The following is a 57,671-nucleotide window of genomic DNA, read 5'->3' on the forward strand; positions in this document are numbered from 1 at the left end:
ACCTGTCTTCTTGTTTTCAAACAGAAAACCTGCTCTGGCCTGATTGCCAAAGCAGGTTTTTCTACAGGCTGAGGCCCCCCTGCTTTGCAGGGGGGCTGATGTGTTTTTTACTGGAGGCCGAAGCCGGTGTAGGCCTGCAGCAGCGGGTCAAAATACAGACCCAGCGTATGTTCGGATATCTGGAACAGAACCAGATAACAGCCGTCCTGACGCAGAATCTGCAGGTCGATGTTATACATGGTCGAATAGTATTCCTGCAAAAAGCGTTCCACGGCCTCCGGGTCGTTCGGGTTCGGCTCGGGCCAGTTAATCTGTTCCCAGGGAGGAAGCTCCAGCAGCTGCTCATTTTTCTGGAAATTGTCCAGCAGAGTGGAGCAGAACCATTCAAGGGTGGAGTAGGTGTAGGAAAACTCGCCCTCTGCGTATTCTTCCTCACCAGTGCCAAGACCTGTGATTACAGTGGAGGGAAAGTCCGCCTGCAGGGTGCTGAGCACCCATACCAGCGGACCGTCGCAGTAATAGGGGGCTTCCTGATGCCCCCCACCCGCCAGCTGTAGCAGCTGCTCCAGCAGCGTTCCGTATGCCTGCCGGTACTGCTCCTCGGTGGGTGCGTCCATGGCGGCCGAGGGGGTGATCAGCGCGCTGTAACAGTAGCGGCCGGTGCTGATCATTCGGCCGGAGCTGGAATTGATCACGCCCTGATAGATCGGGGTATCCGGCGCCTGCGAGTCAGCAATCTGAATGGGGATATTGTCGTAAAAACGGCAGACCACATTATCGCTCGCGTAGGAATAGCAGGCAAAGGTGTCCTGCAGCTGGCTGGAAAGGGAGAGCGTCAGCTGCTGATCAAAGTTGCTGTAATTGAGCAGATCCTGCAAAATCAGGCTGGCATTGTTCTCCTCAAATGCCTGACGGGGGGTGTAGGGCAGCGGATAGCCCATTGCCTGGGCCCGGTCGTGGTAGCGGGCCCGGGGCCAGAACTCCACCCGCTCGGTGCGCTGGCCGATCACGTTGTATACCGGCAGCGCGGCAAAGGAGTCCACCTGGCCGGAGGGGGCGGTCAGCAGGGAGGAGGCCCGCACGGCGCAGGTTCCGCCCGCGGCGAGAATCAACACCGTGAGCAGCACGAAGGCCAGGTTTGCCCGCAGCGTGCGGGTGAACGGCCAGGATGGCTCTGACCGGGGTGTGCGGCCGGGGCGCACCGGGGATTTTGCTTTGTTTGTGTGCATGATATGTTTCCTTTCCCGCCCGGGCTCACAGCTGCTGCAGGCCGAACCCGCACCAGGTTTCCAGCACGGGGCTGTAATAAAGGCCCAGAGTGGAGCTGCTGTCGCCAATGAGTACCAGATAAAATTCCTCCAGCCGCAGAATCTGTAACGACAGGCCCTGACTGGAAAAATGCTCCTGCAGCAGATCGGTGGCGCGCTCCGGATCGTCCAGATCGTAGGGGAAGGTGGCGGAGGTATACAGCTGCTCCAGCGTATGCCCCATATAGATGCCCAGATCACTCAGGGCACAGGCGCTCTCGAAGGTCATGCCGGCGTTTTCAAAGGGAGCGGTTCCCAGGGTGAGGAGCATGGTCTCGATGGAGACAAACCGGTCGATGCGGGCACCGCACAGCTGCTGCAGATCGTCCACCAGCGAGGCGTATGCCTTTTCAAAGGCTTCCTCTCCGGCGTTCTGCTGGGGATGGAACAGCACGGTGTAGCACACGGGCAGGCAGGAAAACCCGGTGGACCAGCCCATGCTCAAATCCACCGAACCCGGAATCTCCCGGCCGGTGCTGTCGGAATAGGTGCAGGGGATGTCGTCGACGAACCAGCAGCGCACTTCCTGAAGAAGATCGTCGTACGTCCAGGAGGAAACCAAAGCGCCCTCTGCGGCAATCAGGCTGCACATTCCGTCCGGCTGCATCAGCTGCGTCAGATGATCCCGGCTGTTCAGCCGGTTCAGCGCATCCAGTGCAAAAAACTGATGGTTACTGGAGGAGGTGGGGGGCAGGTCGTGATACTTGGCCATGGACCAGAAGCTGGCCTGATCGTTCTGCTCGCCCACCATGTTGTAGGCGGGCAGGGCCGCAAGGCTGTCGATCTGGGCGCTGGGCCGGATCAGGCACTGGGCCAGAAAAAACAGGCACAGGGCGCTGCCGGCCAGCAGCACCATTGCGAGCGCGGTAAACCGCAGCGGGAGACTGCGGCCGGCTGCCGGCTCATTTCGAATGGAATAGCTTGCGGGGATGCGGGGCTGTTTGCCCGCCGGGGCAGAGCCCGGGCCCGGTTTCGTTTGACTGTGCTGTTGGCTGCGCCGGATTTTCATGCGTTGCCTCCTTTCTCCACGCCGCCGGAAGAGGCGGGCGGAAAGGTGAGGGTGATGAGGGTGCCCTCGCCCAGGCGGCTGTCGATGACGAAGCTGCCCTTGTGGATGCGGCAGATCTCCTCACACAGCGCAAGGCCAAGGCCCGCGCCGCCCGCCTTGCGGCTGCGGGATTTGTCCACCATATAAAAGGGCTGGCGAATCTTTTCCAGCTCCTTTTTGGGAATGCCCTGGCCGTGATCCCGGATCAGAATCTCGATGTTCTGGCCCTTGCGGTGGGCCAGCAGCTGGATCAGGCTGCCCTCCGGGCTGGCCTTTCGGCCGTTGTCGATGAAGTTGTACAGCAGCGATTTGAACAGCTCCCGGTCCATCTCCACCCACAGCCCCGGCTCGCAGCCGTACTGCAGGGCAAGCCGGCTGCTGTTCAGCACCGGCTGCATGGCGGTGGCCACCTCGTCGATCACGCCGGAAAGCTCCTCCGGCGCAAAGATCAGGTTCTGGCTGCCCACGTTCAGCAGCTCCATCAGCTTGCCGGACAAACTGCGCATCCGCTTGGTTTCGTCCAGAATGATGCCCGCGTATTCCCGGCGCTTTTTTTCCGGCACATCCTTCTGCAGATAGAGCAGATCTGCAAAGCCCAGAATGCTGGTGAGGGGTGTTTTCATCTCGTGAGCCATGTTGGCGATGAAGGTTTTCTGATCCTGCGCCACCTGCTCCAGCTGGCCCACATGCTGCTGCACCGCCTGGGCCATCCGGTTCATGTCCTCGCCCAGATCGGCCAGTTCATCGGCGCCGGAGATCTGCACCCGCTCGGCATAGTTGCCCTTGGCGATGCGGCGGGACGCCCGGGACAGCTGTTCCAGCCGGCGCAGCTGCACCTTCACCAGCACCAGCAGCACCACCGCGGCGGCAAGGCTCACCACCATGCCGAAGGACAGGGCGGTGAGCGCCTGACGCTGCAGCTGAGCGCCCAGATCGGTCACGTCGAACACGGACACGATGCGGAAATCCACCTGCTCCAGCGGCAGCGGGGCATTCAGCGCCAGCAGCATCCGGTCGCCCTGATTGAAGATGCGGGTATAGGTGAGGGAGGTGTCCTGCCGGTCACTGCCGATCAGGTCGGCGGCGGCGCACAGGCCGGTGGGGTCGTCCAGAAGGCTGGCACCGCCCGCATCGAACATCTGGAAGGCCAGCATATAGCTGTCCGTCTCCTGGCTGGACAGGGCCGCCTGCAGCGCCTGCCGGGTTTCGGTCTCGCTCAGGCTGATCTGGCCGGACTGCAGCCGCTGGTTTACCACGTTGGTTTTGATGGCGTTCATCAAAGACTGCTGCTGCAGGGCGGCCCGCTGCTTTTCCCGCTGCCACAGCTGGGTCTGGGTGTTGTTCAGAAACAGAAGGCTCAGCCCGCCGGTGGCCAGCACCAGCAGCGCCAGAGAGGACAAAAAGATCTTCTGCCACAGTTTCACAGGCGGGCTCCTTTCAGTGTTCCAGCCGGTAGCCGATGCGGGGCAGGGTGACCAGCTTGCCGGAAAGGCCCAGCTTCTGGCGCAGCCGCTGCACATGAATGTCCACGGTACGGGTTTCGCCGGCGAAATCGTAGCCCCACACCAGCGAGAGCAGCTTGTCCCGGGAGAGAGCCAGATCCTGATTCTGCAAAAAGACCCGCAGCAGCTCGAATTCCTTGGGGCTCAAGGCCACCGGTTTGCCGTTCAGGGTCACCGTGTGGCTGGAAAGATCCTGGCAGATGCCCCGGTATTCCAGCACCTCCCGGCCCTTGCCCCGGCGGCGCAGGGCCACCTCCACACGGGCCAGCAGCTCCAGCGCCTCGAAGGGCTTGGCGATGTAGTCCTCGGCGCCCAGATGCAGCCCGCGCACCTTGTCGGCCACCTGCTGCATGGCGGACAGAAAGATCACCGGGGTGCCCTGGCTGGCCACCCGCTCCATCACGGAGAAGCCGTCCAGCCCGGGAAGCATCACATCCAGCAGCACCAGATCAAAGCCGCCTGCAAAGATGCGCTCCACGGCCTGCGCGCCGTCGGAACAGATTTCGCAGCTGTAGCCGCCCAGAGACAGGGTGGCCTCGATCATCTGGGCGATGTGTTCTTCGTCCTCCACAATCAGGATATGTGCCATGGTTGTTTTCCTCCTTTGGTTCCGGCCGGGGCCGGAAAACCGATCGCGTTACACTTATTGTATCATAATCCGGCCGCAAAATGGGCCAACTGGTAAAATCCTGTTGAACAGGGCCGGCGTTGTTTTTTTCTGCCGCACCGGCCGACAGGGGATTTTGCCTTCGTCTCTATTATTGCATACAAAGGGTAACACTGTCGGCAAGAAGTTGTATCAAAACTGCAAACAAGGCCCCCGCGCCGCCGGAAATGTCCGGGGTGCGGGGGCCTTGCTTAAAACATGTGCGATTATTCGTGCTCGCCCACCCAGCGTTCGCGGGTCTCCCACACGGCCTCGCCCTGGGCAAGGCTTTTGGGAAGATCCAGAATGCGCTGGTTGCGGCTGCCCCGAAAGCGCAGCTCCAGGCTCATCTCGGCCTGCACGAAGGGGCCGTCGATGAGGGTGTCCAGAAGGGTCAGAAGCTCCTTCTGGGCAGGGGTGCCGTGCTGGTACAGCTCCTCGAAGGTGTAGCCGGTGTAGCTTGCCACCTCGTAGCCGGCGGCGCGGGCCAGCCGGACGAATTCCAGCATTTCCGGCCCGGCCTGAGCGAAGGGTTCGCCGCCGGACAGGGTGATGCCGCGGCAGAGAGGATTCTTCTTTGCCATCTGGATCAGCTGTTCGGGGGGAAAGGGGGTGCCGCCCTCAAAGGGCCAGGTTTCGGGGTTGTGGCAGCCGGGGCAGTGGTGTGGGCAGCCCTGGAAAAACACGGTAAACCGGAGACCGGGGCCGTCCACAATGCTGTCGCCGGCGAAGCCTGCTACCTGCAGCATGGCGCTCACAGGTGCTTCACGCGGTCGCGCTCTTCGGCCTTCTTGGCGTCGTTCCATTTGTCCATGGTGCCGACCAGATAGCCGGTGATGCGGCGGATGCGCTCGAAGGGAACGTCCTTACCAACGACGGATTGTTTCTGCATAGCGGACATAGAAAACTCCTCCTTTTATCAGGCGCCGCCCGCCCCGAAAAAGGCAGGCGGCGTAAAAAATTCAAAAGCAAATGGGTGATAAGACCATTATAGAAAGAACACCGGCGGCACAGCGTTGCCGAAGCAACAAAACAATTGTGCGGGCTTAATCAGCAAAACGCAGAGGGCCAATAAGGCAGCTTGATGTTTTTGCTGAGGAAAGCCGGGTGCGGAAGGCTGGCGCATCGGACCCGGTCAACGGTCGGGTTCGTTAAAAAATCCGTTAAGAAAGGCCGCAGAAGGTGGGAACGCCGGGATACTTTTTGCGCAGCTCATCCAGCTTTTCGGGGCTCAGGGCCTCGCCGCTGCGGCGGCCGCAGCGGGGGCAAACGTCACCGATTACGCCGACGTAGCCGCAAACGGGGTCGCGGTCCACGGGATGGTTGATGCTGCCGTAGCCAACGCCGCTGTCGTGCATGCAGCGCACAACGCTCTCGAAGGCCTCCAGATTGTTGGCGGTGTCGCCGTCCAGCTCCACATAGCTGATGTGGCCCGCGTTGGTCAGGGCGTGGTAGGGGCCCTCCTTCTGGATCTTGTCGTAGGCGGAGATGGGATACCACACGGGCACATGGAAGCTGTTGGTGTAGTATTCCCGATCGGTCACGCCGGGAATGATGCCGAACCGCTTCTGATCCATGCGGGTGAACCGGCCGGACAGACCCTCGGCGGGGGTGGCCAGCAGGGTGAAGTTCATCTTCATCTCCTGGCTCTTGCGGTCGCAGTAATCCCGCATGTGGCCCACGATCTCCAGACCCTTCTTCTGCATCTCGTCGCTCTCGCCGTGATGGTGACCGTACAGGGCGGTCAGGGTCTCGGCCAGACCGATAAAGCCGATGGACAGGGTGCCGTGCTTGAGCACCTCACGCACCTCGTCGGCGGGGCCCAGCTGGTCGGAATCCAGCCATACGCCCTGACCCATCAGGAAGGGGAAGTTGTAAACGCGCTTGGCAGCCTGAATCTCGAACCGGTCCAGCAGCTGGTTTGCCACCAGCTCCATCATGGCGTCCAGGCTCTCGTAGAACTTCTTCTCGTCGTGGTCGGCCAGAATTGCCAGACGGGGCAGGTTGATGGAGGTGAAGCTCAGGTTGCCGCGGCTGTAGCTGATCTGGCGCTCCGGGTCGTAGACGTTGCCCATCACGCGGGTGCGGCAGCCCATGGTGGCCACCTCGGTCTCGGGCCGGCCGGGCACATAGTACTGCAGGTTGAAGGGTGCGTCCAGGAACACATAGTTGGGGAACAGCCGCTTGGCGCTCACCTTCATGCTCAGCTTGAACAGGTCGTAGTTGGGGTCGCCCTCGTTGTAGTTCACGCCCTCTTTGACCTTGAAGATGTGAATGGGGAAGATGGGGGTCTCGCCGTGGCCCAAGCCCGCGTCCTCCGCCATCAGAATGTTGCGGATCACCATCCGGCCCTCGGGGGTGGTGTCGGTGCCGTAGTTGATGCTGCTGAAGGGGGTCTGCGCGCCGGCGCGGCTGTGCATGGTGTTCAGGTTATGCACAAAGCCCTCCATGGCCTGGTAGGTATCCCGGTCGGTCTGCTTCCAGGCGCGGCGGCGGGCGGTGGCCACCAGACGGCGGGCGGTGTGCTCATCCACACGGCCGCTGGCAATCAGCGCGTCGGCCACAATGCGGTCGAATTCCTCCGCATTGGTCTCCAGGCGGGGCTGCTGGTCCAGCTTGGTAACGGCTTTGTCCACCATCTGGTTCACAAAGTCGGCCTCGTTCTCGGTCTCCAGCACGTCCTCCAGGCTTTCGGCCAGCTTTTTGCGGTAGGCCCGGGCAAAGGTCTTGCCCACGCCCTCGGCCATGCCGTAATCAAAGTTCGGAATGCTCTGGCCGCCGTGCTGGTCGTTCTGGTTGGACTGGATGGCAATGGCCGCCAGTGCCGCATAGCTGCCGATGCTGTTGGGCTCGCGCAAAAAACCGTGGCCGGTGGAGAACCCGCCGTGGAACAGGCGCAGAATATCGATCTGGCAGCAGGTGGTGGTCAGAGAATAAAAATCAAAGTCATGGATGTGGATGTCGCCCTCCCGGTAGGCCTTGGCCTGCTCCGGGCGCAGCAGATACGCCGCGTTATAGGCCTTGGCGCCGGCGGTGCCGATCTGCAGCATGCTGCCCATGGCGGTGTTGCCGTCGATGTTGGCGTTGTCGCGCTTCATGTCGCTGGCGCGGGCGTCCACATTGGTGATCTCGTCGATGGTTTTCATCAGGCTGGTGTTCGCCTCGCGGATGCGGGTGCGGTTTGCCCGGTACAGAATGTACTGCTTGGCGGCCGCGTCGTGGCCGGTCTCCATCAGCGCGGTTTCCACCGCGTCCTGAATCTGCTCAATCTGGGGAGACTCCTCGCCGCAATCCATCTCCAGCTGGCGGGCAGCACGGGCGGCAATGCGGTCGGCTTCGGCGGCATCCCCTTCCTGGGCGGCTTCCAGCGCCTTCATAATGGCGGCGGTGATCTTGCTCTGATCGTAGAGCACCACACGGCCGTCGCGCTTAATTACACTTTTGATCATGGCGATTCTCCTCATGCAACTGTTACTTTGGTGCGGCAAAAAAATACAGAGCGTAAAGAACTACCATCTGTATTTTGGGGTGATTCGGCCGCGATTACTATTATTGCACTAGATATAGTAGAAGTCAATAGATTCCCGATGCCGATAAGGCCCAAGAACGCCCAAGCTTTTCGGGGAAAATTTGTGAGATATGATGGCTTGACGAGCCAAACCGCAGAATGTTGTGATACAATAAAATGGTCGGAAAACTTTGCCAGGGGGTGGAAAACCAAGATGGCAGGCCAAATTCGCCGGGTGGCGGGGCTGGAATATGAACTTGTTCGAAAAAAGGTGAAGAATCTGAACCTGCGGGTGCGGCGGGACGGCACGGTGGCGGTGAGCGTGCCGCTGCGGGTGAGCGCCGACCAGGCGGATGCCTTTGTGGCCCAGCGGATGGGCTGGGTGATCGCCGCAAAGCAGCAGGTGGCCCGGGCCGCCCGAAAGCAGGCGGACTGCCCGCCCCCCTCGAAGGAGGAGTGCCTTGCGCTGTTCGAGCCGGTCAGCCGGCGGGTGTATCCGGCCTTTGCCGGGGTGCTGGGCGGCCAGCCGCCCGAGCTGCGCGTGCGGGACATGACCAGCCGCTGGGGCGTGTGCGACGTGGCGAAAAAACGCATCACGCTGGCCTCCCGGCTGGCGCTGCAGCCCGCCGCGGCGGTGGAATATGTGATCGTGCATGAATACTGCCACTTTGTGCACCCCAATCATCAGAAGGAATTCTGGGCGCTGGTGGAGCGCTTTCTGCCGGACTGGAAAGCCCGCCGGGCGCTTTTGCGCCAGGGATAGGGCAGGGGCGCGGCACTCCAAAAGCGGATTCCGTGGACTTTTTTGCCCACAGGCGCTATAATATAGGTTCGTCCGAAGAAAATCTGCGGACCATATAATTGTATATATAATAGAATAAAAGAAAACAAGGAGGGCCGCCGGGCGTGGAAAACAAATACAAAAAGCTGATGAGCAACACCATGCTGTTTGCCGTCAGCAACTTTTCCTCCAAGCTGCTCAGCATTATCTTACAACCCTACATCACCTTTGCCATGGGCGAGGTGGACGAGGTGGGCATCACCAAGCTGGTGCAGCAGATCGGTTCGCTGCTGATCCCGCTGGTGAGCATGGGCGTGAGCTTCGCCATCATCCGTTTCGGTCTGGAAAAGACCAACAGCAAAAGCCAGGTGTTTACAAACGGCCTTGTGACCATCGGCCTGGGCTTTGCGCTGATGCTCATCTGCTATCCGGTGCTGCGGCTGATCCCGCTGTTCAGCGACTATGCGCTGCTTTTGTATGTGCATGTGCTGGTGAGCTGCCTGCGTACCCTGTGCACCCAGTTTGTGCGCAGCCGCCAGCTGAACCGGCTGGTGGCGGTGGACGGCGTTTTGTGCAGCGCCACCAACCTGGGCTTCATGATCCTGTTTTTGTCCGGCATGGGCATGGGCGCCTCCGGCTACATTCTGGCCATCATCTGCAGCGACGCGCTGAGCGCTCTGTTCGTATTTCTGGTGGCGGGGCTGCGCCGGTATCTGCATGTGAAGAGCTTCAACAGGGAGCTGTGGGGCCGCATGATGCGCTACGCGCTGCCCATGGTGCCGGCTCAGATCAGCTTCTGGGTGATCAACGCCAGCGACCTGTTCTTCGTGCAGGCCATGTGCGAGGGCTACCAGGGCCAGAGCGGCGAATACTGGACCGGCCTGCTGGGCGTGGGCTATTTCCTGCCCACCATCCTCACGGTGCTGGGCACCATCTTCTATGAGGCCTGGCAGCTTTCCGCCGTGACCGAGGAAAAGGGCCGCGCCGCCTTTTTCAGCCGGGTGTTCGGCATCTATCAGGCGCTGCTGTTCTGCTGCTGCAGCGGCATCATCCTTCTGTGCCGCCCGCTGATGTTCATGTTCAAGGCCAACTTCTACGACGCATGGCAGTTTGTGCCCATGCTCACGCTGGCCACCCTGTTCAACTGCTTCAACCAGTTTTTGAACAGCGTTTACATGGTGGAAAAGCGCAGCACCCTTTCGCTGTACACCATGCTGGCGGGCGCCATCGCCAACTGCGCACTGAACTGGGCGCTGATTCCCCTGATGGGCCCCAACGGCGCAACGCTGGCCAGCCTGATCAGCTATGTCATCGTGTTTGTGCTGCGTGCCATCAACACCCGCGGCCTGATGCACATGAGCTTCGCGCCCCTGCGCCTGACCATCAACTGCGTGCTGATCGGGGTGGAAACGGTGCTCATGCTGCGCCAGATTCCGGGCTGGCCGGTCTGGTGCACCCTGCTCACCGCGGTGATCTGCCTGTTCAATCTGCAGGGCATTCTGGGCATGCTGCGCCAGCTGCTGCGCCGCCGCGCCCCCCGCAAGCAGGCATAAGCAGCCACAGAACGACAAACAAAAACCGCCCCCGGCCCATGTGTTTTTCACACAGGCCCGGGGGCGGTCTTTTTATGGTCGGTTCAGTCCGGCATGGCCAGCTGGGTCAGGCGCATGTAGTGCCGGTACAAAGGGCCAAAGCGCCGCCGGTAGCCCGGCTTCCAGGGCTTGGCCTTGCCGCAGAAGTGCAAAACGGAGGTGTGGGCGAATACCCAGTCCATATCGCAGTCGCCGCCGCTGCGCAGATAGTAGTTGTTGAAATTGCGGGCGTCGTAGTTCCACACCGCGTCGTCCAGCGGCAGCACCAGACTGCCGTACAGCATGTTCAGCAGATCCTGATCTGGGAACAGCAGCTCCCGGGCGTGGCGGCGGGTGAAGTCGAACAGGGCCTCCGGGTTGATCCAGCGGCGGCCGGCGTCCAGATCCATGAGCAGCACGCCGGAATTGAAGTAGTCGTGGTCGGTGCCCAGCCGCACCTGATTCACGCTGTTGGCCAGTTCGGTCTTGCCGGTGTGGGCCGCCGCCGCGAACAGGTTGCCCGCAAGATCCAGCTCCCACAGCGGGCGCAGCGGGTTGATGACCAGAATGTCCGGGTCCAGATAGATCACCCGGTGCATCTCCTCCGGCAGCAGCTGGGCCGCCAGCAGCCGGTAATACATCTCCTGGGGATACTGGCGGGTGAGGGGGGCGTCCGCAAACAGGCGGGCGTCGGCGGTCACCGGATGAAGCGAAAAGCCCAACAGGCCGCAGCGCCGCTCCAGCCGGGCCAGCTGCTCCGGGGTGAGGGAGCGGTGGATCAGCCAGACCGAGACGTTTTCGCCCGGGTTGGATGCGTGCAGGGAGGTGAGCATCACCTCCAGCTGGGGCAGGTAATGCTCGTTCAGGGTCACCAGAATGGAAAGATCAGAGGACAAATGAAACACCTCGTTGTATCGCCGGAAAAGATGCCGGCGGGGGATTGAAAACAGAATCGAAAACAGATTCCCTTTCTGTTATGGTACCACGTTCCGGGGCGGAATATATGAAGTTTCTGCAAAGAAAGCGGAATTTACGCCCGGCGGTGAAGAACCGGGGCGCCAACCTTCGTTGTATGGGCACAGGCGGGCGGAAATCCGCCGCCCGCGAAACCCCGCATGCCGAACAGGGAGGTCGATTACCATGGCATATATACTCCTTTCCATCAGCCGGTTCTGGCTGCTGCTGATGGGCCTTTGCTGCGCCTACCAGCTGGCCTACACCTTTTTGAGCCTTGTGAAAACGCCCCGCTGGAAGCCGGGGGCGGGCACCAACCGGTACGCGGTGCTCATCTGCGCCCGCAACGAGGCCGCGGTGCTGCCAAAGCTGCTGGAAAGCCTGCGCGCCCAGGATTACCCCGGCGTGCTGGATTTGTATGTGGCGGCGGACAACTGCACCGACGACACCGCCCGCCTTGCCCGAAAGGGCGGAGCCACCGTGTTCGAGCGGCACGACCTAGTCCATGTGGGCAAGGGATACGCGCTGAATTTTCTGTTGCACCGGATCTGGGCCGAGGGCAAACACTACGACGGCTATCTGCTTTTTGACGCGGACAATCTGGCCCGGCCGGATTTTGTGCGCCGGCTGGACGGGGTGTTCGGCCCGGAATGCCCGGTAGTGGCGGGTTACCGGAACACCAAGAATTACCGGGGCTGGGTGGCTGCCGGGCAGGGGCTGTGCTTCATCCGGGAGGTGCGCTTTCTCAACTGCCCCCGCACCCTGCTGGGCTTCAGCGGCAACGTGACCGGCACCGGCTTTCTGGTGAGCGAGGAGATTCTGCGCACCGCGGGCGGCTGGCCCTGGCACTGCCTGTGTGAGGATCTGGAATTTTCCACCGTGCAGATGATCGCCGGGCGGCGCATCGCCTATTGCCCCCAGGCGGAATATTTTGACGAGCAGCCCGCCACCCTTTCCCAGAGCGTGCGCCAGCGGCTGCGCTGGTGCAAGGGCTTTTTGCAGGTGATGGCCAGCCGGGGCGCAGGGCTGGGCCGGGCGGCGCTGCGGGGCAGCTGGTCCTGCGCGGATCTGCTGATCAGCCGCATTGCACCGGTGCTGTTCAACCTGCTGGCGCTGGGCTTTGCCGCCGTGGGCGCGGCGCTGGCCGGCGGGCCGGTACTGGTGCTGGCCGCTCTGGGCCGGATTCTTGCCTGCGGCTACCTTTCCATGCTGGTGATGGCGGCGCTGACCACCTGCACCGAGTGGAAGCGGATTCAGGCCCCCGCGGTGTGGAAGCTGGCGGGCATCTTCACCTTCCCGCTGTACATGGCCACCTATCTGCCCATTGCGCTGGTGGCCTGCGTGCGCAGGGTGGAGTGGACCCCGGTGGCCCACACCCGCGCCGTGAGCCTGAACCAGCTGGACGCGGGCTGAGCCTGCCCAATCAGAAAAGCCCCGCCCTGTTTTTCAACAGGACGGGGCTTTGTTTGTGGAAAAATCAGCGGTGCAGCCGCTCGTGCAGGGTTTCCTTCAGCTCGGCCAGCAGCTCGCTGTGGCGCAGATCCTTCATGGCGGGGAAGGCATTCATCAGACGGGCCGCGCCGAACAGCCGGGTGTCCAGAATGCGGGCCTGCAAAAAGTCCCGCCGGGCCTCCAGCTCGGCCAGCTTCTGGGGCAGGGCCTGACGGCTCTCCTCCAGCCGTTCGTCCGCCGCAAGGGCCGCGTCGCCCAGATTGCGGCTGATGGTGTCGCTGCCCCTGCGCAGGGCGGCCACCACCTTTTCCAGCTCGCCCAGGTCACGCTCCAGACCAATCAGGGTGCGCAGGGTCACCGCCACGTCGGCCACAAAGACCGCCATCCACAGCACCAGCAGCGCCAGGCCCACCGGCCGGGGCATCCATTCCACAAAGCGGTTCACCGGCGGATGCAGCACCTTCACCGCAAACATGCCCACCAGGCCCCAGACCAGGCTGAATTTCAGGCAGATGTAACCGCCCAGATTGAATTTCTGTTTGGAATAATCCCACCATGTGGTGTGAAACAGCGTTTTCAGCGCCCAGCCGGTGACCAGCTCCAGCGCGCTGGTCAGCAGGGCGCTGCCCACAAACAGTGCCAGCGGCCGATCCGCCAGCGGCTCCAGCGCCATGAGCACGATCACCATGCCGAAGCCGTAGATGGGGCAGACCGGCCCGTTCAGAAAGCCCCGGTTCACCCATTTGCCGGTGCGCAGGGTGCAGAACACCACCTCAAGGCACCAGCCCAAAAAGGCGTAGATCAGAAAGTACCACAAAATCGCGTACAGGGAATGTTCCATTCAGATACCACCTCTCGTAAAACAGCGCCAAGGGGATGCGTTTGGTTTTATGGAATTCTATGGCGTTGTTTTAACATTATAGCATCCCGTTGCCCCTGCGTGATATAATCAGAACAGAAAAATGAAAAATTTACAAAAAAAGGGGGCTTTGCCGGGTGGAACGCTGGATCTTTCACTGTGACTGCAACAGCTTTTATGCCAGTGTGGAGCTGCTGCGCCACCCGGAGCTTCGGGACAAGTGCGTGGCCGTCTGCGGCGACCCGGAGGGCCGCCACGGCATTGTGCTGGCCAAAAACGAGCCCGCCAAGCGCATGGGCGTGAAAACCGCCGAGGTGATCTGGCAGGCAAAGCGCAAATGCCCGGATCTTGTTCTGCTGCCGCCCCACCGGGAATATTACCGAAAGTACTCGAAAATCATTAACGAAATATACCGCAAGTATACCGACCGGGTGGAGCCCTTCGGCATCGACGAAAGCTGGCTGGACGTGACCGGCACCTGGCAGCTGTTTGCCGAAAGCCCGGCGGCCCTGGCGGACCGGCTGCGGGCCGAGGTGAAGGCGGCCACCGGGCTGACCATCTCGGTGGGGGTGAGCTTCAACAAGGTGTTCGCCAAACTGGGCAGCGACTACAAAAAGCCGGACGCCACCACCCTCATTACCCGGGAAAACTTCCACCAGATCGTCTGGCCGCTGCCGGCGGGGGATCTTTTGTATGTGGGCGCTTCGGCCCAGAAGCGGCTGGCCGGCATGGGCATATCCACCATTGGCGAGCTGGCGGCGGCCCGGCCCGAGGCGCTGGCCGAGGCCCTGGGCAAGCTGGGGCTGGAGCTGAGCCGCTACGCCCGGGGCGAGGACGAAGCCCCGGTGCGCCGCTGGGGCGAAAAGGAGCCCATCAAGAGCGTGGGCAACGGCACCACCTTCCGGCGCAACATCAGGGGCCCGGCGGAGATCCGCTCGGCGCTGAACGTGCTGGCGGATGAGGTGGCCGGCCGGCTGCGGCGGCACGGGGTATGGGCCGGGGCGGTGCAGGTGACCATCCGGGATCCGGATTTAAAGACCATCACCCGGCAGAAGCAGCTGCCCATGAGCACCCATCTGGCCCGGGATCTGGCCAACGCCTGCTGGCAGCTGATGGAGAAAAACTGGGACATGGCCCGCCCGGTGCGGATGCTCACCGTGACCGCGCTGGCCATCACCGAGGAGCCCTTTGCGGTGCAGCAGAGCCTGTTTGACGATGCGCCCAAGGCAGACCCCCGGCGGGAAAAGCTGGAGCAGAGCCTGGATGCCATCCGCAAAAAATACGGCCGGGGAGCCATCGGCGCAGGGAGCATCCTCCACAACGACATGGGCCTGGGCGAGCTGGCCATCCGCCCGCAGAGCGAAGGGGACGGGGAGGAAGAGGAGTTCGACGAAAAGGTGAAGGGCCCGCTGTGAGCGGACGGAAAAACAGGGCGGAGTGCCCGACGACAACGGGGAGGAACGTATGATCGAAGCGGTTTTGTTTGATATGGATGGCCTGATGTTCGACACCGAGCGGATGTATCAGAAGGCATGGCTGCAGGCCGGCCGGCAGATGGGGGCGCCCATGGAGCCGGAGATCGTGGACCGGCTGCGGGGCCGCAACCGGGAGGGCTGTGCCCGGGTGTGCCGGGAAGCGTTCGGTGAGGATTTTGATTTCGACGCCATGCGCACCGCCTGCCGGGCGCTCATGGCCCGGTGGATCGAAGAGGACGGTCTGCCGGTGAAGCCGGGGCTGTATGAGCTGCTGGCCGAGCTGGAGCGGCGGGGCATCCCGGCGGTGCTGGCCACCAGCACCACAAGGGACAGCGCCTGGAGCCATCTGCAGCGGGCGAAGGTGGACCGGTATTTTCTGGGCGCGGTCTGCGGCGACGAGGTAAGCCATTCCAAGCCCGACCCGGAGGTGTTTTTGAAGGCGGCGGCGCTGGCGGGCAGGGACCCGGCCCGGTGCATGGTTCTGGAGGACAGCCCCGCCGGGGTGCGGGCAGGCGCGGCGGCAGGCTGCTTCACGGTGATGGTGCCGGATCTGACTGCCCCGGATGAGGAGCTGAAAAAGCTGGCGGATGAGATCCTGCCCGGCCTGAGGGATGTGATTCCCCTTCTGGACCGGGATTGATCCAACATACAATACAAAAAGGAGAGAGTGAACATGATTAAACATATCGTATTGTGGGAGCTGGCGGACAAGGACCAGGCGGATGCCAATGCGGCCAAAATGAAGGAGCGGCTGGAGGCGCTGGTGGGCCAGACCCCCGGTCTGCTCAGCGCCCATGTGAGCCGGAGCTTTGCCGGTTACGACGTGGCCCTGATTGCCGAGCTGGAAAGCCGCGAGGCGCTGGAGGCCTACCAGAACTTCCCGCCCCATGTGGAGATCAAAAAGTGGGTGGGCAGCATTGCGAAAAACCGCACCTTCTGTGACTTCGAGTGCTGAGCTGCACAAGCAAAAGCCCCCATTCCCGGCCGGGAATGGGGGCTTTTATTGTCTTAAACGGGGGAGAAGCTTACTGAATGCCCTTTTCGGCGCGGATGGCGGCGCTTTCCTCCTTGTCCCGCTGGTTGCGGGCGGCCACTGCGGCGGCCAGCTCGTCGGCGGTCATGGGCTTCTTCACCGCGATCAGCGCCTTGGTGGGAATGCCCTGCTCGGTGAACATGGCCTCGTGCTCGGTGCGGATGTTCCAGTCCGGCTCGTCGGCGTGCAGGTCGAAGGTCTTCCACACGATCTCGTAGCCTGCCTCCGGGAAGTAGGCAAGGCTGTCGCGGAAGAGATCGTCGTCGTCGGTCTTGAAGTAAATTTCTCCGTTTTCCGCCAGAATGGTGCGGTAGAGGGCCAGCTGGCGGGTGTGGGTGAGCCGGTGTTTTTTGTGGGCCAGCTTTTTGTTCCAGGGGTTGCAGAAGTTGATGTAGATGCGCTGCACCGTGTCCCGCTCGTCGAAGGCGTTCAGGATGCGCTCGATGTCCAGGCTCATGATCATCACGTTGTCCGGCGTCATGCCCTTTTCCGCGTAGATGCGCTCGATGTTCCGCTTGGCCAGAATCAGCACCTTGTCGGTGATGTCGATGCCCAGATAGTTGATGTCCGGGTGGGCGCTGGCCAGCCGGGCCAGAAAGCCGCCCTTGCCGCAGCCCAGCTCCAGATGCACCGGCTGCTGGGGCCGGGCGAACACGCTGTGCCAGCGGCCCTTGTTCTCCAGCGGGGCGTGGGCATGGTAGTCGCAGGCCAGCAGCTCCGGCCGGGCATAGGGTTTGAATCGCATTCTCATGGTGTATGGTTCTCCTTCACAAGTGTTTGTCTGAAAAGAAATGGAAAGGGCGGTTACGCCTGTGTGGCATCCCGCAAAAAGGCCTGTACCTCTTCGAATTCGCCGGTCAGGCTGCCCTGCACAAAGCCGGGCTTGCCGCCGCCCCGGCCGGAAAAGGCCTGGTTCAGCTGCTTGCACAGCCCCCGCAGATCCGCCCCCGGCCCGGTGCAGGCCAGCGCGTAGGCAAGGGTGCCGGTTTCGGTGGGGCTGAAGGCGGCGCAAAGGCCGTCGGTGCGTTCGCTCAGCGCCGCGCAGAGCCGCCGCAGCCCGTCCGGGCCCAGATTTGGCCGCAGCAGAATGGCGGCTTCGTCGGGCTGCACACTCTCGGCCAGCGCGGCGAACAGCTCGTTTTCCGCCTGCACTGCCCGGTAGCGGGCGGCTTCCAGCTCAACGCTCTGGTGCTGCACCGCCCGGGCCAGCTGACCCGGCTTTGCGGAAAGGGTGGCCCGGATGGCCGCGGCCTCCGCCCGCTGGGCCTCAAAGTACCACAGCGCCCGCACGCCGCACACCACAAACAGCCGCACGCCGCCTTTGTAGTTCTGCCAGTCGATGATCTTGATCATGCCCACCTGACCGGTGCGCTCCACATGGGTGCCGCAGCAGGCGCAGCAGTCCGCCCCCGGCACCGTGACGATGCGCACCGGGCCTTCCAGCTCCTTTTTGCTCCGGTAGGTAAGGCCTGCCAGCTCCTCCCTGGTGTGCCACACCGCCTGCACCGGCACGTCCTGCCAGATCACCCGGTTGGCCCGGGCCTCGGCTTCGGCCAGCTCTTCGTCGGAAATGGGAACGCTGGTGTCCATGGTCAGGAACTCCTGCCCGATGTGAAAGCCCACGTTCTCCGCGCCGAACATGGCGTGCAGCATGCCGGAAAGAATGTGCTCGCCGGTGTGCTGCTGGCTCATCTCCAGCCGCCGGGCAAGATCCACGCGGCCGGTCACGGTTTCGCCCACCGCCAGCGGGGCGGAAAGGCTGTGCACCACTTCGCCGCCCTTTTCGTGCACGTCCAGCACCTTTGCCCCGTCAAGGGCGCCCCGGTCGGCGGGCTGGCCGCCCCCCTCCGGGTAAAAGGCAGTGCGGTCCAGCGTAACGGCCCAGGTTTCGCCCGCCGCTTCGCAGGAAAGCACCCGGGCGGTGAACTCGCCCACCGGGGGCTGGGTATAATAAAGCGCTTCGGTCTGCATCGCAAAAACTCCTTTGCTGCGGGCCTGCGTGCCACCAAGGGCGCGCAAAGCCCGCTGAGTGCATCTATTATAGCACAAAAGAGCCATACTTTGCGCGTGCCAATGCCATTTTGCCGCGGTTTATGATATAATAGGGGCAATTCAAGAATCAGGCCCCGGAAAAAGGAAGGCGCAGCGCCAGCGTGCGCGCCGCGAGGGGGAAGACCCGGGGTCACACAGCGAAAAAGGAGCGGTTGTTATGCGGGAATGCGGCGTTTTGATGCCTGTGTCCAGCCTGCCGGGGCCTTACGGCATCGGCAGCTTCGGCAAGCAGGCCTATGCCTTTGTGGACTTTCTGGCCGGGGCGGGCCAGCAGATCTGGCAGATTTTGCCCCTTTCGCCCACCGGCTATGGCGACAGCCCCTATCAGAGCTGCTCGGCCTTTGCCATCAACCCCTATTTCATCGACCTGGACACCCTGCGGGACGAGGGCCTGCTGGAAGAGGAGGAGTACGGCACCATCGACTGGGGCGAAGAGCCGAACGCGGTGGATTATGGTGCGCTGTATACCGGGCGCTTTTCGGTGCTGCGGCTGGCCTATAACCGGTTCAAGGCCTGGCTGCCGGACGACTACTACACCTTCTGCTTCTGGAACGAGGACTGGCTGGAGGACTACGCCCTCTACATGACCGCCAAGGGCCTGAACAAGATGAAGGCCTACCCGGAATGGCCCGCCGCGCTGCGCACCCGGCAGCCCCGGGCGCTGGAGCAGCTGCGCGAAGAAAATGCCGACGAACTGGGCTTCTGGCGCTTTTTGCAGTATCAGGGCTACCGGCAGTGGATGGCCCTGAAGGCCTGCGCCAACGGCAAGGGCGTGCAGATTCTGGGCGACATTCCCATCTATGTGGCGGCGGACTCCGCCGACGCCTGGGCCGGCGGCAAGCTGTTCCAGGTGGACGGGGAGGGCAGGCTCACCCGGGTGGCGGGCTGCCCGCCGGACTACTTCTCCGAGGACGGCCAGCTCTGGGGCAACCCGCTGTACGACTGGGCCCAGCACAAGGCCAGCGGCTACGCCTGGTGGATTCGCCGGGTGGAGCACGCGCTCACCATGTACGACCGGCTGCGGATTGACCACTTCCGCGCCTTCGATACCTATTATGCCATTCCCGCCGGGCGCACCAACGCCCGGGTGGGCGACTGGGAATACGGCCCCGGCATGGATCTGTTCCGCACGCTGGAGGAAAAGCTGGGCAAGCTGCCCATCGTGGCCGAGGATCTGGGCGATCTGTTCGACAGCGTGCGGGTGCTGCTGAAGGAAAGCGGCTACCCGGGCATGAAGGTGATGCAGTTCGCCTTCGGCAGCACGGCGGAAAACGAATACCTGCCCCACAACCACATCCCCAACTGTGTGGTTTACCCCGGCACCCACGACAACACCACCCTGCGGGACTGGCTGAAAAACGGCGACCCGAAGGAGCTGGCACGGGCCAAGAACTATCTGGGCCTGAACGCCATGGAGGGCTCGGTGCGGGGCTTCTTGCGGGGCGTTTTGTCCAGCTGCGCCAATCTGGCGGTGATCCCCATGGCCGACTGGCTGGAGCTGGGGGCCGAGGGCCGTATCAACACCCCCGGCACCGGCATGGGCAACTGGGTCTGGCGGGCGAAGGAGGGCTCCTTCACGCCGGAGCTGGCCCAGCGCATCCGGCGCACCTGCGCCCGCTACGGCCGCTGCGCACCGCTGCCCGAGCCGCTGGAAAAACGGCCGGCTGCCCCGGTGATAAAAACCGGGAAAGAGGCAGGGGAAAAGGCGGCGGAGGCCGTGGGGCGGACGTCTGCCGCAGAATAAACAGCACCCCCTTTGGGAATACTGGCTGTTGCCGGAGCGATTGTGCTCCGTCAGTCAGTTTCCAAAGGGGGCTTTTTGTATGAGTGAACGCAGAAACGACCAGAACCACGGCGACAACGACAATCAGGCTGTGCTCAACGAGATCGTGCGCAACACCGAGATGGGCAAAAACAGTCTGGATCAGCTGATCGACGTGACCGACGATCGGCAGCTGAAGGCCAGCCTGCTGGCCCAGCAGAAGGAGTACCGGCGCATCAACCAGCAGGCCCACGCGGCCATGGCGGCCTGCGGGGCCCAGAGTCAGGGCCAGAGCACCGCGGCAAAGCTGATGGCAAAAATGGGCATCTGGACCGAGACCCTCACCGACCGCTCCACCCGCAATCTGGCGGACATGGTCATTCAGGGGGCCAATCAGGGCGTGATGGACTGTGAGAAGGCCCGCAGAGACCACCCCGCCGCCAGCACCGGCGCGCTGGGGCTGCTGAACGAACTGCAGCAGTTCGAGGAGCGCACCGCCCGCCAGATGCGGGAGTATCTGTGAGAAAAAACCGAAAAAACGAAAGGCAGGCGGCGGTTCGGCAATGGGAACCGCCGTCTGCCTTTTTTGTGTATGCCATAGGTGTGCGCCTGCATCGTGCAGGCGGAACAGGAAGGTTACAGCGCATCCAGAACCACGTCCAGCAGCTGGGCCGGGTCCAGCTGGCCTTCGGTGCAGCGTTCCGCAAGATTCGCTGCGAAGGCAGGATCGGTGGATACGTCCGAAACAAAGGCCAGTCGCCGGCCATCGGGCAGGGCCACCGCCTCAATGCCGTAGCTCACATAGCGGCCCAGCTCAGGTGTTTCAAGCGCCTGTTTTACAATCTGATACCGGATCAAGTGCAACGACCCCCTCTGCGGCGATCGGTGCACGGCGGGAAGCCCGCCGGGTTGCCATACATCCTTTCATTGAATAAATTCCCCCTTTTCATGCAGCATAACGCAGCAGGGGGCAAATGTCGACGAACTGTTTGTTCGGGTTTTGGGGTTTGCCGTTCCCGGAATGTCCATCGATGGGCAAAAGGGGCGAAAATCTGCCTGAAAAAGCGCCCGGCGGGCAGGTTTTCCACGGCCGGGCGCTGATTTTGTTGAAAACTTTTCCAAAAAGAAGAACCCGCAAAACCGGATGCCAAAAGGCTTTGCCGGAGGTTCGGAGGAATCCGACGGAAAAAATTGTGGAAAAAAGGGACGGCGCAGGCGCTGGAGCCTGCCCGTCCCTTTTTGCAGTCTTTTGGAATGCGGCGCGGCCGGAAAATCAGTCCAGACGCTCCAGCATGCGGGCCACGATGCGGGTGGCGGTGGTCACATATTCACTGATGCTGAATTTTTTTACCACCAGAACCTCATGGCCGGCCTCGTCGGCGTTGTCGCTCATGGCGCGCAGCACCACGCAGGGCACATTGTTCTTGGCGGCGATCTGGGCCACGGCGGCGCCCTCCATCTCCACGCAGTCCGGGTTCACCCTGGCGGCGATGGCGGCCTTGGTGGCGCTGTCGCCCACAAACTGGTCGCCGGTGGCGATCTTGCCGGCGATGGCTTTCACGCCCGTTTCCTCGCAGGCGGCCATGGCGGCCTTGACCATCTCCTCATCGCCGGGGTACTCGGCGGTGAAGGGGGCGGACTGGGCGATCATGTCGTCCTGCGCGTCGTGGTAGACAACGGTTTTGCCCACCACCACGTCGCCAATGCCGATCTTGGACGTCATGTTGCCGGCAATGCCGGAAAAGATGATGCGCTGGGCGCCGAACTTGGTAATCAGCACCTGGGTGGTGGCGGCGGCGTTGGCCTTGCCCATGCCGGCGCAGCACACAACCACCTGCTTATCCCCCAGCATGCCCCGGTGGTACTCCACCCCGGCGTAGGGCTCGATGGTCACCCCGTCCAGCAGAGCGCACAGCTGCTCCACTTCGTCGGGCATGGCACCCATGATACCAATGATCTCCATATGTTCCTCCTTTGGATCAGACGTTGAACAGGAACTCGATGATGTCGCCGTCCTGCACCACATATTCCTTGCCCTCGGTGTGCTGCAGGCCCTTGGCCTTCACGGTGGCCATGTTGAAGTCGCAGGCGGCGAAGTCCTCGTAGTGCACCACGCTGGCGCGGATGAAGCCGCGCTCGAAGTCGGAGTGGATCTTGCCGGCGGCCTGGGGAGCCTTGGTGCCCTTGCGGATGGTCCAGGCGCGGCATTCCTTCTTGCCGTCGGTCAGGTAGGAGATCAGGCCCAGCAGGCTGTAGCTGGCCTTGATCAGGTTGTCCAGACCCGTGGCCTCGATGCCCATCTCATGCAGGAATTCCTTCTTCTCCTCGGGGGAGTAGTCGGCAATGTCCTCCTCGGTCTTGGCGCAGATGGGAATGCACTCCGCGCCCTCCTCGGCGGCCAGCTTCTTCACGGCCTGATAGTGCACGTTCTCGTCCATGCCCTCCATCAGGTCGTCCTCGCTCATGTTGGCGGCGTAGATCACCGGCTTGTAGGTGAGCAGGCCCATCTCCTTCAGCTGCAGCGCCTGATCCTCGTCGTCCAGATCAAAGTCGAAGCTGCGGGCGTTCTTGCCCTTGCCCAGATGGTCGGCCAGCTGCTCCAGCCAGGCGGCGGAGCCGCCGGCCTTCTTGTCGCCGGTCTTGGCGGCCTTGGCAAAGCGGGCGGCCCGGTTGGAGACCACCTCCAGATCGCTCAGGATCAGCTCGGTGTCGATGGTCTCGATGTCGCGCAGGGGATCCACGCTGCCGTCCACATGCACGATGTCGGTGCCGCCGAAGCAGCGCACCACATGCACGATGGCGTCGCACTCGCGGATGTTGCCCAGGAACTTGTTGCCCAGGCCCTCGCCCTTGGAAGCGCCCTTCACAAGACCCGCGATGTCCACGAATTCCACGATGGCAGGGGTCTTTTTGCTGGTGTCCCAGATTTCGGCCAGCTTGTCCAGCCGGGCGTCCGGCACGGGCACGATGCCGGTGTTGGGGTCGATGGTGCAGAAGGGGTAGTTGGCCGCGGCGGCGTTCTTGGTGCTGGTGATGGCGTTGAACAGGGTGCTCTTGCCCACGTTGGGCAGGCCCACGATACCTAATTTCATAGTTCGATCTATCTCCTTAATTTTTGGCTTAGTTGCGCGGTTTTTCGATTTTCTGATGACGGTTTCTACACCATTTTTACACCATTTTTCGTGTTTTTAAGCCGCGCTATCAGGGGTTTTGTTGTTTCCATCTCTATCACCCTGTTCAGAGGGGGGAATTGGCTTCTCGCCCTGCTCAAATTGCCGGACACCTGCTACCAAGGATTCATCGGTCACATGAACATACCGATCCATTGTGGTTTTGATGCTTGCGTGGCCTAAAAGCACCTGAAGTGTTTTAGGAGGCATACCGCGTTCAATAGCCCGAGTGGCATAGGTATGACGCAGAGCATGCATGCAGAATCGCTCAATTCCATTCTCATCGCAGAGTTTATAGAGGTGGGTATCATAACTGCTGTTCTTTGAAGGTTCGCCAGTTCGATAATTCAGAAAAACCAGATCTCCCAAGGAAAATGTCATTTCCTTGCCGGTTCGCCGATCAATATAGGTTAAAGTTTGAGATAACATCGGCGATTGCTTGCGGAAATCCCGAGTAGCATAGACGGCCTTCAAAATATCGTATGCACGGGTGGTTAAAGGGAGGGTTCGATAGCTTGACACAGTTTTGGGAGGCCCGGCTCGCCAATCTTTTTGATTGTGTCTGAACTCCAGCGTCTTGTTGACGGTAAGCGTCCGTTTTTCCCAGTCGATGGCATCCCAGGTCAACCCAATCATCTCGCCTGTGCGTAGACCGGTTTCCAAAATGAGTGCGTATTGGTAGAAGTTGTGTGAACTTCTGGCAGCGTCTAAAAATTTCTCTTGTTCTTCAGCCGTAAGATAATGAATATCATCCACTGCCCGAACGGGTTTTGTGTACCGTACTCCGTCCATCGGGTGGGAAGCAATCATCTGGTTCATCTTTGCTGATTTGAACATACTGCCCATGGCAATATATGCCTGCCGGATTGTGGAACCAGCATAGTTGGACTCCATGCGATTCAACACGATTTTGCAGTGCATGGGCTTCACATCGACCAGCCGCATATCACCGATGATGGGTTTAATGTTGAGTTCAAAGCGATCCCTATAATTACGTTTCGTGTTGGGAGATAGGCCCTGTAGAAGTTCTGCCTGCCAAAACTGAAACCACTCCGTTACCGTCATATCTGGGGAAGTAAGCTGTTGGCCATGTTTATCTTGATAACGAGCGTCCTCCAACCAGTTCCGTGCTTCTGGTAGGGTAGCAAAATAGCCATCCTGGCGTTTTCCACTCCTGTTTACAAACCTTGCGTAGTATTGACCATCCTTTCGCTGGCAAATGCCTTTTCCGCATTCTTTGCCTTTCAGATTTTTGCCCATAATAGTGACCCCTTTTCCAATTGCAGAAAAAGAGCCAGTGCAACACACTAAATTATACCACAATGAGTGTTTTTTCTCAAGGTACAGTGGGCACTCCGACTGCTCTTTTATATGGTTAACATCTTGCTCAGATACTCCTCGAATTCTTTTCTCTTGACCAGTCTTTTCGCGCCGATATAAAGCACAAATGGGCAGTTTGGCTGCCGCAAAAGCTGATCGATCTTATTGATGCCGATATTGCTGTATTCGGCGGCTTCTCGAATAGTCAAGGTCACTTTCAGATGAATTGGTACTTTTTCACAGGAATTATCCATAATTACACCTCTTGAGGTTGGTAAGAAATAGATCGAGCATTTGAAATAATTTTGAATTAATAGCTATCCCATGATCTGTAGCTAGCAGATCCATAAATCAATGTTTCCCGCATTCTTATGCCGAGCCGGTCGATGCGGTGATGCGTCCAAACCGGAAGTACCATTATTTACCTTCTACGTCATCGCGTTATATGGTTGCCATCCATATATCAGAGCACCAGAGCTGCTTGCCGGGCAGATGGGCCGCTCTTTAGAAGGGGAAGTTATGGGATGCTCTTTTTATTCTCTTTTCAAGGTTCTTGGGTGCCTTCACCATATAAGAACAATCGGAAAATGTCATTTCTACTGCATCCACCAAATTTTTTATAAAAAAGCCGCCCCTTGAAATGAGGCGGCCTCAACTATCAGATTACAAACTTCTTCAAGCTGATCACGATATGCAGCAGGATGTACTGCCGACAGTCATCATCAAATTTTCCGTCAATTACGCTGTATCGGTTAATCAGCGGCATGTATAGGGAAATCAGCGCCTCTACGGCAGTACGCTCACCGGAAATAGCAAGCTGAAGAAGTGCACGAAATTCACTTGCCTTCATGCATCATCACTCCTGTTTGCTATGATACGGCGCAGCGATTTGAGAGCTAAGGATCGTTGGTTGTAGACATACTGAACGGAACAATTCAAGTGAGAGGCAATTTCTCGGGGTGATAGCTGCTCAACGAATAGCATCGTCAGTAGGCAAAGTGCTTAGGTTGGAATGCGCCAACAGCATCGCGCACCTCCTGATCCGTATGAGATTCGGGCAGGAAGATATAGGGCACAACAGAAAAACCACTGTTTTGCAGCAGCTCCTGCTGGGCCAGTTTGCTCTCATACTCCAGCGTATCACTGACCAGGTCGAACGCCCAGAATTCCAATTTTCGTTTCCTGGATTCGCCGGAGTCCAGCTTTCGCACACTGCCAGCAGCCAGGTTGCGCGGATGCGTGTAGTCGCCTCCCAGACTGAGATTGACCTTCTCAAAATTGTCCCAAGAGATGACGCCTTCGCCGCGCACCTCGAATGGCTCCCGAATGGGTATGGTGAGCGGGACATTCAGAAAGGTACGGACCGTATGGGTCACATCTTCGCCGATGATACCATCCCGGCCACGGGTAATGGCCTGTTGCAGGCCGCCGTTCTCGTACCGGAGCACGATCGTCAGCCCGTCCATCTTCCAGCTGAGCAACACGGCTCGTCCTGCGGCGAACTTTACCAGATCCTCGACCTGCTTGGTCTTTCCCGCTGAAAGCATCGGTTTGGTATGGCGCACCGGAACCAGTTCGTCCAGGATCTCTCCGCCCACATGCTGCGTGGGCGAGTTGGACAGGATCAGTCCCGTCTCGGTTTCCAGCGCTTGCAGCTCATCCACCAGCTGGTCATATTCCCGGTCTGTCATGATCGGGCGGTCCTGCTGGTAATAGGCCATGTCGGCATCGTGAATTTTGCCGATCAGTTCGCGCATACGGTTATGCTCATTACTGTTTTGATTCGCACTCATGTGCTACCTCCTTGTTGAATTTCTCGTAAGCAACCCATTCCGGGTTTTCAAATATTCTGCGTGCGTGCAGCTCAAGCGCTTCCAACTGGCGTTCAAAATCCCTGTGTAGCCAAGGCATTTCTTGTTCAACCAGTTCTACAAGACGCTGCTGAATCGGTTCTTCGCCGGCTCGTTCAATAAGAATGCGGACCAGTTTCATCCACTCATGCACTTCAAAGTCACCAATCTCTGTCTGGACGCCAAAGCGATATTGAATCTGCTTGCTGGCGCCTCTGCCGACGACATGGATCACTCGCCCCGTACTGTAGTGACAGCTTAAATCTCGGAAAGTGAGCTTCGCCGGGTCAAATTGAGAAGCAGAAACCATTGCATGGTTGCTCACTGCAGCACCTCCCCAAATGCCCAGTTGGCTTTTTCCGGGAATACTTGGCGAAACACTTCCATGTACCTTCGCACGGCGGTGCTGTCCAGCGGTGCCAAGAGAGACGTCTCACACCAGCAGGTCAGCTCCTCTTCCGGGGTCAGGTAAGGGTTCGGAGAGAACTTCACGCCATCGTAGTGAGGCGGTTTCGGCTTATCCAGCTGTGCTATCTCAGCCTTTGTGCTTGCCTTCATAATGAGTTCCGCTTTTCGCGCGGCCAGTGAACAGAGCAGCTCAGCATCATATCCTCTTTTTTTGTAAAGGTGAAGCTGGCTGTGAAGTTTTTGCAATGATTCAAATCGACGCTGCCGCACTGTGTCGGCGATACCATCTTCTGCAATCACCTGTGCATAATAGGGAATCAGTGTAATCGAATAGTCGCCACTTGTTCGACATGCATCTTTGAGTGCGTCCATTAACACACCCGCCTTTCTTTATAGAGTATCTATGTAAACGGGTGTGCCCGAAGGCTCCCCGAGAAAAAAGGTGGGGAGCCTTCCGACTCCGATCTATATAAAAAAGCACCCAAAGGACTTTCATCCTCTGAGTGCTTTTGTGGCATAAAAACCCTGATACGAACTGACGGCGCAAGGCCTCGTCCCTGCGCGCTATTTCGATCTGTGCCTCTTCATTAAGAAGCATCAGAACAAAAAAGCGTCTGAAAGAAAGACTCTTTCAGACGCTATGCAACTAGAATACTTTCATCGCCGAAGCAATGACGGATACTATTGTATATAGTATATCGGATGTCCAGGTCAAAATCAATATCTGCAAAAAAATAATCCGTAGCAGCTACGCTCCTTGCAACTGCTGATACCAAGGCAACCCGTTGGTTTTGGAACTTTCAAGGAAACGCAGTCTGTTTCACGTTAGAAGCACAGACCAATCAGTCCGGAGTCTCTGTTTCTTCCTTAACCAGGAAAGGAATCAATATATTGTGATTCGCGTTTGGCGGATACACAATCCCCATCATCTCGTAGTCGTAATCCTCGCTCAACTCTTGTCTATACAGATCCGGTGCATAAGCAGCGACTTCACAATTGGCATATTGGGGTGTCGTGCCAAGTTCATCAGTAATTGCCTTGATCAGAAGGGGAGTTGCACGATCAACATCCTGGGCATATTCCACACCTACCAATTCAAACGCATCTTCCCATTCGAGCGGCTCGCCGTTTTCATCAAATTGCATTTCATACTGAGCACGATACAATTTATACTTCATTTTGGGTCTCCTTTTCTTCCAACGAAAATGCCAACCACTTAGCGCCATAGAAATCAAAATAGAATCTTTGACCTACGGTGTTTTCTACATAATACTTTTTCACGCAGTACCATCCACGCAGTTCTTGCCGCAACATACGGTCAGTGGAAATTGGTTCCACCCACACTTCATCATACTTTGACAGTTCGGACTTAGTGAGCGCCGGATTGTTGGGAACCGACGGGCACATAAGAACAGGTGCCATAATATACAATTCTGTCAAATTGGAAGCAGGCAGGGTTTCGCCATTCGCAAAATGTAATTCGCTGGTAACCGCGTCAACAAATGCCCAGCCACGAGTCGGAGAAAATACTGGTGTTTCATGTAAAACTGGAATCAGTGAAGGGTCAATTGGCTCAAGCCAGTCTTTTCTTGGATCAGCTTCCTGAGAAAGCCCGAGCAAGAAATCAGTTGTGACTCCATAAAACTTCGCCATGCGAATCAACGCTTCAATTGAAGGCGCCTTCCGCTCACTCTCCCAGCTGCTGAGAGCTGGCTGCGTTACCCCCAGCTCCCGTGCTGCTGCCGTCAGCGTGATTTTCTTCATTTTTCGGGCCAACTTATATTGTCGTGCCATACCTGTCTCCTTAATCACGAACGATCCACCCACCGGACCTATCAGTGCGACTGTGGTGAGTCTGCCTCGGATCACACCTTTTGATCAAGACAGTAGCCAATCGATCAGGTTCAAAGATTTGATACCGTCATAAGAATTGATATAGTTTCTATCCATGGACAATACGATTTTTTCGTAATTGTCTGGTATCATCCGAAGGGGCTTGAGTTCTCGATCACGCGTTTCTGGTGACTGCATACTTTCCGTTACTTGGATATACAGCTTATCATTCGGCTTCTCTGCAACAAAATCAATTTCAGTTTCCCCAACTTTTCCGATATAAACGCGATAGTCACGTCTGATGAGTTCCAGAAACACAATATTTTCGATGATGTGCCCTCGGTCTGCATCGCGATAACCCAGGAGCATATTGCGGAAGCCCATATCGATGATGTAGTTCTTTCCCAGTGTTTTCAGCAGTTGTTTGCCCTTTACATCGTATCTTCCCACAGAGAAGAAAATAAAGGCACTGCGCAGCATCGAGATGTACTTATCGACCGTTTTACCAGCGACATTTTTTCTGCTGCCCTGTTGAATGTCGCCTTCATGCGACAAAACATTTCCAATGTTGTTGGGTGAAGTAATGCTCCCGATGTTGGAGCAAAGGAAAAGCATGATTTTTTGTAGGATTCTCTGATCTACCTGATTGTTTCGCTGGAGGATATCGCGCAGCACTACGGTAGAATAGATGCCTTCCAGTGCTTGATTGCTTCTTGCTTCATTGAACTGGTATTCTCTCAGAATCGGCATACCGCCAAACTGCAGATACCTCTGAAATTTTTCTTCAGTTGTGACAGAGGGAGCAAATTCATAGAATGCCAAAAATTCTTTGAAAGATAATGGCAACATGCGGATTTCAACATATCTGCCGGAGAGCAGCGTTGAGAACTCCGTCGAAAGCAGATAAGCATTGGAGCCCGTAATATAAATATCCACATCGAAGTCAAGACGGAAGGATTCAATGGCTTTTTCCCAATGCTCCACTGCTTGAAGCTCATCGAAGATCAAATAGGTTTTCCCGCTCTTGGGTATGCGCTCGCTGACATAGTCATAAAAAGAAAGATAGTTAGTAAGGTTCCTGTAGCGTAACGACTCCAGATTCATGTGAATTACGTTGACGTCAGGTACTCCGCTATCGGACAGATATTGATGAAACAGATCCAGCAGGGATGATTTTCCGCATCGCCGGATGCCAGTTACAATCTTGACCAAATCCACATCTCGATGTTGAATCAGCTGATTTAGATATTCAGGGCGATTTATAAGTTCAGTCATAGTGCGCCTCCTGATCTCTTTTTCAATATTATACTCAAAAGAAAGCAAGAGGTCAACAGTTTCGGAATATAAAGTCAGAAACTTTTGTTAACATCGAATATTCCGACGTGAATGTCCGAAAAGTAAAAATTCATCAAGATTATGGGTTTACGTGTTGTATTTCACGAACTTTGCCGGTGAAATAAGATAGCTCTGAAAAGGTGTACCTTTTTGCACAGCAAATATTTTTGTGTATTTGAGTGGTTAGAGTGTGCCGAAATGTAGGTTGAGTAATAACAGATATGTGCAAAAAGACGGGAGACCTTTACAGAGGTATTTTAAGGTTGGAGGAATGCAATTGTGAAAAAAATATATGGGTATGCAAGAGTCTCTACAAAAGAGCAGCATCTTGATCGCCAAATCCACGCATTAATAAACTGTGGAATCCATGAAAGAGATATTGTTACGGATAAAATTAGTGGCATCAGTTTAGAACGTCCAGGCTACCTTGCCTTAAAAAACACCATGCTTCGTGATGGTGATACGTTAGTTGTTAAATCTTTAGACAGACTGAGCCGAAACAAAGAGCACATTATTCAAGAACTACAATACTTCAAAAATCATCATATTCTTGTTCAGGTTATCGATTTGCCTACGACGATGATCAGCCTACCGCAGGAACAAGAGTGGGTGTTCAATATGATTAATAATATCCTAATCGAGGTTCTTTCGAGTATTGCTGAGCAAGAACGGCTGACACTCAAGCAAAGGCAATCCGAAGGAATCGCAGCAGCCAAGGATAGAGGTGTACGGTTTGGACGGCCGGCAATCACATTCCCGGAAAACTGGAGCGAAATCTATGATGCTTGGAGAGACAAAAAACTCACCGCCGTTGCAGCCATGAAGATGGTTGGGCTGAAACGTAGCACATTTTATAAGTTGGTGAGAGAGTATGAGAGTGAAAATTAAAAATGCGCCCATTTTGAATCGGGTGCGTTGAAATATATAATTTGTGAGAAAGTCGGAGACCATCGGAAAAGACTTGACGCAACCCTTTCTTTCCGTGCTGTGAAATTCAAATTAATAGGAAACAAAGGCCGATATGCCCATATGATGGAGGTCGTCTATTATGCGATCAAGGCTGTTGGTTGCTTTCGCAATACAAATTAAAGGAGAGTTTTATATGGTAACAACAAGCTACGGATATGTACGGGTATCGGCCAAAGATCAGTGTGAGGATCGCCAACTGATTGCACTCAAGGATTTTCCTGTTGATGAAGAAAACATTTTTATGGATAAACTCAGTGGAAAAGATTTTAACCGCCCACAATATCAAAAGCTTCTTCGGAAATTGCACAGGGGTGACATACTGGTACTTAAATCCATCGATCGGTTGGGACGAAACTATGATGAAATCCTAAATCAATGGAGAATTATCACGAAAGAAAAACGGGTGCATATAGTAGTACTTGATATGCCCTTACTCGACACACGCGCGGCGGGCAAAGATCTGACAGGGACTTTTGTTGCGGATCTGGTCTTACAAATTTTGTCGTATGTGGCGCAAACAGAGCGGGATAACATACGCCAGCGGCAGAAAGAGGGCATCGCTGCGGCGAAACAGCGAGGCGTTCGTTTTGGAAGGCCGCCAAAGGAACGGCCGCCGGAATTTGAAATTATAAGAAACGAGTGGTTGAACCGCAGAATCTCCTCTCGTGAAGCGGCAAAACGATTGCATATTGCACAAGATACATTCTTGAGATGGTCTCACGAAAGTTGAATTTAGTGGAAATTTAACAAAAATGCCTGGAAAATGTAGACATTTCCGGTCACTTCGCGTAGGCCTCCAAAGACGTTAAATGATCTGCATTTTGCCGAGCGAAGCAGTCGAAATTTCACTTTTTTTAGTATATCGTCAGAGAACGGAAATGTCTACATTTCCAGATGATTGCAGATAAAATACAGCCGGAAAACAATAGTTCTCCGGCTTTTTTGAGGATGGCGGATATGCAGCGATTGGAAAATGCAAAAGTCGAATATGAGCAGGGGCTACTGGAGGTTATAAAACAGGAGGTTGGATGTGACTATCTGTCCGATTTGCATGCAGCGTATAGTTTTATGTCCATGAGGCGTGTGCTACCGAAGATTGACTTTCACCGTTATAGTTTGGCTGAATGTCAGGATGCATTGCAATATATATGTGCGCAGTCAATCAAGATTTCCGACCAATCTCAAGCAAAAGCGTACCTTCAGGAATTTTCGGACAATTTTAATGTAAAGGCCCCAAAAGCATAGGTGAGAAATCTGGCTGTTTTATTTTTTCGTAAAACTACCCCTTTACCCCTTGAAGGTGATATATAAAAGAGGTGTTGCTATGCAGCTTAATATTTCTACGGACTATGCCATTCGTGTGTTGCTTTGTTTGGGAGAAGAAGGAAACCGCGTTACCGGCGGGGAGATTTCAAATGAAATGGCGATCCCAGAAAGATATCTTTTGAAGGTCTTGAACAAGCTGCGGAACGGCGGATTGATCCAATCGTTTTCGGGGAACGCTGGCGGGTATGAGTTAAGCAAAAGCCTGTCCCGTATAACGCTCTGGGATGTTCTTGTGACAATGGAAGAAACCATGGAAATCAATCCATGCCTGCAAGATGAAGAGAACTGCAGCCGACATGCAACCGCAACCTGCCCGGTCAGGCGATTTTATTGCAGCTTTCAGCTGACCATCGAACAGATTCTGCGTAGTGTTTCGCTGAAATCCATACAAAATCAGAAATCTGAATACGCACATCCCTCACCAATGAACGAGATATATGCGTTTGCTGTTGGGGATAGCGGATGAGTCTATGTTGATTATCGTGGAAAAATAGCGCCTTGGTAAAAAATATATAGATTGCAAGCTTCAGGAGGAAAAGATGAAAAGCAGACTGTTGGCATTCTTTCTTGTATTCGCTATAGTTTTGGGTTCCGCAGGGCAATTCGTGTATGCGGAAGGGGTATCTGTCTTCAACCTGACCGTCAACTATCTGATCGAAGGCACAAACACACCGATCGCTCCTGCCTATTTGGCAACATTGCCGGCAGGGCAGGAATACGCTGTTTCCTCGCCTGAAATCGATATGTACGAACTTGTGAATGCGTCCGAGAGCACTGTTTCCGGGGTTTTGTCCAGCGACACCACCCGGACCGTGTATTACCGGTACGCCGCGCAGACCGCCGATTACACCATCCTTTACATCGGTCGGAATGCAGATGGCACCAATGTTGTGACACTGGATCAGATAACGGAAGAAGCCCCCATCAACACGGTGATTCAGGTTCCGGAAAAGGCTTTCGAAGGGTACACCAAAGAACCAACTGATATGAGTTTGCTGGTCACTGCGGACGGGAAGGCTGTAAAAACCGTTTACTACACAAAAGACCTTGCCCCTTCCATTATTTTCAACACCGGCGGCAGCTATGTGCCCATGATCACCGCCGAGCCGGGCACCGATATTTCCCAGCAGATCGCTGATCTACCCGAGCCTACAAAGCAGGGATATATCTTTGCGGGCTGGGATCAGACGCTGCCCACAGTTATGCCGGAAACAGACCTAGTGGTGAATGCTGTATGGGAGCCCGGGGAAAGCTCTTACACTGTCGAATACTATTTCGAAAACGCCAATGACGATGGTTACACTTGGAACAAGTCTTTGAACGAGACCCGCTCCGCGCAGACGGATTCCGAAGTCACGGCGACTCAGGCCGACATCAATCTTGCGGATGAGACCCTTTGCACCACGGACGAGGCCTATGCCGCCCACAAAGGAACCCCGTTTTTTGGTTTTGATTACAGCCATTGTGAAACTGTTGCGGTCGCCGCAGATGGTTCCAGCGTGCTGAAACTGTATTATAACCGGGAAATATGGACGATCCGGTTAATGGGCAATTTGGTGGGAACACACTCTTACCAACGTGATTACAATACGACAAAAACGGAGTTTGAATCCACCGAAAAAGTTGTGTGGAAAGAGTTTTCCGGAAAATATGGTTCCGATTTGCCGACGGACTTCCCCGATTATTATGCATTATCAGAATACACAATGGAGCTGAAAGAAGTTGCGGCAGAAAAATATCAGCGCACCGATCTGATTTATGCAGGACACCTGCAGATCGATGACGAAAGTTATGACAGTGGTGGCCAGCTCCGGTACACCAAATGGTGCACGTTCAACGGCTTTTTCTATGAAGACAACGCCGCACCAAAAAGCCATACACTTCATGCCTATCCGGCAATTTCTGAAAAAACTTATTTCTTCTATCTCACCTGGATGGGCGAAACACTAAACGCCGCTGTGTCAAATTCTCAAGAGGAAACACCGGGAGACTACGAGCAGGTGAATTACAAAGTGGCGGGACCGGTGACCTCGCAAACTGCTGGTTTTACTGCACCGCAGATTTCAGGGTTTACTTATAAAAACGCTAAGGTGCACAGCACATATAAAAGCTCCTGGAAGTGCGAAGCACTGATGTGGATGCCGCCGGTGGGAGGATCTGCCGGAGATTGGCACGGCCCGGGCTGTACTTGTGGTAGTAATTATCTCCGCATTGACGAAAGAGATGACTGGGACCCTGTATTTCAGGCTTGTACAATAGATGACAGCTACCTGAATGATTCCACAGGCGGGCTTAATAAAATTAATGTGGCCCAGAATACAATTTTTTATCTGCAGCGGGAAAGTTATACGGTCCATTTCTATGATGGAGAAAATGAGATCCGCACTGTGGAAAATGTGTATTTCGAGCAGCCGCTGAATGCAGTGCCTTTGGCTGAGGGCGGTACGGAAGACCTGCTGGCTTACGAACCGGAAAATGCGCCGGAAAATATGATGTTCGGAGGATGGTATCTTTCCGGGGACGATTTCGGCACGGACAACAAGGCCGATTCCTCCCTCACCATGCCTGCGGGCGAACTGAATCTCTATGCATACTGGATCCCCGAAGACTGTACCGTCACCTTCAACTCCACCGGCGGCAGCGATGTGCCTGTACAGAGTGTTCCGCTCAATCAGAAAGCGGTCATGCCGCAGGCTCCCACCAGAAATGGGTATGAGTTTATCGCCTGGGTCGATGAAAACGGCTATCGCTGGTCTTTCGATCAGGAAATCACCAGTGACATCACCCTGTATGCCTGGTGGAAGCCCATCAGTGCGGTACCTTACCGTATTCTTCATGTGATGAAGAGCGATAACTCCGTGATTGCCGAATACACGGATTACGGAACAGTCGGCGATGTCCGGATGGCCTATGCACTGGGCAGCGATGAAGATTATCTCAAAGACGGCGTATACCTTGTTCCGGATGCCCCATCAAAAAGTGTGTCTTTGACGGAAAGCGGAAGCAACGAGATCATCTTCTACTATGAGCTGGCCGGCCTGAAAGACTACACGGTTTCGTATTATGCGGAAGGTACAACGACCTCCCTTCATCCGGACAAAACCGTGACAAACACTGCTCTGTCCATGGTGACCGAAATGGCCGTAGAGATCGATGGGTACACTCCCCTGTCTGCAACTCAGGTGGCAGTTCTCACTGAAGCCGGGGAGAACCATATCATTTTCTATTATCGTCAGGGTGATGCGCCTTCGGAGAATGTATCGGTTACACTGAAAGCCCAAAAACTGCTGGATGGAAATACTCCTTCTGGCACGCAGTTCCAATTCCTGTTGAAAGACGAAAGCGGAGCAATCCTTCAGACAAAGCCGTCCGTTGACGGCGAAATTGTGTTCGATGCCCTTTCTTTTGATTCGCCGGGCGAACATGTATACACCATTACCGAAGGCGATGTAGCAGAAAAATACAAAAAAGACGAAAGTGTTTATCGGGTGACCGTGAAAGTGACGCAAAACCAGGATACACAGGCGCTTCAGGCGGATGTCTCCGTTGAGAAAAACGGAACGACTTATAACGAAGCTCTGACTTTCCTGAACACTACAACTGGCCCCGTAGCGCCGCCGGTTCAGGGAGAGGATTCGGCTCCGCCTGCAACATCCACACCGCAGCCTTCTGCACCAGCTTCAGTACCTCAGACCGGGGACGAGTCCGGTCTGACAGGTTGGGTTGCACTCTTGATAGGAAGTGCAGTCGCTTGCGGTGCCGTCTCGCTGTACGGCTTGAAAAGAAAACGGAAGTCGCACACAGACTCTTAATATGCAACAAATAAGTTTTGGAAAAACAGAAAGATGAGGTGGCACAAAATGGGAAAAGCAAAGCGATTTATATCGCTGTTCCTTGCACTTGTTTTGTGCGTTTTTTCAATCACGCCAGCCTACGCTGATATCTACCCGGCACAGACATCTGTATGGGTGGCATCTAATCAGGATGAGACAACGGTGATTGATGCTTTATTGGAGACCCCGACGTCGGAGGAGACTCCCGCACCAGAGGAGACCCCCGCACCGGAGGAGACCCCGACGTCGGAGGAGACTCCCGCGCCAGAGGAGACTCCCGCACCAGAGGAGACCCCCGCGCCGGAGGAGATCCCCGTGCCGGAGGAGTCCCTCGCGCCGGAGAAGGCTCCTGTTCCGGAGGATTCCCTTGTTTCCGAAGAGTCACAAGATCACGGGGAAGCCTCTGCATCGGAACATCCCGTATACCAGGACGGCGTGATCCTGCTGTATACATATGAACAACTATGTGCAGTAGGTAGTGGTTTGCCTGTTTTCGCTGGTGATGCCACAGAGCTGGGCAGCGGTGAAGCGGTTACCGATGAGCAGGGCAATGCGGTGATTTATGGGCTAGAGTCCGTTTATCAGCTAATGAATGACATCCTGCTGGATAGCCAATCCGTCTGGACCTTGCCCGAAGGATTTTCGGGACAATTTGTTTCCGAGGGAACTGGAGCTGAACCCACTTTATACGACTCGGGCACCGATACAATTTATGTTTATAACAACTACCAGTTGCTTACCATGGCTTCTGAGAATGCCGCTCTGGAGCCGGTAATGAGCGGAGATGTGACCCCCGAACAGTTTGGGATGGGCAGTTTCGTTTATCCCCAGAATGATGACGCTGGAGACAGCCGAGCTGTTTCGGATAAATATCTGACCTATGACCCATCACACAGCTATGTACTATCCCGCCAGTTTACCGAGCAGATGCCGGAGATGATTGCAACAGCGTTGGCAAACGGAACTGCGGATACAGAACAGCTCGGCGGGCGTATGCATATCGGTCAGGTATATGCGGAAATCGCAGGCAAAAAGTATATTCTTATTGGTAATGCAAAACAACTGGAAGCTATCGGCACAGATGCACAGGTGGCGCCTATGCTGTTTGTGCGTACAGAGGTTAAATTTCTCATCGGGCTGATAAAGAAGACGACTCTGATTCCTTACTATCCGGGCGATGCTGATCTTTCGGTGAAAAGCTTTGAGGGCACCGGGATTACCTATAATGATATCGAGCCCGAATTGATGGACTTTCAGTACTTCAAACAGGATCCTGAACCATTTGGCTTGTGGAATCCAGACTTCGATGATCCGGGATTAATTGAAATGGTAGTGGGAATTCTGGGGAATGTACTGGAAGGCGTCCTTTCAATTGTGGCGTCCTCAGACTCCGAAATCGTTGGTCTGAAAGGCGCCAACACATCTGACCCCAGTATTGGCGCCGCCAGTGGCGGAGTCTTTGGCGGAGAAACGGAATACATGGAGTATTCCGAAATTCAAAACATCTACAGTGATTTAAAATACTCCGCCAATGGAAATTACATCGTCTTCCGCGATATTGATCTGAACGAGTTGAACAATGATACCAGTCAGTCGAACTGGACACCAATGACTTTTTGCGGCACTATCATCGGTGCTAAGGCAGAAAATGGGGAAATGCTGACGGATGGAACTACGATCACGGCCACTGGGCGGCCCAGCATTTCCAATGTTCGTGTATTTCAGAACACGCCGCTGGACGTGGGTGAACGGATGGGGGTTGGCTTTTTCGCTACTCTGTACAGCGAAACAGGTGAGATGACAGGTAGTACTGGTGTTCCCTCCTTTGGGAGTGCTGGCACAACAGTAGTTTCAAATCTGATTTTGAATTCGCCAGTCGTATATACAACCACCACTGAGACCGAGTATCAGCAGACGTTGCTCAACGGTCTTCTGTCTGGACTGGGCTGGGTGGTCGGCGGTGTGTTGGATGACCTCTTGAAAGTCTTGGGCATCGAAGTGGGATTGCAGGATGTTCTCACGGACCTGTTAAACGCCCGCAAAGCGGATCCCACAGCCCTTGCCACCGGTGCCTTGGCTGGACGCGTTCAGGGGGATGTACAAATTACGGGTTGTTCTGTAATAAATCCCAGTATCATCAATAACAATTCTACCACCGGCGGATTTGTAGGTTATTCGGAAGGTGTAACAAGTTATGCTACCGAGGGCATCGGGACGATCGTAGATTTGTTGTCTGGCATCCTCAATGGAATTCCCGGGCTGGGTTTGGGGGATCTGATTACTATCCTGCTGGAGAATGGTCTCGCTGTGGACAGCCTTGTTCCTACCGGCTATACCGCCCCTGTGATTTCGGGCTGCAGCGTCGAAGGACTGAACGGAACACTCGGCAATGAAAAAAGCGCTTATGCGGGTGGTTTTATCGGCTTACAGGTCGGTACAAAAATAACTGACTCTTCTGTGAGTGACGGCAGTTATACTGTTTCGAGCAGTAGTTACGGAGGGGGCTTTGTGGGCCTAGCCCGGGATGCGGAGATTAAAGGACTTTTGTCCAATCTCGGAGTGGAACTGTTTCGGTTGTTCCTCCCCCAGAGCTTGCTCTTGAATTGTAGTGTGGATGCGACTTCCGTCACAGTCACGGGAGGTGAGTACCAGGGCGGATTTGTGGGAGCGTTGGCCAATAGCTATGCCGTCAATGATTCGATGACGGCGGCCATTGCTGTCACCGGCTCACAAATGGCAGGATCTGCAACTACGGGTAGTAGTGTCGGTGGTTTTGCCGGCATCGCTACCACCGGTTGGGTGACCAATTTGGGGGCTGGAGAAAATACAAATAATGGTTTGCTGGAAAATGTGGGCGATCTGTTGAGTGACCTCCTTAGCCAAAATCCTGGGCAGGCTCAGATGCTGCTTTCTTTGGCCGGAATTGCGCCTTCCGCTGTGATGGGCTGCCGGATTAACGGAGAGAACGCAGCGGGATATTCCGTAACTGTTGCAGGCAACGATTATGTAGGCGGAATGCTGGGCAAGGGCGACGGTGTCTATTTGACATCCTCTGCATCTGAGAATATCGCCAAGTTGACCCCTCTTAATGAATTGCTTACAGGACAGGCAGTGACAGCCAATAACTGCGCCCTAAATGGCCTTACTTCTGTCACGGCTGGCGGAGACTATGCCGGAGGCATTGCCGGCTCTTTGGGTGCAGCCAGTGTTGGCGGATTGCTGAACAATGCCGTGGGAGTGGCCTCTTTTCTTGGGTTCACCGTCAGTGACTTTCAGCTCGTCGGGCCAGCCAATGGCTTGACGGTGATGGCAGACCGTTATGCCGGCGGCGCCTTTGGTGAGGCCGTGGGCGGCAATGCAGTCAATGTGTCTGTGGGAAACCTTTCCAAGGTGACCGCCGCCAATTATGCCGGTGGATTTGTAGGGGTTTGCGGACCGGGTGATTTGGCCGGCACAGGCGGCCTGACTCTGAATCTATTGGGGCTGGACAACCTGTTGACGGTGGACAGCCTGCTCTCGGTCATTCCGGGGGTAAAAGTGGAACTCACGGAATGTTCCGTGACGGGCATAGAGGCCGGTTTTGATGTTCAGGCCACCGGAACGGATACCACAGTCGCATTGGATTATGTGGCTGGCGGATTTGCCGCACACTGCAACAGTGCGAAGCTGGTGAACTGCCGTGTAGACAAGTTGGCCAGTGTAACGGCCGCAAACCAACAGGGCTATGCCGGCGGTTTTGCGGGCGTTTCCCGTACTGGAGGTCTTGCGGAACTGGCTGATCAGGAAGGAAACCTGGAAGTAGGCGGAAGTCTGATCACGGCTGAAAACCTGCTGGGAACAATTGACTACATGATCCCCATCTACACCAACTGCACCGTTACCTATGTAAACGGCGGCTATGTCCAGGCAGATGTGGCCGGCGGATTTGCCGGCGACTTCCAGAGCGGCAAACTGAATAACCAGAGCCGCGGTGAGGGAAATTACTACGCCGTTTACAACATCGACTCTATACATGGACAAACCTATGCCGGTGGCTTCGGCGGTAAGGTGTACTCCGGGGCCCTGGCGGATGCCGGGGGCGGCATTTCCATTCTGGGAGGCAGCGGAATCAGCATCAACGCCTCTCAGCTGTTGAATGTAATTCAGGCGTATGTACCCTATGTACAGTATGCCGGGGTGAAGTCTGATAACGGATTCACCGTCACGGCCAACACGCTGGATGATCTGGACAGCCGTTCCGGCAGTGCCGGTGGGTTCATCGGTTACTCCAGCGGTGCACAGATCTCGCACTGCGACGTAACTGCTCTCAAACATACCACGGTCACCCCGCCGGATGACCTGGAGGCAGTAAATGCTCCGGACTACTTTAATGAAAAAAGTGCCTACGCCGTCATCGGCGGGCGCTACGCCGGCGGTTTTGTGGGTTGCATGGATATTGGCAGTGCAGCCTCGGTGGGAGATGGACTGGGCGTATTAGGAACCAGTATTCAGCTGACGGATGTGCTTGGTGCGCTGGATGTGGTGGTTACCACCATTGAACATTCGGATGTGACAGGTGCTGTGGGCGGTTATTCTGTGTTGTCCAGCCAAACAGACAGCAACGGTGCACTGGGGCACGCCGGCGGTTTTGCCGGTGCCATCTATGGCGGCCACATCCAGAACTCCAATGCCCATAACTTTGAATACATCATCGGTCAGATCTCTGCCGGTGGTTATGTGGGCGAGATGGAGCCCGGTGATGTGGCAAAACTCCTTGGAGAAGGCAGTATCCTGGACAAAATCGTCAACATCAAAGAAAGTGTGGCATCTCTGCTGCAAACCTTTGTGCCCACCATCCGTAACAGCAGTACCGACGCAGTGCCCTGCGGCGGCGCTGTGCGGGCACAGGCAGCCTCGGATGTGAGTATTCAACGGGGCATGGCTGGCGGCTATGTGGGCCACAACATGGGCGGTAGTATCTGGGGACTTAACACCGACCCTTGGAAAACTGCTACAGCTCCCTACACCGGACCCACCAGCCTGTGTGTGGCTGATCGGATCCGCTCGGTCTACGGTGCGGAATATGCCGGTGGCTATACCGGCTTTATGGAAGCTGCGGACACCGCCAATGTTGGTGGCCTGAGCATTCTGAACGGCCTAATTGAGGTTGGTAACATCCTTGGAGCGCTGGGCGTGGTTTATCCCAACCAGGATAATACCGCCGTCCATGGCCCGCTGGCCGACCTCACGATGGACATCTGGAACAGCTGGGTAGAATATGTGGGTATCTACGGCGGTTACGGCTATGAGTTGGCTCAGATCGGCAAGGTGAACAGCCAGGAAGAGTTGGATGCCAAGCTGGCTCAGTATATCTATGGCTTCAACGTGGTGGCCGGGCGCAGCCAACAGGATGTTGTGCTATCCAATCCGGGCGGCGATGCCGGCGGCTATGTGGGGCTGATGCAAAGCGGTACCCTCACCAACTGCATGGCCTATGACGTAAAACAGGTCACTGCGCGTGGCGCGGCGGGCGGCTTTGCCGGACGCATGGAGACCGGCGGCGCGGCGGAGTTTGGCTCTGTTTCTATTCTGGGATTGGATTTGAACGTGGGACAACTGGTCGAATTGGCCGAACTATTTGTTCCCGCAGTCCGCAATTCCTCAGTGTATGGCTTTACATCCGGTATGTCGGTAACTGCTACCGGGACCCCTACTCCAGGGGATGATGTGGGTTATGCCGGAGGTTTCGTTGGCGCAGCCTATGGCGCGCAGATTCAGATGAACAACGGTGACACGTCCACGGATGCGGGCCTGTCGGGAACCGCCAGCTGTGATGTGAAAAATCTGCGGCGGGTTACTGGCCGAAATGCCGTGGGTGGCTATGTTGGGATTGCCTCGGCGGCTTCGTTGGCAAAGGTGAACACCAATGCCTCGGACGGATTGCTGCAGGGGATTCTCAATTCCGTTATCAGCAAGGCGGGTGACCTGGTTCAGGTGCTTCCCGCTACCTACACCACCATTCACAAGGCATCCGTCTCTCCGGCAGATACTCAGTGGGGCTTTGTAGTGGATGGAGCTTATACCACCGATACTGCAACGGTACAGTATGCCCCCTATGTGGGCGGTTTTGCAGGAGTCATCCAGGCAGCCGTTCTGGGCGAATCAGATGCGGCGGAGACAGTTCTGGACGTCACCGGCCTGCGCAGCGTGAGCGGCGGTTTGTACGCTGGAGGCTTCTTCGGCTTGGCGGACACCGGCGGGGTAGCGGAAATCTCCGGTACCGATGCTGAAGGCAGTGCCACCGATGTTCTGGGCCAGCTGTTGAGCTTGGGGAACCTAGCCGCGCTGGATGTACTGCGTTGCTATATCTACCACGCCGACGTTATCGGTGTGCCTGATGGTTTTACCGTCCAGGCAAACAGCCAGAACAGCGAAGGTATTCTGGACGAGACCCGATATACCGGTTGTGCCGGCGGGTTTGGCGGCGGCCTGATGAATGGCACCGTCCAGAACAGTGCTGTCACCAACCTGTCCACTGTGCAGGGCCTGAACTACACCGGCGGCTTCGTTGGCCATATGGGCAAGAGCGGCGTGGTGGATGTGGATGATGTGACGGTGCTGGATAAGCTGCTGGGTGCCACAGCAGGTGTGATTGACCTGTTCGGTTCCCAGGTGTTTGACAGCAGCGTGACCGGCATCGCAGCCGGTGCGGTGGTGAAAGCCACCGGTGGCAGCGATGCCATTGCCGGCGGTTTTGCAGGCTACAGCGACTTGGGACGCATCCAAAACTCCAGCGTGGACAGCCTGAAAAAAGTCACCAGCGATCAGATTGCCGGCGGCTTCATCGGAAAGACCGATATGGCGTATCTGGTCAGCGTAGGGGCGGATTCTCCGCTAGTGAAAGCGGTATTGAGAATCGTCAATGAACTGGTGAAAGCGCTTTATCTGAATGACACCGGCCTTGCAAGCATCGATCTGGTGGATTTGAATCTTGGTGTTCTGGAAGTGGAAGTGCTCAATGAGGGGAACACCCTGAAGGTAGAACTTCTTGGCCTGCCGATTACTGTGGCGCTTTCCAAGAAAGCGGATAATCCAAACCAGCAGACCGATGTGGCCATTGTCACCATTGGCGATTCGGTGGTGCGTCTTCCCTGTGACGAAAATGGTTTGACAGAAGACGGCGAGAAACAGTTGGCAGAAGCCGAGATCAACCTGATCAAAGGCAACCGGACCGAGCTGGATAGTTGCATCGTCACCGGCGTGGCTAACGGCTATGATGTCTTTGGCGGTGGCGCTACGCAGGATGCAGACGGAACTCATGTCAACGGTATTACCGGCGGCTTTGTGGGCTATAACCACGAGGGTAAGATCAGCAACTCCACGATGGTTCTGTGCGACACAGTGCGGGGCACGGAGAAACTGGTTGGCCCCTTCACCGGCTATAACGATTTGAAATCGGTGTACTGGTTCAATGACATTGCTTCCATTGAAGGCGAAGGAAACCAGTACTCCATCTATCGCCCGGCAGATGATGAGCTGAATGAAATTACAGTAGGTGAATCCCCAATTTCTGTCACATTGACGCGGGAGAATGTTGGAGGAACATCCTACAACCGGTACACCATAGATCACATTAACTCCTTCCAAAATGTATTGGATACCGGCAAGGAATTGCAAATCTACGACTTGTTCAAGGCTCTGGATGGAGCGGTGGAAACCAGCGTGGTAGACGAAACCCGGCAGCGCGAGCTGAACGCCTATATCAGCGATTCCAAAGCAGTGCTGATGCAGGATGCAAGCTCTCCGGACAATCCGCCCACCACTGTGCCGGAGCCTGGCGAAAACGCTGACCCCTGCTCGGAAGATGTGGATCTGACCATCCAGAAAATCTGGGATGACTGGTTTGATTTGGGGCAAACACGACCGGAAAATGTTACCATTACAATTTATCAGCAGAAATTTGATGTAGGAGGCGTATCGCTCGGCGATAAAACGATTTACAAAGAGCTTACCTTGACTACTGAAAATGCGGAAGGCATTTGGTCTGCGGTCTGGAGTGCCGTTGTGAGTGCGCCTGTTTATGACTTCGATGACCTCAACGATAATGGCGTCCGGGACGAGGATGAACCCATTACAGCCTACTACGTCTACACGGCAGAGGAAAAAGTCGTGCCACCTGGCTACACAGTCAGTTACGACACCTATGACCCCAGCCATGCAGGCGATTATGAATTGACCATCACCAACAAACTTGCCATCCGGCTACCGGATACCGGCGGAATAGGAGACGGATTGTTTGTGGTTGTGGGAGTAGGGATTATGTTGCTGGCTCTGACGATGCGCAAGCGTCGGAAAGGGCAAAAGGAGGTGCGATGGACGTATCACACCGGTTCATAAAACCGGTTTCTGTAAAAATCACACCTTCAAAAAACAGAAAGGATGTACGATATGAAATTGTTCAAACGTGCTGCCACATTCTGCATGGCAGCTGCAATGGCTCTGAGCCTGAGCGTTACCGCATTTGCGGCTGGTAACGGCGGTGACCGTACGCTGACTGTGACGGGCGATACGCTGGACAACAAGAAGGTTTTTGCCGTCCAGATGTTTGATGCCCGCGTGGAAGGCACAGGAGACAACTACACTTTCGACAGCTACGTGTTGGCGGATGAGGATTGGCTTACTTTCTTCACCACTGATACAGGAAGCGGCGGTGTTGGTCTGACGGATCAGGATAGTGACGGCGATGTGGACACCGATGATGCCCGCGCCTATGTAGAATCTCTGCAGGATCAGAACTTGGCTGATTTTGCTAACAAGGCTCAGGCATGGGTGCGGAGTCATAGCAGTAACTTTACCGTGCTCGAAGTTACCGCCAGCAATGATAGCGCCACCTTCGCTGAATTAAAAGCCGGCTACTACCTGGTGTATCCCGAGGGCGGTTCTACCGGTAACGACAGCCGTGGCACCGACGCCATGCTGGTGAATGTGCCTCGTGATAACAATGCTGAGTGGCACATCAAGAGTGTATTCCCCACCGTGGACAAGAAGGTTGACACCGACAACGAGGGCGCAGGTGATCCAGCTGACAACGGTTCCGCGCAGGTCGGCGATGTTGTCACCTTTACCCTGACCTCCGCTGTGCCCGACATGAGCGATTACGACACCTTCTACTTTGCTTTCAACGATACCTTGTCCAATGGTCTGAAAGTCGTGAATAATGCCGGCCAGGATGTCGAGGATGGGACCGGTATTACTCTTGACAGCCTGACTGTCACTATTGGTGGAAAGTCTGTCACCAATGGATATACAGTTAATCTGAGCAGCAATTCGCTGGAGATTGAATTTACGGATCTGAAAACCGCTACCATTCAGGATGGAACTATTACCACTGGTGCTGCCATCGTGGTCACCTATAAGGCTATGATTACCGAGGCAGCTACTACCACCAACCCCGCCAACAACGAAGTTAAAGTGGAGTACAGCAACGATCCCAGTAATACTACCCATGGCACCTCCACCCCTGATGAGACCGACGTTTACACCTATGAGATCAAGGTGAACAAGTGGGCTACCGATGCTGGTGGTCAGACCGGCAACCTGGCCGGCGCCAAGTTCATCCTGAGCACCAGTGCGACTGCCCCCACTGCGGATGAAATTGCCGATGACTATGTGAGCTATACTGGAATCATTAAGCTGATCGGTTCCGGCAATGCTTACCGTGTAGCGAAGCCTGGTGAGGAGGGCGCTGTGACCTCTTTCACCACTACTGCCACCGGCGACATCACCATCTCTGGCCTGGAAGGCAGCACTGATCCGGGCACTACTTACTATCTGCACGAAATTGAGGCTCCTGCTGGATATAATAAGCTGAAGGATCCCGTTGCCATCGTAATTATAATTACCGATCTCAGCACCGGCACCGCCACCATCACTGTGAATGGAAATACTGCTACTGGTGATGGCAACACCACCGTCGATGTGGAAAACAAGAAGGGCATTGAGCTTCCTGAAACCGGTAGCATCGGTACCATCGGCCTGACTGTGGCCGGTGTGGCTGTTGTACTGGCCGGCGTGATGCTTCCCCGCAAAAAGAAGAACAAAGAGCAGGAGTAATCCATGAAAAAAGATACACTGTGGCGGCTGGCGCGGCTGCTGGTGATCCTGCTGGGGATCGGCATCCTCGTATATCCGTCTCTCAGTGAATATCTTTCCGAGCTGAACGGTAGCCGGGCCACGGCTTCCTATGACGATTCCGTTCTTCAGTTGGAACAGGATCGGCTGGACCAGTTGCTGGCTCAGGCACAGGAATACAACCGCCAGTTGGCCGGTACCAGTACCGGAAAAGCCCCCTTGAGCGACGACGAGGGCAATCCTATTACTCCGGAAAGCTACTGGGATCTGCTCAATGTGGATTCCGCCGGCATGATGGGATATATTGAGATCCCCAAGCTAAACACTACCATTCCCATTTACCACGGCACCAGCGAGGCTGTTCTGCAGGTTGGCGTAGGCCATCTGCAGAATACCTCTCTGCCGGTGGGCGGCGAGTCTACCCATGCGGCACTTTCCGGTCACCGGGGCTTGCCCACCCGCAGTCTTTTTACCGATCTGGATCAGATGGAGGTGGGGGACCGATTCTATATCAAGGTGTTAAACGAAACCCTGTGCTATACGGTCGATCAGATTCTGACCGTCCTGCCACACGAAATGGACGCTCTGGCCATTGAGGAGGGAAAGGATTACGTCACGCTGATCACCTGCACGCCATACGGCATCAACTCTCATCGGCTTTTGGTCCGCGGAGTCCGAACTCCGTACGATCCACAGCAGCACCAAAACGAAATTGCGGAAAGCACCTCTTACCTAAGCAGTATGCCGGCACAATACAGGCATCTTCTTATTGGAGTTGTCGTGCTCGTCGCTGTGTTGCTGCTGCGTTTTCTGGTGTGTGCGGTTCTGAATATCAGGAAAAGGAGGAAACACCAACATGAGTGACAGTAAAAATTCGTTGAAAAGGCTTCGCTTTTGTACTGTGCTTGTGATGCTGCTCATGCTGATTGGGATGTTTCCCCAATTCGTGTACGCACAGCAGCCTGTGGGAAGCATCCAACTGGATTGTCATGTGCAGAAGGGGAATGATACCATTCCCCTTTCCGGTGACACCTACTCCATCGTTCCCATCGCAGAAATCGATGTGAAAGAGCAGGGCGAATCCCTTCTTCTCGACTACCGCATCAAAGAAGGTTTTGAAGCCTTTGATTGCGACTGGGCCGCTCTTACTGACGGTGCCCGACTGGATAAGGCTTTGAAACTAGAGGAGTATTGCAAAAACAATAACCTCCTGACAACAAAAAAAATCAGCGACTCGAATGGAATCCTTCGATTTGACGATCTCTCTACCGGATTGTATCTGATCGTCCGTGTGGAGGCGGCAGAGGAAAATGCAGAGTACTCAACACCGCCCTTCCTTGTGGATATCCCGACGCTCCTGAATGGAGTTCTGTACTATGATTTAAAGTCGGTTCCAAAGTTTGAAGGACCGGATACCTCTCCTCCTCCGCCTTCGCCGTCACCGAGCACTCCGCCTGCCGAGGAAGACCCTGGTGTCAACAAACCGGCTATTCTTCCACAGACTGGCGATAATAGTGCAATCGGATGGTGGCTGCTGGTGCTGGCGATCAGTTTCGGTGTTATAGTGGGGATTTCCATTTATAAAAAGAGAAGACGGCACTGATTTCTATGCAATAAGGCGACAGAGCCCACTGATAACAGCGGCCTCTGTCGCCTTGTTTTTTTACAGCAAAGCACAATCGCGAGCTGTTTCATGGAAAGAAATAAAGGTTTCTGCCTTTGTGTACGGCGGCGCGTCCGATACAGCAGAATGAGAATTTCTATCCTGCTATTTCAGTGCTCAAAGCTGGATGAGCGCAAAATGCTTGACACACTGTAAGAAGTCCTTCATATTGATGATTAAAAACCATTGGACTGATTGCATTGGGAAGGAGCTTACATGAAAAAATTTGATTTTCTCCGACTTTTCCAGATTATTTTTGCTTGCGCATTTGTAGTAAGCGCCTTTATGGTCGCTTCTCTTCTTCTGCGCGCCTATCGTGAGCAGAAAGCCTTTGATAATTTAGCTATGCTGGTTGACAGCAATACGGCTTCCGATGATTTGTTGTCGGCAGATTCTGAAACCGAATTTATTTCTCCCTATATTCGCCTAAAAGAGCAAAACGAGGATTTCTACGGGTGGATCTCAATCGAGGGGACGAGAGTGGATTATCCGGTTATGTATACGCCGGAAGATCCCGAATATTACCTACGGCGCAGCTTCGATGGGAGCAGGGCAGAAAGCGGAGTCCCCTTCTTGTCGGCCGATTGTTTTGATGGATGTGGTAACTACCTCATCTATGGCCATAACATGAACAATGGCACCATGTTTGCGGACATTCTTTCCTATGCAAAAAAGGATTTCTGGCAGAAACATCCGGTGATTCAATTTGACACGCTGGACGGCGAAGGAAAGTATGAAGTAATGGCTGCGTTTTACGCACAAGCCAATGGCGTGGAACAAGATGTTTTTCCATATTATCAGTACACTGATCTGACGAGCCAGAAAGTTTTTGATGAATATTTGCAGCAGATCTCTGGTGTTGCATTATACGATACCGGTATTACAGCAGAATATGGCGATGTATTGATTACTCTATCCACCTGTAGCTATCATGCAGAGAATGGAAGGTTTGTCGTTGTAGCCAAAGAAATGGAAAAGTGAAAAACATGATAGAACCAAGCCGCTTTTCCCGTCGCAAACAGCGAATCCGCAGTTAGGAAACTATTTGTGGAATGCAAATTGTAGACGGCTTGCTTTTGATACGTGCCTTGGTTTCAAGCTTTATTCCTAACATATGTAGGCAGGTTAGTTCAAAAGCTTTTGCCAAACCATGGACAGCAAAAAATCAGGGAACGCTGCTTCATGTGCAGCGTTCCCTTTGGCTACTAAATATAGTTTAGAAATTGGGAATTGGAGCGAAGATAGGTTCTAGCTTTTGCAATCCATGCAGTAACATGATTTGCCGGGGCACCCATTTTTTCTCCAATCTCCCTGCTATTGTATCCTTTTGCCTTTAATCTAAGGGCATGGATGCCTTTAGAAGTTACACCAGTGGTCATCTTCTCCGCTCGATTGAGTGCCGCGTCTAAATCCCTATAATCTATATCGGTCATTAGGCAGGAAGTTGAAGGTTCTGTTATTAACCATGGATCCATGGAAAGCTCTTTTGCTGAACGTTTTGAGGCATACTCTATCGCTGTACATATTTCGTTCCAGATCAAGCGATATGCATAAGTTGAAAAAACTCCACCCTTATCTGTAGCAGCTGCTTTACACAGGCCAATACAACCGATCTGAAATAAATCATCATATGTAAAAATCCCCAACTGATGAGCTCCGTGCACTTTATCGTGAAGGACTTTATGAACCAACTTGATGTTTTCGTTAACAAGATTCCGCTGTTCGTTGTTTAACCGTATCATGATATCTCCTCATTTGGACATTCTGATCCTGTTGTTCGTATCGCTGCAGCATACGCTTGCTTTCGGCTATCACAAGCCTACAGGAATACTCGCCCAGGTATCCAATATGTGCTTGTGACTGCGGAACCTGAAGAAAGGCCGCAAGCCAAATATAGGCATCTCGTTTTGCCATATATCCGTTTTGATGAAGCGCATCAAAGCAACGATGCGTTTGAATACGCAATGCCCGAAGTTCACGGTTGGCAGGAGTGCCTAACGGGAATGCACTCCCCGGCTTAGTTCGCACATAAGTATCACAATTGGGGTAATTTCTGCAAACATAAAGCTTTACATTCTGCGAATTCTCTTGATATATACCATCCGCGCTTCGAAGAATCATGGGTGCCTTACAATAAGGACACCGCATTCTGCTTGGATTAATCCCTTTCTTTTTTTTCATGATGCGTTACCTTTCTTCATCCGGAAATAGAAAAAGAGCCGGAAAACTGCATAGGAAAACAAGATGGCAAAGGAGATTTCCAAATCATCTCCAGCATCTTGCTGATCCCAGCAGCCTTCCGGCCCTAAATGATCAGATGTGACTTGCGCCGTGTGGATCGCTCTGTGCGCGAAATCCGATACAGTTCCCCGCCCGCAGGGAGGGTCTGACTCCGGGAGCTCTTCCGAAGAGACTGTATGCCTGAGCGCAAGCCCCTGCCACATCTTCAGAATAGCATACCAAACGGCAAATGTCAAGCCTATTTGTTATAATTTCAATTATAAAAGCACAAAACATTACCAATCGGTTTGTGTTTTGCGTTTTCAAATCAGTCTGGGAGCGGTTTCATTGCTTCCCAATATTGCAGTAAGCAATACCACCTCCTATTCCAACACAAACGCCTGTGGCAAAAACCAGCATTCCGACCATCACAAAGATAGGCCATGTCTCCTTGTCTGCGTTCGTGGCACATTGGTCCTCCTGAGCCAGAGCGGAGGACGCATCTGTTTCCTCCGGGAGCGTAACGGTCAGTGTATCATCTGACATATTTGAAAGAAAATAATTTTTGCTTCCGCCTATCTCCAAATGGAGTATTCCATTTGAATCAACTTGGATGGTGTCTGGGTAAAGCCCCATATCTGTACGGAGCTGAAACTCGGTGCCGGCCCAGTCTATGCCCAATTGAATTTCAAGGTACGACGGTTCCAGTATTTGCAATTCGGTTCCGTCGGTATCCGCATAAGCTGTTTGGCCCATAAAGATGCATAAACAAAGGAGCACCAGCAATATGGTTGTTCTCGCTTTCATTCTGCCTCCTCTGGATATTAAGGTCACGATGATTTGATCAGTTCATTCAAAACCATGTCAACTTCATCGTAGGAATTGATAGAAAGGTTTGTTTCAGCCAAGTAAGATAATGTTCTCGACCATTCCGGAAGAGAAACACTATCTTTATTTGGCATACAGATCAGCTTGAGTAGTGTATTGTGACGGTAATACATCACAAGGCGCAGATTTGATACTACAGTATTTTGCTCCCGTGCCAGTCTATCCAACAGATGCTCCGTCTGTCTCATCCCCTTCGTGAACGCCAATACAGTTCTACAAATAATCACCACTCATTCGTTTCAACCGCAACTACTACTGTTCTGGCTCCGTCCCAGTCATATGCACAAGTGATGAGTGTAAGTAGTGTGAGGTCGCTGTTGGGCATGACATCGGTATCCTGCAGCATTTGCTTTGCAAATGTAAGGAAGTCATTATCGCTTTGGAACATGGTTTGGTTAAACGGAAGCTGTGTTAAGTCCGTTTTCATCGCGGACACAACGTGGAAATAGCGTGTGCCATCCGCCGTATGCAGTATAATCTGTGAATGCTCTTCGCGGAATTCTGCATCAAACATATTGCGAAGGCACGCAAACATCGATCCATCCGCTCCATCCGACATGTTGTGACCAAAGATCACCAAATTGCGTGAATCGAGTGTACAGTCGTATTGAAAAAACAGGCTGCCTGCCATGCGCCAAGTATCATCGTAATTGCGCCGGAGATAGTGCTCCGGATCTTCCGCACTGCTCTGCAGAACAGGATAATCGATTACTGTCCCCGGTACAGTGAGCCAAGCCTTGATATCCGGGTACTGTCGCTGCATAGCGCGGATATCTACGGAAGACTCCTCGCCAACAGAATCTCCGGGGCTTGTGGCCCCGGAGACGGTTTCAGAATACTCGTCTTTTAGATCCGCAGCATCCCGGGCGGTCAGCTGCGGTCGGACAATCATAAGCCAGATCAGGCCAATCAAAGAAATCCCCAGTATTCCATAGAGAAATCCTTTTAGAAAGTACCTCATTGCTCGTGATCCTGCTGCTCCTGCTTCGAATCATCGTCGCGCAGGGCAAGGTCGCGCTTGCGGCTCATAACCAGAATACCGACAGCGGCTCCGGCTGCTACCACACCGAGCGCAACCGGCAGCCAGGGCAAGTCACCGGTCTGAGGCAGTGTCGGGGGGGTCGGAGTCGGGGTTTCCGGAGTAGGCTGCTCAGGAGTGGGAACGCGGCTGTCATACATGACAACAGTCTGGATTTCACCAGTCGGTTTGACCTCAAACTCAATCTTCTCTGCGACCAGATACCCATCAGGTGCGCTCTCCTCGATCAGCACATACTTGCCGGCGGGGAGTTTTTCGATGTAGTAGGGCTTATCCGAGGAGACCCAGCTGGCAATCACATTGCCGTTTTCGTCTTTGATGACCAGGTGGGCACCAGGCAATTCCTGTTTGGTGGTGATATCCTGCTTGGAAATCTCAACACGGATGATATCATCACGCATAACCACCATGCTGTCTTCCATCTTCTCCCAGTGGTCAAAGATCAACCAGTCCTTACCGGTGCAGACATAAACATCTGCAGCATTGATGAGATCGCCGTCCTCATTCTTACTCTGAACCAGTTTGAACCGGATGTCTTCTGCAAGCGCATAACCAGGTGCCGGGTTTGTCTCGGTCAGGGTATATACCTTGTCGAAGAGCAGACCACGGATCTCCACAGGTTCTTCACCGCTGATCCATTCTCGAACCACATTGCCGTCCGTATCTTTGATCGTCAGTTTTGCGCCGGGAAGTTCCTCATCCCCAGTCAGCTCGCGCTTGGAAACGTGGAAGGAGGTTGCATCATTCTGGAAAGTCGATTCAATGGTGACAGTAGCGGATTCTGCGCCTGCATAGGTGAAGGTAATCTCTGCATCCGGAGCGTCCAGATAATAGCCGTCCGGTGCCTTAATCTCGCGAATGATATAGTTGCCGCTGTTCTTGGTGTGATCGGCACCAGTCCCGTAGATGTTTTCAGGGATATAGACGTCATCGACACCATAGTACTGGCCGCGCATCGGCAGATCGCAAACGAAGGTGGTGTGACCGTTCTCATCCGTCGGTGCGGAGGTGGCAATTAAATCTCCTGCGTGGAAGAGCAGCTTGCCATCCGCAGTATAGATGGGGTCGGTAGTAATCAGGTTGTATACAGCGCCTGCGACCAGCTCACCGGTCTTGATATCCTTTTTGTAGACATCGATCTCCGGTTTAACGCGCTCATTATGGAAGCACAGCACATGCGCTTCGGCCTCCGCAGAGCCCGCCGCGCTGGCGTTAACAATGCTGAAAGTTGACGTCCGCGATTCGGAGCCGTCGGAGGGATACTCCGTAATGGTGTAGGCCATGACCACGTCGTTCAACTGGCTGTCCCACTCAAATGTCACATCGTAACTTTGGGTGGTGTCCGCAAAGCCATAAGGTGCCTTGGTCTCCTGCACGTGATAGGTCCCCAACGGGAGGGTGACGATTACTTCACCCACAGTTCCATCGTGGATCACCGACAAGAAATCATAGGTGGCCTGAGTACGGCCCGGACGGAATACGTTGATGTCGCTGGTACCGTCACCGGTAGTGACGACTGCCACCACATCGCCTTTCGCATACCACAGCGTCCTCTCCCCGTTCGCATTCGTCTGCCAATCCTGCGTGTAAATATCCTCTGCCGCAGTGATGGTAAACTCTGCGCCGGCTACAGGCCGTTCCTCATAAACAAAGTGGCCCGGGCGCGCCATGCCGGAGAACTCAGGGTCGAGGATCTCGCCGTTTTCCTCCTGCCAGCCAATCAGGACTTCACCGGTCTTGCGGATTTTGAGCATTCCCAGCGTTTCGTTGTTGGCATAGTTTTCGTCGATGACCAGGATATCCTGGCTGTCTTCGCTGTCATCGCCGGTCGCTTTATACGCCCGGTCTGTGGTGACTGCAAAATCAACGTAGAAGCTGCCGTCAGCGAATCGGCCGGTATCGTCGATCTGAAGGTGGCCATCTTCATAGACAGCCGTGGCCGCCCACTCATTGTAGAACCCGTTGGGCCCGTTGATCTCCACCAGGCGGTAGTGGCCGAGCGGGAGTTTCTCAGGAAGCACCAGGGTACCGGTATCATCCGTGTAGAAGGTGTCAACGTTTTTAGGCACGAGCGGATTGGTAGTATCGGTCATGGTAACCAGCTTGGCATGCCCCTGGTCGTCAAGAATGTGATTCCCCTGCTCGTCCATCCAGTAAATCTGGAAAGCGGCGCCTTTGAGCAGCACCGGTTTCCCGGTCTCCTCATCCAGCTTAGTTACACGAAGATAGACTTCGATCTCTTCATCCAGAATCGTGTACTCCTGATAACTGCCGGACGGTTTCTGCTCGCTGTCTTTCGGGTTGGCCATGCCGGACTGGGGTACAGTTTCGTCGGCGGGATCGATCGTGACGATGAACGGCTGCGCCTGGAAGACATCCGCAGGGGTCGTGCTCTCCACAACCAGGTATTGTCCATAGGGCAACCCCTCCACGCGGATCGTGCCGATCTCATTGGAGAAGATTTCGGACAGCACATACTCGTTGGGACGGCCAGTGGCCACCCAGCCATCGCCAGAACCATTCTTGAAATCGCCGATGGCCTTCAGTGTTGCGTTGTAGTCCGCGATCTGGTCGGCGTCTACCTCATAGGTCTTGGCAATGGCCTGTGTTTCGCCGCTGAAGTCGTACTTGGGATGATCCTGGTCGTACTGCGGGTTGATGTAGGCGTCCAGAATCGAATGGATCAAATATTTGCCGCTGTGGCTCTGGGCAAACTGCTCTTCTTTGCTAAGATCCGAAATCAGATAGAGCGTAAAGCCGGCGCCTTCCAGTTTGACGCCATCGCTGGAACCGGTACTGGAGACCCGTTTGGTCAGTTCCAGATTACCCTTCATAACCTGGTCCTGGGATTCAGCCAGCGCATTGTTCCGGTGCAGGTGGTAGTAGGCGCTGTACGCCGTGGTAGCAAAGCACACCAACCACGATATACCGTTCTACGGTTTCAAGCAGCAGTTTGAAATAGTTCCAGCCAATCGAAATAAGCAGAATCAGCAGCAGAATTGGAGCAATAACGGTTACTGTCGATGCGATTGTCAACAAACCATTGCTGAGAGTCTCCTCAAGACCCGCAAAAGTAAAGTCCTCGCTGGTCATGCTGAGATCCAAGAGTGCCGTATATGGCGCACGCGCAATGTCCAATGCCACCATAAATATCGGTCTTGCATACCCGATAAGCAGGGCAAAAATAGAGCTACGCACGATTAGATGCAGCGGGTGTTCCGCCTCGGTTATGGGACCTCCAAACGTCCGAAACAGCTGCCAGACCGTAATCAGGAACAGGACCGCCCATGCCATATACTGCATGACCGTGTATGCCACCGTGATAAAGGGAAAGTATTCCTCCATAACGGTCATATCGGCACCCAAAGCGTTCAGGAACAGCCCGGAAACAGCATCCATCAGCGAAGAGGCAATGCTGGAGATCCAGGTGATGATTCCTTCAAAAATCCAGTCTAACATGCTGGTTCACTCCTTGCTTTCTTTTTGGGGCCCGCTGTCAGGGTGTGTACTGGCCGCCGGAGATCAGCGGCTGCAGGTAAGCAACGATGAAGCCCAGCGAGTTCAGTACGATCCAGGTGATAACAATGCGCTTGAGCCAACCCGTGGCTTCGTCAACAGCCCGCTGATTCCGCGAAACCATACGGATAATCAGTGCGATAGATGCTACTGTGACGCCTACGATTGTGCTGATGGCTACCAGCTCGCCATAGACATCTTGCATGATCGTGGAGAATCGGCTCCAGATATTCTCACCACCGGTCGCAGCATCTTCTGCGAATACTGGCTGTGCGGTAAGCATCGTCATGTAGAGGATGCTAGCAGTGGCGCAAAAAAACGGCTGCAAGCGCCTTTTGCACAGCGAATAGAGTTTTTGCATAGATATGTCCTCCTGTTTTTTCGATGAAAAATGCCGCTTCTAAAGCATTATGCTTCAAAAGCGGCGTTTTCGTTTTGTCCTACTTTGGGACAATATCAGTATACCTTTTTCGCATTTACATGTCATCGGCGCCCACCTTGCCAATTTTATGCCTTTTCCTTTGCCATCGCATTTTCATCAAAGGCTTTCGAGCAACGTGAGGATCTCAAGCCAGGAATCAACCTCGTTGGAAGGAGCGGACCACAAACGAATTGACAGAATGGTGATGGCCTGCTGACGAAGCCGGTAATAGTGACGTGAGGAGATGTCAAGCCGGTACAGCAGGTCAGCATGGCTCAGTTTTTCGGGGGCCAGGTAGGTTTGGTAGATGAGTTCATACATTTTGGGGCCATTGTCAGGCTTTCGTTTCAGAACAGTCAGAGCCTCGTTGACCCGATCCAGCAACAAACGGGACTTTTTTACGCTTTCCAAGCGACTCTCCAGTTTGCGGTTCCCAAGACCCATTTCCAGATCCATCTTTCCGAGCAGAGAGTCCAGATCCCCCAGCGGGTGATCCAGTTCCGCAGCAATCGTGTCGGGGAAACATTCCAGCGCCCATGCGATATTCCGGTATTGTTCCAGGAGCAGCCTTGTGTTGTGATACATACGACGCTGCTTTTCCTGCTGGGCTTGCCGAATCCGTTCGTCCTTGATCTGATCGTTTCCCAGAATTCCTCGCTGCGTCAAAATCCGAATGAAAGCATCGGACTTTTCTTGTATCTGCTGTTCTTCTTGTTCGTATAATGCCTTTTCGGCAATCGATTGTTTCTTCATTACAACTCTCCTTATCTTGTCGTTCGTTGAAAATCAGTTCAGATGTTTTCGATAGAACTTCACACTCATTGCAGTCATACATACAGTTCTTGCAATTCCAACACAGAGAAAAATACGCGTATTTAATAGAGTGCGAAACTGCAACGCGAGCATTTTCGTTCTGTGCTGGGACGCAGCTCGGTTCACCGCTTAGTTGTCTGCTATACCACAAAACCATCTTGCAAAGACGGGCATGGTCTGTGCCAGAAATGTGCGTATTCTGACCCATAATGCGTATTTTGGTCAAAATACGTTCAACATCGGCCTGTTTCGGCAATTCAGAATAGGGTTCGGTCGGATACAGGGAATTGAATACCAGGCACCCAAAGGCGCCGGGGAGACGGTAAAGAGGAAAGGCACCCTCATGTTTTCTGAAAAACCTCCAGACCTTAGTCCGTTCCCAGCCCCAGCGTTGACCGAGATATTCAAGTGTCAGAACTGCCCCGTATTCACCAAACTGAACTGCCGGCGCTAAAAAAGAAAACGCATTGCGTGAATCTTGCCATGTTGTGTGGCACCATAGATCTAGCAATGCGTCTGCTTCTTCAAATTTGTAGTTATGCTTGACAAGCCTCTGTGTGATATTGCGCGGGAGGCAGAGGAAACCATACCCATCTGTGGCATATACTGTTCCGGCTGAGCATCCCTGGCCGGAGCAGCTGATGACCCAGTCGCAGATCTGGTAATCCAATCGTTTGGTCTTCTGATCCAGGCTATACCTTATATAACCGAGCGATTGTAGCTGATCCATAATCTGAAGCGCCTGAGCACGTCGGCGAACTCCGAGGATGCTTTTTAGGCCGACGATTCCACCAGACCACATTCCGGGCACAACTTCATTGTGATAGCCACAATAACATGCCGTGCCTTTTCTGAATGCTGCCCGAGCCGCGAGTCTGCTCCAATAACCCAATATGCCCTTGCCCTGAGGAAGTTGGGCTCTGGGAAGCTTGACCCAACGATATTTAAGCAGGCACTTCATGTCATGGTTCCTCCTGATTGCAGGTTTGGTGTGATGATCTTTGGAA

At 54.9% G+C, this 57,671-nt stretch carries 50 protein-coding genes; 18 read left to right on the plus strand and 32 right to left on the minus strand.

What is annotated here, in order from left to right; all coding sequences use genetic code 11:
- Nucleotides 1-107: 107 nt before the first annotated feature.
- From ACESYO_RS10350 to ACESYO_RS10380, 7 genes are all read right to left on the minus strand, one after another.
- Entirely contained in the window at nucleotides 108-1,229 is a 1,122-nt protein-coding gene (locus tag ACESYO_RS10350; protein WP_276870080.1) for a hypothetical protein, read from the minus strand.
- 25 nt (nucleotides 1,230-1,254) lie between these two features.
- Nucleotides 1,255-2,316, minus strand: coding sequence for a hypothetical protein (locus ACESYO_RS10355; protein ID WP_276870078.1), 1,062 nt, complete (start codon nucleotides 2,314-2,316; stop codon nucleotides 1,255-1,257).
- Nucleotides 2,313-3,779, minus strand: coding sequence for a sensor histidine kinase (locus ACESYO_RS10360; RefSeq protein ID WP_276870076.1), 1,467 nt, complete (start codon nucleotides 3,777-3,779; stop codon nucleotides 2,313-2,315). Before ACESYO_RS10360 ends, ACESYO_RS10355 begins: the two co-directional genes overlap by 4 nt.
- A 13-nt stretch (nucleotides 3,780-3,792) precedes the next feature.
- The gene (locus tag ACESYO_RS10365; RefSeq protein WP_058962803.1) at nucleotides 3,793-4,446 is read right to left on the minus strand and encodes a response regulator transcription factor; all 654 of its coding nucleotides are present in this window, start codon (nucleotides 4,444-4,446) and stop codon (nucleotides 3,793-3,795) included.
- Nucleotides 4,447-4,730: 284 nt separating this feature from the next.
- A complete protein-coding gene (nrdG, locus tag ACESYO_RS10370) occupies nucleotides 4,731-5,252 on the minus strand; it encodes an anaerobic ribonucleoside-triphosphate reductase activating protein (protein ID WP_276870071.1) in 522 nt (173 codons plus the stop codon).
- A gap of 5 nt (nucleotides 5,253-5,257) precedes the next feature.
- The gene (gene nrdD / locus ACESYO_RS10375; RefSeq protein ID WP_143402985.1) at nucleotides 5,258-5,404 is read right to left on the minus strand and encodes an anaerobic ribonucleoside-triphosphate reductase; all 147 of its coding nucleotides are present in this window, start codon (nucleotides 5,402-5,404) and stop codon (nucleotides 5,258-5,260) included.
- Between the two features lie 262 nt (nucleotides 5,405-5,666).
- Entirely contained in the window at nucleotides 5,667-7,952 is a 2,286-nt protein-coding gene (locus ACESYO_RS10380; RefSeq protein WP_058962802.1) for an anaerobic ribonucleoside triphosphate reductase, read from the minus strand.
- A 273-nt stretch (nucleotides 7,953-8,225) separates the two neighbouring features.
- Between ACESYO_RS10380 and ACESYO_RS10385 the strand changes: the two genes are divergently transcribed.
- On the plus strand, nucleotides 8,226-8,774 hold the full coding sequence (locus ACESYO_RS10385; RefSeq protein ID WP_058962801.1) for a M48 family metallopeptidase: 549 nt from the start codon (nucleotides 8,226-8,228) through the stop codon (nucleotides 8,772-8,774).
- Nucleotides 8,775-8,917: 143 nt separating this feature from the next.
- Nucleotides 8,918-10,345 carry a lipopolysaccharide biosynthesis protein gene (locus ACESYO_RS10390; protein ID WP_276870061.1) on the plus strand — a complete coding sequence of 476 codons (1,428 nt, stop codon included), beginning with the start codon at nucleotides 8,918-8,920 and terminating at the stop codon, nucleotides 10,343-10,345.
- A gap of 83 nt (nucleotides 10,346-10,428) precedes the next feature.
- Here the strand turns inward: ACESYO_RS10390 and ACESYO_RS10395 are convergent, their stop codons facing one another.
- Entirely contained in the window at nucleotides 10,429-11,259 is an 831-nt protein-coding gene (locus ACESYO_RS10395) for a glycosyltransferase family 8 protein (RefSeq protein ID WP_058962800.1), read from the minus strand.
- Between the two features lie 244 nt (nucleotides 11,260-11,503).
- Between ACESYO_RS10395 and ACESYO_RS10400 the strand changes: the two genes are divergently transcribed.
- A complete protein-coding gene (locus ACESYO_RS10400; protein ID WP_058962799.1) occupies nucleotides 11,504-12,730 on the plus strand; it encodes a glycosyltransferase family 2 protein in 1,227 nt (408 codons plus the stop codon).
- Between the two features lie 64 nt (nucleotides 12,731-12,794).
- Here ACESYO_RS10400 and ACESYO_RS10405 read toward each other — a convergent pair whose 3' ends face one another.
- Nucleotides 12,795-13,610 carry a putative ABC transporter permease gene (locus ACESYO_RS10405; protein WP_373209966.1) on the minus strand — a complete coding sequence of 272 codons (816 nt, stop codon included), beginning with the start codon at nucleotides 13,608-13,610 and terminating at the stop codon, nucleotides 12,795-12,797.
- Between the two features lie 155 nt (nucleotides 13,611-13,765).
- Between ACESYO_RS10405 and dinB the strand changes: the two genes are divergently transcribed.
- Genes dinB through ACESYO_RS10420 form a run of 3 tightly spaced genes read left to right on the plus strand, consistent with a single transcriptional unit; the run spans nucleotide 13,766 to nucleotide 16,058 of the window.
- Nucleotides 13,766-15,043 carry a DNA polymerase IV gene (dinB, locus tag ACESYO_RS10410; RefSeq protein WP_373209967.1) on the plus strand — a complete coding sequence of 426 codons (1,278 nt, stop codon included), beginning with the start codon at nucleotides 13,766-13,768 and terminating at the stop codon, nucleotides 15,041-15,043.
- A gap of 49 nt (nucleotides 15,044-15,092) precedes the next feature.
- A complete protein-coding gene (locus tag ACESYO_RS10415) occupies nucleotides 15,093-15,743 on the plus strand; it encodes an HAD family hydrolase (RefSeq protein ID WP_373211271.1) in 651 nt (216 codons plus the stop codon).
- 33 nt (nucleotides 15,744-15,776) lie between these two features.
- A complete protein-coding gene (locus ACESYO_RS10420) occupies nucleotides 15,777-16,058 on the plus strand; it encodes a Dabb family protein (protein ID WP_058962796.1) in 282 nt (93 codons plus the stop codon).
- 70 nt (nucleotides 16,059-16,128) lie between these two features.
- On the opposite strand, the gene trmB is transcribed toward ACESYO_RS10420, so the two are convergent.
- Both trmB and ACESYO_RS10430 read right to left on the minus strand, forming a co-directional pair.
- On the minus strand, nucleotides 16,129-16,887 hold the full coding sequence (trmB, locus tag ACESYO_RS10425) for a tRNA (guanosine(46)-N7)-methyltransferase TrmB (RefSeq protein ID WP_058962795.1): 759 nt from the start codon (nucleotides 16,885-16,887) through the stop codon (nucleotides 16,129-16,131).
- A 53-nt stretch (nucleotides 16,888-16,940) separates the two neighbouring features.
- On the minus strand, nucleotides 16,941-18,107 hold the full coding sequence (locus tag ACESYO_RS10430) for an alanyl-tRNA editing protein (protein ID WP_373209969.1): 1,167 nt from the start codon (nucleotides 18,105-18,107) through the stop codon (nucleotides 16,941-16,943).
- A gap of 238 nt (nucleotides 18,108-18,345) precedes the next feature.
- Here ACESYO_RS10430 and malQ point away from each other — a divergent pair, with 238 nt between their 5' ends.
- Both malQ and ACESYO_RS10440 read left to right on the plus strand, forming a co-directional pair.
- Nucleotides 18,346-19,932 (plus strand): 4-alpha-glucanotransferase, encoded by a 1,587-nt coding sequence (gene malQ, locus ACESYO_RS10435; RefSeq protein WP_276870042.1) that lies wholly within the window; start codon nucleotides 18,346-18,348, stop codon nucleotides 19,930-19,932.
- 79 nt (nucleotides 19,933-20,011) lie between these two features.
- Nucleotides 20,012-20,473, plus strand: a complete 462-nt coding sequence (locus ACESYO_RS10440) for a hypothetical protein (protein WP_058962793.1) — start codon at nucleotides 20,012-20,014, stop codon at nucleotides 20,471-20,473.
- A 113-nt stretch (nucleotides 20,474-20,586) separates the two neighbouring features.
- Here the strand turns inward: ACESYO_RS10440 and ACESYO_RS10445 are convergent, their stop codons facing one another.
- The 13 genes from ACESYO_RS10445 to ACESYO_RS10505 form a co-directional block, all read right to left on the minus strand.
- Nucleotides 20,587-20,808, minus strand: coding sequence for a DUF6514 family protein (locus ACESYO_RS10445; protein ID WP_373209970.1), 222 nt, complete (start codon nucleotides 20,806-20,808; stop codon nucleotides 20,587-20,589).
- Between the two features lie 415 nt (nucleotides 20,809-21,223).
- The gene (locus tag ACESYO_RS10450) at nucleotides 21,224-21,913 is read right to left on the minus strand and encodes a 5'-methylthioadenosine/adenosylhomocysteine nucleosidase (RefSeq protein ID WP_058962791.1); all 690 of its coding nucleotides are present in this window, start codon (nucleotides 21,911-21,913) and stop codon (nucleotides 21,224-21,226) included.
- 16 nt (nucleotides 21,914-21,929) lie between these two features.
- Complete coding sequence (ychF, locus tag ACESYO_RS10455; RefSeq protein WP_373209971.1) at nucleotides 21,930-23,042, minus strand: redox-regulated ATPase YchF; 1,113 nt, start codon at nucleotides 23,040-23,042, stop codon at nucleotides 21,930-21,932.
- A 96-nt stretch (nucleotides 23,043-23,138) separates the two neighbouring features.
- Nucleotides 23,139-24,380, minus strand: a complete 1,242-nt coding sequence (locus ACESYO_RS10460; protein ID WP_373209972.1) for a tyrosine-type recombinase/integrase — start codon at nucleotides 24,378-24,380, stop codon at nucleotides 23,139-23,141.
- 107 nt (nucleotides 24,381-24,487) lie between these two features.
- Entirely contained in the window at nucleotides 24,488-24,694 is a 207-nt protein-coding gene (locus ACESYO_RS10465) for an excisionase (RefSeq protein ID WP_373209973.1), read from the minus strand.
- 404 nt (nucleotides 24,695-25,098) lie between these two features.
- A complete protein-coding gene (locus ACESYO_RS10470; RefSeq protein ID WP_317321527.1) occupies nucleotides 25,099-25,290 on the minus strand; it encodes a helix-turn-helix domain-containing protein in 192 nt (63 codons plus the stop codon).
- Entirely contained in the window at nucleotides 25,287-25,424 is a 138-nt protein-coding gene (locus ACESYO_RS10475) for an RNA polymerase sigma factor (RefSeq protein ID WP_373209974.1), read from the minus strand. The genes ACESYO_RS10470 and ACESYO_RS10475 overlap by 4 nt, the downstream gene beginning before the upstream one ends.
- A gap of 2 nt (nucleotides 25,425-25,426) precedes the next feature.
- Nucleotides 25,427-26,233 carry a DNA ligase LigA-related protein gene (locus ACESYO_RS10480; RefSeq protein WP_373211273.1) on the minus strand — a complete coding sequence of 269 codons (807 nt, stop codon included), beginning with the start codon at nucleotides 26,231-26,233 and terminating at the stop codon, nucleotides 25,427-25,429.
- A complete protein-coding gene (locus tag ACESYO_RS10485; protein ID WP_373209976.1) occupies nucleotides 26,211-26,615 on the minus strand; it encodes a hypothetical protein in 405 nt (134 codons plus the stop codon). Before ACESYO_RS10485 ends, ACESYO_RS10480 begins: the two co-directional genes overlap by 23 nt.
- Entirely contained in the window at nucleotides 26,612-27,070 is a 459-nt protein-coding gene (locus tag ACESYO_RS10490; RefSeq protein WP_373209977.1) for a hypothetical protein, read from the minus strand. Before ACESYO_RS10490 ends, ACESYO_RS10485 begins: the two co-directional genes overlap by 4 nt.
- Nucleotides 27,071-27,540: 470 nt before the next feature.
- Nucleotides 27,541-27,876, minus strand: coding sequence for a hypothetical protein (locus ACESYO_RS10495; protein ID WP_087169844.1), 336 nt, complete (start codon nucleotides 27,874-27,876; stop codon nucleotides 27,541-27,543).
- Nucleotides 27,866-28,492 (minus strand): helix-turn-helix domain-containing protein, encoded by a 627-nt coding sequence (locus tag ACESYO_RS10500; protein WP_087169845.1) that lies wholly within the window; start codon nucleotides 28,490-28,492, stop codon nucleotides 27,866-27,868. The genes ACESYO_RS10495 and ACESYO_RS10500 overlap by 11 nt, the downstream gene beginning before the upstream one ends.
- Nucleotides 28,493-28,576: 84 nt before the next feature.
- Nucleotides 28,577-29,806 carry an ATP-binding protein gene (locus ACESYO_RS10505; RefSeq protein WP_373209978.1) on the minus strand — a complete coding sequence of 410 codons (1,230 nt, stop codon included), beginning with the start codon at nucleotides 29,804-29,806 and terminating at the stop codon, nucleotides 28,577-28,579.
- A gap of 339 nt (nucleotides 29,807-30,145) precedes the next feature.
- On the opposite strand from ACESYO_RS10505, the gene ACESYO_RS10510 reads away from it, so the two are divergent.
- From ACESYO_RS10510 to ACESYO_RS10555, 10 genes are all read left to right on the plus strand, one after another.
- Nucleotides 30,146-30,754 (plus strand): recombinase family protein, encoded by a 609-nt coding sequence (locus ACESYO_RS10510; RefSeq protein WP_373209979.1) that lies wholly within the window; start codon nucleotides 30,146-30,148, stop codon nucleotides 30,752-30,754.
- 214 nt (nucleotides 30,755-30,968) lie between these two features.
- Nucleotides 30,969-31,565 carry a recombinase family protein gene (locus tag ACESYO_RS10515; RefSeq protein WP_373209980.1) on the plus strand — a complete coding sequence of 199 codons (597 nt, stop codon included), beginning with the start codon at nucleotides 30,969-30,971 and terminating at the stop codon, nucleotides 31,563-31,565.
- 164 nt (nucleotides 31,566-31,729) lie between these two features.
- Nucleotides 31,730-32,080 carry a hypothetical protein gene (locus ACESYO_RS10520; protein ID WP_373209981.1) on the plus strand — a complete coding sequence of 117 codons (351 nt, stop codon included), beginning with the start codon at nucleotides 31,730-31,732 and terminating at the stop codon, nucleotides 32,078-32,080.
- Between the two features lie 79 nt (nucleotides 32,081-32,159).
- Nucleotides 32,160-32,627 (plus strand): RrF2 family transcriptional regulator, encoded by a 468-nt coding sequence (locus ACESYO_RS10525; RefSeq protein ID WP_373209982.1) that lies wholly within the window; start codon nucleotides 32,160-32,162, stop codon nucleotides 32,625-32,627.
- Nucleotides 32,628-32,700: 73 nt separating this feature from the next.
- Nucleotides 32,701-35,973, plus strand: a complete 3,273-nt coding sequence (locus ACESYO_RS10530) for an InlB B-repeat-containing protein (RefSeq protein ID WP_373209983.1) — start codon at nucleotides 32,701-32,703, stop codon at nucleotides 35,971-35,973.
- 48 nt (nucleotides 35,974-36,021) lie between these two features.
- A complete protein-coding gene (locus ACESYO_RS10535) occupies nucleotides 36,022-44,370 on the plus strand; it encodes an LPXTG cell wall anchor domain-containing protein (protein WP_373209984.1) in 8,349 nt (2,782 codons plus the stop codon).
- Nucleotides 44,371-44,421: 51 nt separating this feature from the next.
- Complete coding sequence (locus ACESYO_RS10540; protein ID WP_373209985.1) at nucleotides 44,422-46,086, plus strand: SpaH/EbpB family LPXTG-anchored major pilin; 1,665 nt, start codon at nucleotides 44,422-44,424, stop codon at nucleotides 46,084-46,086.
- A gap of 3 nt (nucleotides 46,087-46,089) precedes the next feature.
- A complete protein-coding gene (locus tag ACESYO_RS10545) occupies nucleotides 46,090-46,968 on the plus strand; it encodes a class C sortase (protein WP_373209986.1) in 879 nt (292 codons plus the stop codon).
- A complete protein-coding gene (locus tag ACESYO_RS10550) occupies nucleotides 46,961-47,707 on the plus strand; it encodes an LPXTG cell wall anchor domain-containing protein (RefSeq protein WP_373209987.1) in 747 nt (248 codons plus the stop codon). The genes ACESYO_RS10545 and ACESYO_RS10550 overlap by 8 nt, the downstream gene beginning before the upstream one ends.
- 276 nt (nucleotides 47,708-47,983) lie before the next feature.
- Entirely contained in the window at nucleotides 47,984-48,748 is a 765-nt protein-coding gene (locus ACESYO_RS10555; RefSeq protein ID WP_373209988.1) for a class B sortase, read from the plus strand.
- A gap of 224 nt (nucleotides 48,749-48,972) precedes the next feature.
- Here ACESYO_RS10555 and ACESYO_RS10560 read toward each other — a convergent pair whose 3' ends face one another.
- From ACESYO_RS10560 to ACESYO_RS10595, 8 genes are all read right to left on the minus strand, one after another.
- Entirely contained in the window at nucleotides 48,973-49,509 is a 537-nt protein-coding gene (locus ACESYO_RS10560) for a sigma factor (protein WP_373209989.1), read from the minus strand.
- Nucleotides 49,472-49,948 carry a zinc-finger-containing protein gene (locus tag ACESYO_RS10565; RefSeq protein WP_373209990.1) on the minus strand — a complete coding sequence of 159 codons (477 nt, stop codon included), beginning with the start codon at nucleotides 49,946-49,948 and terminating at the stop codon, nucleotides 49,472-49,474. Before ACESYO_RS10565 ends, ACESYO_RS10560 begins: the two co-directional genes overlap by 38 nt.
- A gap of 384 nt (nucleotides 49,949-50,332) precedes the next feature.
- On the minus strand, nucleotides 50,333-50,794 hold the full coding sequence (locus ACESYO_RS10570; RefSeq protein WP_373209991.1) for a hypothetical protein: 462 nt from the start codon (nucleotides 50,792-50,794) through the stop codon (nucleotides 50,333-50,335).
- A 304-nt stretch (nucleotides 50,795-51,098) separates the two neighbouring features.
- The gene (locus tag ACESYO_RS10575; protein WP_373209992.1) at nucleotides 51,099-51,836 is read right to left on the minus strand and encodes a class B sortase; all 738 of its coding nucleotides are present in this window, start codon (nucleotides 51,834-51,836) and stop codon (nucleotides 51,099-51,101) included.
- Complete coding sequence (locus ACESYO_RS10580; RefSeq protein WP_373209993.1) at nucleotides 51,833-54,748, minus strand: MSCRAMM family protein; 2,916 nt, start codon at nucleotides 54,746-54,748, stop codon at nucleotides 51,833-51,835. The genes ACESYO_RS10575 and ACESYO_RS10580 overlap by 4 nt, the downstream gene beginning before the upstream one ends.
- A 16-nt stretch (nucleotides 54,749-54,764) precedes the next feature.
- Nucleotides 54,765-55,373: a hypothetical protein gene (locus ACESYO_RS10585; RefSeq protein WP_373209994.1), complete on the minus strand. Its 609-nt coding sequence runs from the start codon at nucleotides 55,371-55,373 to the stop codon at nucleotides 54,765-54,767.
- 37 nt (nucleotides 55,374-55,410) lie between these two features.
- Nucleotides 55,411-55,791 (minus strand): hypothetical protein, encoded by a 381-nt coding sequence (locus tag ACESYO_RS10590; RefSeq protein WP_373209995.1) that lies wholly within the window; start codon nucleotides 55,789-55,791, stop codon nucleotides 55,411-55,413.
- A 177-nt stretch (nucleotides 55,792-55,968) separates the two neighbouring features.
- Nucleotides 55,969-56,604: a hypothetical protein gene (locus tag ACESYO_RS10595; protein ID WP_373209996.1), complete on the minus strand. Its 636-nt coding sequence runs from the start codon at nucleotides 56,602-56,604 to the stop codon at nucleotides 55,969-55,971.
- Between the last annotated feature and the right edge of the window lie 1,067 nt (nucleotides 56,605-57,671).

This window comes from Allofournierella massiliensis, assembly GCF_964241245.1.
GTDB classification, from domain to species: Bacteria; Bacillota; Clostridia; order Oscillospirales; family Ruminococcaceae; genus Allofournierella; species Allofournierella massiliensis.

Excerpts from the sequence above, each read along its gene's own strand:
- ACESYO_RS10530 (WP_373209983.1), top strand. The coding sequence starts at position 32,701 with ATGAAAAGCAGACTGTTGGCATTCTTTCTTGTATTCGCTATAGTTTTG.
- ACESYO_RS10385 (WP_058962801.1), top strand. The coding sequence starts at position 8,226 with ATGGCAGGCCAAATTCGCCGGGTGGCGGGGCTGGAATATGAACTTGTT.
- ACESYO_RS10515 (WP_373209980.1), top strand. The coding sequence starts at position 30,969 with ATGGTAACAACAAGCTACGGATATGTACGGGTATCGGCCAAAGATCAG.
- nrdG (WP_276870071.1), bottom strand. The coding sequence starts at position 5,252 with ATGCTGCAGGTAGCAGGCTTCGCCGGCGACAGCATTGTGGACGGCCCC.
- ACESYO_RS10450 (WP_058962791.1), bottom strand. The coding sequence starts at position 21,913 with ATGGAGATCATTGGTATCATGGGTGCCATGCCCGACGAAGTGGAGCAG.
- ACESYO_RS10440 (WP_058962793.1), top strand. The coding sequence starts at position 20,012 with ATGAGTGAACGCAGAAACGACCAGAACCACGGCGACAACGACAATCAG.
- ACESYO_RS10520 (WP_373209981.1), top strand. The coding sequence starts at position 31,730 with ATGATTGCAGATAAAATACAGCCGGAAAACAATAGTTCTCCGGCTTTT.
- ACESYO_RS10495 (WP_087169844.1), bottom strand. The coding sequence starts at position 27,876 with ATGAAGTATAAATTGTATCGTGCTCAGTATGAAATGCAATTTGATGAA.
- ACESYO_RS10540 (WP_373209985.1), top strand. The coding sequence starts at position 44,422 with ATGAAATTGTTCAAACGTGCTGCCACATTCTGCATGGCAGCTGCAATG.
- nrdD (WP_143402985.1), bottom strand. The coding sequence starts at position 5,404 with ATGTCCGCTATGCAGAAACAATCCGTCGTTGGTAAGGACGTTCCCTTC.
- ACESYO_RS10580 (WP_373209993.1), bottom strand. The coding sequence starts at position 54,748 with ATGAAGGGTAATCTGGAACTGACCAAACGGGTCTCCAGTACCGGTTCC.
- ACESYO_RS10350 (WP_276870080.1), bottom strand. The coding sequence starts at position 1,229 with ATGCACACAAACAAAGCAAAATCCCCGGTGCGCCCCGGCCGCACACCC.
- ACESYO_RS10365 (WP_058962803.1), bottom strand. The coding sequence starts at position 4,446 with ATGGCACATATCCTGATTGTGGAGGACGAAGAACACATCGCCCAGATG.
- ACESYO_RS10460 (WP_373209972.1), bottom strand. The coding sequence starts at position 24,380 with ATGGGCAAAAATCTGAAAGGCAAAGAATGCGGAAAAGGCATTTGCCAG.
- ACESYO_RS10525 (WP_373209982.1), top strand. The coding sequence starts at position 32,160 with ATGCAGCTTAATATTTCTACGGACTATGCCATTCGTGTGTTGCTTTGT.
- ACESYO_RS10550 (WP_373209987.1), top strand. The coding sequence starts at position 46,961 with ATGAGTGACAGTAAAAATTCGTTGAAAAGGCTTCGCTTTTGTACTGTG.
- ACESYO_RS10500 (WP_087169845.1), bottom strand. The coding sequence starts at position 28,492 with ATGGCACGACAATATAAGTTGGCCCGAAAAATGAAGAAAATCACGCTG.
- ACESYO_RS10415 (WP_373211271.1), top strand. The coding sequence starts at position 15,093 with ATGATCGAAGCGGTTTTGTTTGATATGGATGGCCTGATGTTCGACACC.
- ACESYO_RS10405 (WP_373209966.1), bottom strand. The coding sequence starts at position 13,610 with ATGGAACATTCCCTGTACGCGATTTTGTGGTACTTTCTGATCTACGCC.
- ACESYO_RS10505 (WP_373209978.1), bottom strand. The coding sequence starts at position 29,806 with ATGACTGAACTTATAAATCGCCCTGAATATCTAAATCAGCTGATTCAA.
- ACESYO_RS10470 (WP_317321527.1), bottom strand. The coding sequence starts at position 25,290 with ATGAAGGCAAGTGAATTTCGTGCACTTCTTCAGCTTGCTATTTCCGGT.
- ACESYO_RS10480 (WP_373211273.1), bottom strand. The coding sequence starts at position 26,233 with ATGAGTGCGAATCAAAACAGTAATGAGCATAACCGTATGCGCGAACTG.
- ACESYO_RS10565 (WP_373209990.1), bottom strand. The coding sequence starts at position 49,948 with ATGAAAAAAAAGAAAGGGATTAATCCAAGCAGAATGCGGTGTCCTTAT.
- trmB (WP_058962795.1), bottom strand. The coding sequence starts at position 16,887 with ATGAGAATGCGATTCAAACCCTATGCCCGGCCGGAGCTGCTGGCCTGC.
- ACESYO_RS10595 (WP_373209996.1), bottom strand. The coding sequence starts at position 56,604 with ATGAAGAAACAATCGATTGCCGAAAAGGCATTATACGAACAAGAAGAA.
- ACESYO_RS10420 (WP_058962796.1), top strand. The coding sequence starts at position 15,777 with ATGATTAAACATATCGTATTGTGGGAGCTGGCGGACAAGGACCAGGCG.
- ACESYO_RS10535 (WP_373209984.1), top strand. The coding sequence starts at position 36,022 with ATGGGAAAAGCAAAGCGATTTATATCGCTGTTCCTTGCACTTGTTTTG.
- ACESYO_RS10430 (WP_373209969.1), bottom strand. The coding sequence starts at position 18,107 with ATGCAGACCGAAGCGCTTTATTATACCCAGCCCCCGGTGGGCGAGTTC.
- ACESYO_RS10400 (WP_058962799.1), top strand. The coding sequence starts at position 11,504 with ATGGCATATATACTCCTTTCCATCAGCCGGTTCTGGCTGCTGCTGATG.
- ACESYO_RS10555 (WP_373209988.1), top strand. The coding sequence starts at position 47,984 with ATGAAAAAATTTGATTTTCTCCGACTTTTCCAGATTATTTTTGCTTGC.
- ACESYO_RS10465 (WP_373209973.1), bottom strand. The coding sequence starts at position 24,694 with ATGGATAATTCCTGTGAAAAAGTACCAATTCATCTGAAAGTGACCTTG.
- ACESYO_RS10380 (WP_058962802.1), bottom strand. The coding sequence starts at position 7,952 with ATGATCAAAAGTGTAATTAAGCGCGACGGCCGTGTGGTGCTCTACGAT.
- ychF (WP_373209971.1), bottom strand. The coding sequence starts at position 23,042 with ATGAAATTAGGTATCGTGGGCCTGCCCAACGTGGGCAAGAGCACCCTG.
- ACESYO_RS10545 (WP_373209986.1), top strand. The coding sequence starts at position 46,090 with ATGAAAAAAGATACACTGTGGCGGCTGGCGCGGCTGCTGGTGATCCTG.
- ACESYO_RS10590 (WP_373209995.1), bottom strand. The coding sequence starts at position 55,791 with ATGCAAAAACTCTATTCGCTGTGCAAAAGGCGCTTGCAGCCGTTTTTT.
- ACESYO_RS10355 (WP_276870078.1), bottom strand. The coding sequence starts at position 2,316 with ATGAAAATCCGGCGCAGCCAACAGCACAGTCAAACGAAACCGGGCCCG.
- ACESYO_RS10490 (WP_373209977.1), bottom strand. The coding sequence starts at position 27,070 with ATGGACGCACTCAAAGATGCATGTCGAACAAGTGGCGACTATTCGATT.
- ACESYO_RS10585 (WP_373209994.1), bottom strand. The coding sequence starts at position 55,373 with ATGTTAGACTGGATTTTTGAAGGAATCATCACCTGGATCTCCAGCATT.
- ACESYO_RS10475 (WP_373209974.1), bottom strand. The coding sequence starts at position 25,424 with ATGCTATTCGTTGAGCAGCTATCACCCCGAGAAATTGCCTCTCACTTG.
- malQ (WP_276870042.1), top strand. The coding sequence starts at position 18,346 with ATGCGGGAATGCGGCGTTTTGATGCCTGTGTCCAGCCTGCCGGGGCCT.
- ACESYO_RS10570 (WP_373209991.1), bottom strand. The coding sequence starts at position 50,794 with ATGAAAGCGAGAACAACCATATTGCTGGTGCTCCTTTGTTTATGCATC.
- ACESYO_RS10560 (WP_373209989.1), bottom strand. The coding sequence starts at position 49,509 with ATGATACGGTTAAACAACGAACAGCGGAATCTTGTTAACGAAAACATC.
- ACESYO_RS10575 (WP_373209992.1), bottom strand. The coding sequence starts at position 51,836 with ATGAGGTACTTTCTAAAAGGATTTCTCTATGGAATACTGGGGATTTCT.